General features: G+C 43.9%; 38 protein-coding genes, 1 other RNA gene, 4 pseudogenes and 1 other annotated feature. Of the genes and pseudogenes, 33 read left to right on the top strand and 10 right to left on the bottom strand.

The genetic code is table 11. The annotated features are described in order from the left end of the window. Positions 1 to 203: 203 nt before the first annotated feature. Entirely contained in the window at positions 204 to 1,028 is an 825-nt protein-coding gene (locus tag ACTNBR_RS07100) for a deoxyribonuclease IV (RefSeq protein WP_427806184.1), read from the top strand. 64 nt (positions 1,029 to 1,092) lie between these two features. Here ACTNBR_RS07100 and ACTNBR_RS07095 read toward each other — a convergent pair whose 3' ends face one another. Then, complete coding sequence (locus tag ACTNBR_RS07095) at positions 1,093 to 2,148, bottom strand: LacI family DNA-binding transcriptional regulator (RefSeq protein WP_441017406.1); 1,056 nt, start codon at positions 2,146 to 2,148, stop codon at positions 1,093 to 1,095. Between the two features lie 45 nt (positions 2,149 to 2,193). Between ACTNBR_RS07095 and ACTNBR_RS07090 the strand changes: the two genes are divergently transcribed. The 7 genes and pseudogenes from ACTNBR_RS07090 to ACTNBR_RS07060 all read left to right on the top strand — a co-directional run bounded on the left by ACTNBR_RS07090 (position 2,194) and on the right by ACTNBR_RS07060 (position 7,682). Further along, positions 2,194 to 3,153 carry an ABC transporter substrate-binding protein gene (locus tag ACTNBR_RS07090; RefSeq protein ID WP_441017409.1) on the top strand — a complete coding sequence of 320 codons (960 nt, stop codon included), beginning with the start codon at positions 2,194 to 2,196 and terminating at the stop codon, positions 3,151 to 3,153. A gap of 15 nt (positions 3,154 to 3,168) precedes the next feature. Continuing rightward, positions 3,169 to 4,041: a carbohydrate ABC transporter permease gene (locus ACTNBR_RS07085; protein ID WP_441017412.1), complete on the top strand. Its 873-nt coding sequence runs from the start codon at positions 3,169 to 3,171 to the stop codon at positions 4,039 to 4,041. Next, a complete protein-coding gene (locus ACTNBR_RS07080; protein ID WP_441017415.1) occupies positions 4,041 to 4,901 on the top strand; it encodes a carbohydrate ABC transporter permease in 861 nt (286 codons plus the stop codon). Before ACTNBR_RS07085 ends, ACTNBR_RS07080 begins: the two co-directional genes overlap by 1 nt. Before the next feature lie 15 nt (positions 4,902 to 4,916). After that, positions 4,917 to 6,269, top strand: coding sequence for a glycoside hydrolase family 32 protein (locus tag ACTNBR_RS07075; RefSeq protein ID WP_441017418.1), 1,353 nt, complete (start codon positions 4,917 to 4,919; stop codon positions 6,267 to 6,269). Positions 6,270 to 6,490: 221 nt separating this feature from the next. Further along, a pseudogene (locus ACTNBR_RS07070) lies at positions 6,491 to 6,601 on the top strand (aspartate 1-decarboxylase); the annotation flags it as partial. After that, positions 6,591 to 6,689 (top strand): annotated as a pseudogene (locus ACTNBR_RS07065) (pantoate--beta-alanine ligase); the annotation flags it as partial. The pseudogenes ACTNBR_RS07070 and ACTNBR_RS07065, both read left to right, overlap by 11 nt. 3 nt (positions 6,690 to 6,692) lie before the next feature. After that, the gene (locus tag ACTNBR_RS07060; RefSeq protein ID WP_441017421.1) at positions 6,693 to 7,682 is read left to right on the top strand and encodes a bile acid:sodium symporter family protein; all 990 of its coding nucleotides are present in this window, start codon (positions 6,693 to 6,695) and stop codon (positions 7,680 to 7,682) included. Positions 7,683 to 7,750: 68 nt separating this feature from the next. Here the strand turns inward: ACTNBR_RS07060 and ACTNBR_RS07055 are convergent, their stop codons facing one another. After that, entirely contained in the window at positions 7,751 to 8,320 is a 570-nt protein-coding gene (locus ACTNBR_RS07055; RefSeq protein ID WP_320812956.1) for a hypothetical protein, read from the bottom strand. A 718-nt stretch (positions 8,321 to 9,038) separates the two neighbouring features. On the opposite strand from ACTNBR_RS07055, the gene ACTNBR_RS07050 reads away from it, so the two are divergent. Continuing rightward, positions 9,039 to 9,200 carry a hypothetical protein gene (locus ACTNBR_RS07050; RefSeq protein ID WP_320812955.1) on the top strand — a complete coding sequence of 54 codons (162 nt, stop codon included), beginning with the start codon at positions 9,039 to 9,041 and terminating at the stop codon, positions 9,198 to 9,200. Next, positions 9,200 to 9,862: an HAD family hydrolase gene (locus ACTNBR_RS07045; protein WP_427806177.1), complete on the top strand. Its 663-nt coding sequence runs from the start codon at positions 9,200 to 9,202 to the stop codon at positions 9,860 to 9,862. Before ACTNBR_RS07050 ends, ACTNBR_RS07045 begins: the two co-directional genes overlap by 1 nt. Before the next feature lie 75 nt (positions 9,863 to 9,937). Here the strand turns inward: ACTNBR_RS07045 and nagA are convergent, their stop codons facing one another. The 3 genes from nagA to ACTNBR_RS07030 all read right to left on the bottom strand — a co-directional run bounded on the left by nagA (position 9,938) and on the right by ACTNBR_RS07030 (position 12,739). After that, positions 9,938 to 11,074 carry an N-acetylglucosamine-6-phosphate deacetylase gene (gene nagA, locus ACTNBR_RS07040; protein ID WP_441017424.1) on the bottom strand — a complete coding sequence of 379 codons (1,137 nt, stop codon included), beginning with the start codon at positions 11,072 to 11,074 and terminating at the stop codon, positions 9,938 to 9,940. A gap of 40 nt (positions 11,075 to 11,114) precedes the next feature. Continuing rightward, positions 11,115 to 11,840: a glucosamine-6-phosphate deaminase gene (nagB, locus tag ACTNBR_RS07035; protein ID WP_320812952.1), complete on the bottom strand. Its 726-nt coding sequence runs from the start codon at positions 11,838 to 11,840 to the stop codon at positions 11,115 to 11,117. A gap of 215 nt (positions 11,841 to 12,055) precedes the next feature. Continuing rightward, positions 12,056 to 12,739: an RluA family pseudouridine synthase gene (locus tag ACTNBR_RS07030; RefSeq protein WP_441017427.1), complete on the bottom strand. Its 684-nt coding sequence runs from the start codon at positions 12,737 to 12,739 to the stop codon at positions 12,056 to 12,058. Positions 12,740 to 13,072: 333 nt separating this feature from the next. Here ACTNBR_RS07030 and ACTNBR_RS07025 point away from each other — a divergent pair, with 333 nt between their 5' ends. The 19 genes and pseudogenes from ACTNBR_RS07025 (at position 13,073) to ACTNBR_RS06935 (ending at position 33,737) form a co-directional block, all read left to right on the top strand. Continuing rightward, a complete protein-coding gene (locus tag ACTNBR_RS07025) occupies positions 13,073 to 14,032 on the top strand; it encodes a calcium/sodium antiporter (protein ID WP_427820630.1) in 960 nt (319 codons plus the stop codon). An 81-nt stretch (positions 14,033 to 14,113) separates the two neighbouring features. Continuing rightward, positions 14,114 to 14,323, top strand: a binding site (T-box leader). A gap of 92 nt (positions 14,324 to 14,415) precedes the next feature. Continuing rightward, entirely contained in the window at positions 14,416 to 15,855 is a 1,440-nt protein-coding gene (proS, locus tag ACTNBR_RS07020; RefSeq protein ID WP_441017429.1) for a proline--tRNA ligase, read from the top strand. Between the two features lie 33 nt (positions 15,856 to 15,888). Further along, a complete protein-coding gene (locus ACTNBR_RS07015; protein WP_427820628.1) occupies positions 15,889 to 17,220 on the top strand; it encodes a CCA tRNA nucleotidyltransferase in 1,332 nt (443 codons plus the stop codon). Positions 17,221 to 17,254: 34 nt separating this feature from the next. Then, the gene (locus ACTNBR_RS07010; protein WP_441017432.1) at positions 17,255 to 18,247 is read left to right on the top strand and encodes a CotS family spore coat protein; all 993 of its coding nucleotides are present in this window, start codon (positions 17,255 to 17,257) and stop codon (positions 18,245 to 18,247) included. Positions 18,248 to 18,337: 90 nt separating this feature from the next. Then, positions 18,338 to 20,071, top strand: coding sequence for a phospho-sugar mutase (locus ACTNBR_RS07005; RefSeq protein WP_441017435.1), 1,734 nt, complete (start codon positions 18,338 to 18,340; stop codon positions 20,069 to 20,071). 179 nt (positions 20,072 to 20,250) lie between these two features. After that, positions 20,251 to 20,526, top strand: coding sequence for an HU family DNA-binding protein (locus ACTNBR_RS07000; protein WP_427806170.1), 276 nt, complete (start codon positions 20,251 to 20,253; stop codon positions 20,524 to 20,526). Between the two features lie 70 nt (positions 20,527 to 20,596). After that, on the top strand, positions 20,597 to 20,836 hold the full coding sequence (locus tag ACTNBR_RS06995; RefSeq protein ID WP_427806169.1) for an RNA-binding S4 domain-containing protein: 240 nt from the start codon (positions 20,597 to 20,599) through the stop codon (positions 20,834 to 20,836). 156 nt (positions 20,837 to 20,992) lie between these two features. Beyond that, positions 20,993 to 21,268, top strand: coding sequence for a sporulation protein YabP (gene yabP / locus ACTNBR_RS06990; protein ID WP_427820644.1), 276 nt, complete (start codon positions 20,993 to 20,995; stop codon positions 21,266 to 21,268). 6 nt (positions 21,269 to 21,274) lie between these two features. Then, positions 21,275 to 21,628, top strand: a complete 354-nt coding sequence (gene yabQ / locus ACTNBR_RS06985) for a spore cortex biosynthesis protein YabQ (protein WP_427806167.1) — start codon at positions 21,275 to 21,277, stop codon at positions 21,626 to 21,628. Positions 21,629 to 21,712: 84 nt separating this feature from the next. Then, positions 21,713 to 22,048 carry an FtsB family cell division protein gene (locus ACTNBR_RS06980; RefSeq protein WP_427806166.1) on the top strand — a complete coding sequence of 112 codons (336 nt, stop codon included), beginning with the start codon at positions 21,713 to 21,715 and terminating at the stop codon, positions 22,046 to 22,048. A 73-nt stretch (positions 22,049 to 22,121) separates the two neighbouring features. Further along, complete coding sequence (locus ACTNBR_RS06975) at positions 22,122 to 23,576, top strand: SpoIIE family protein phosphatase (RefSeq protein WP_427820625.1); 1,455 nt, start codon at positions 22,122 to 22,124, stop codon at positions 23,574 to 23,576. Beyond that, positions 23,576 to 24,991, top strand: coding sequence for a tRNA lysidine(34) synthetase TilS (gene tilS, locus ACTNBR_RS06970; protein WP_441042687.1), 1,416 nt, complete (start codon positions 23,576 to 23,578; stop codon positions 24,989 to 24,991). The genes ACTNBR_RS06975 and tilS overlap by 1 nt, the downstream gene beginning before the upstream one ends. Then, positions 24,992 to 25,513: a hypoxanthine phosphoribosyltransferase gene (gene hpt, locus ACTNBR_RS06965; RefSeq protein ID WP_427806163.1), complete on the top strand. Its 522-nt coding sequence runs from the start codon at positions 24,992 to 24,994 to the stop codon at positions 25,511 to 25,513. A 58-nt stretch (positions 25,514 to 25,571) separates the two neighbouring features. After that, positions 25,572 to 27,353, top strand: coding sequence for an ATP-dependent zinc metalloprotease FtsH (ftsH, locus tag ACTNBR_RS06960; protein ID WP_427820643.1), 1,782 nt, complete (start codon positions 25,572 to 25,574; stop codon positions 27,351 to 27,353). Between the two features lie 16 nt (positions 27,354 to 27,369). Next, the gene (locus ACTNBR_RS06955; protein WP_441017442.1) at positions 27,370 to 29,412 is read left to right on the top strand and encodes a glycoside hydrolase family 13 protein; all 2,043 of its coding nucleotides are present in this window, start codon (positions 27,370 to 27,372) and stop codon (positions 29,410 to 29,412) included. Between the two features lie 53 nt (positions 29,413 to 29,465). Then, the gene (locus tag ACTNBR_RS06950; protein ID WP_427820622.1) at positions 29,466 to 30,521 is read left to right on the top strand and encodes a hypothetical protein; all 1,056 of its coding nucleotides are present in this window, start codon (positions 29,466 to 29,468) and stop codon (positions 30,519 to 30,521) included. Next, positions 30,499 to 31,353, top strand: a pseudogene (locus ACTNBR_RS06945) (AAA family ATPase); the annotation flags it as partial. The gene ACTNBR_RS06950 and the pseudogene ACTNBR_RS06945, both read left to right, overlap by 23 nt. A 181-nt stretch (positions 31,354 to 31,534) precedes the next feature. Further along, positions 31,535 to 32,179 carry a TetR/AcrR family transcriptional regulator gene (locus tag ACTNBR_RS06940; protein WP_427820621.1) on the top strand — a complete coding sequence of 215 codons (645 nt, stop codon included), beginning with the start codon at positions 31,535 to 31,537 and terminating at the stop codon, positions 32,177 to 32,179. A gap of 31 nt (positions 32,180 to 32,210) precedes the next feature. Further along, the gene (locus ACTNBR_RS06935) at positions 32,211 to 33,737 is read left to right on the top strand and encodes a cytidylate kinase family protein (RefSeq protein WP_441017457.1); all 1,527 of its coding nucleotides are present in this window, start codon (positions 32,211 to 32,213) and stop codon (positions 33,735 to 33,737) included. Here the strand turns inward: ACTNBR_RS06935 and ACTNBR_RS06930 are convergent. Both ACTNBR_RS06930 and ACTNBR_RS06925 read right to left on the bottom strand, forming a co-directional pair. Beyond that, positions 33,698 to 34,024, bottom strand: a pseudogene (locus ACTNBR_RS06930) (hypothetical protein); the annotation flags it as partial. The gene ACTNBR_RS06935 and the pseudogene ACTNBR_RS06930 sit on opposite strands and share 40 nt — an antisense overlap. A gap of 232 nt (positions 34,025 to 34,256) precedes the next feature. Beyond that, on the bottom strand, positions 34,257 to 34,595 hold the full coding sequence (locus ACTNBR_RS06925) for a P-II family nitrogen regulator (RefSeq protein WP_427806156.1): 339 nt from the start codon (positions 34,593 to 34,595) through the stop codon (positions 34,257 to 34,259). A 327-nt stretch (positions 34,596 to 34,922) separates the two neighbouring features. Here ACTNBR_RS06925 and ACTNBR_RS06920 point away from each other — a divergent pair, with 327 nt between their 5' ends. The 4 genes from ACTNBR_RS06920 to tadA all read left to right on the top strand — a co-directional run bounded on the left by ACTNBR_RS06920 (position 34,923) and on the right by tadA (position 38,976). After that, complete coding sequence (locus tag ACTNBR_RS06920) at positions 34,923 to 35,990, top strand: hypothetical protein (protein ID WP_427806155.1); 1,068 nt, start codon at positions 34,923 to 34,925, stop codon at positions 35,988 to 35,990. A 15-nt stretch (positions 35,991 to 36,005) separates the two neighbouring features. Next, complete coding sequence (locus tag ACTNBR_RS06915) at positions 36,006 to 37,430, top strand: deoxyguanosinetriphosphate triphosphohydrolase (protein ID WP_441017460.1); 1,425 nt, start codon at positions 36,006 to 36,008, stop codon at positions 37,428 to 37,430. A 66-nt stretch (positions 37,431 to 37,496) separates the two neighbouring features. After that, on the top strand, positions 37,497 to 38,492 hold the full coding sequence (locus tag ACTNBR_RS06910) for a hypothetical protein (RefSeq protein WP_427806153.1): 996 nt from the start codon (positions 37,497 to 37,499) through the stop codon (positions 38,490 to 38,492). Further along, positions 38,473 to 38,976, top strand: a complete 504-nt coding sequence (gene tadA / locus ACTNBR_RS06905; RefSeq protein WP_427806152.1) for a tRNA adenosine(34) deaminase TadA — start codon at positions 38,473 to 38,475, stop codon at positions 38,974 to 38,976. The genes ACTNBR_RS06910 and tadA overlap by 20 nt, the downstream gene beginning before the upstream one ends. Before the next feature lie 45 nt (positions 38,977 to 39,021). Here tadA and ACTNBR_RS06900 read toward each other — a convergent pair whose 3' ends face one another. From ACTNBR_RS06900 to ACTNBR_RS06890, 3 genes are all read right to left on the bottom strand, one after another. Beyond that, positions 39,022 to 39,444 (bottom strand): bacteriohemerythrin, encoded by a 423-nt coding sequence (locus ACTNBR_RS06900; protein ID WP_441017463.1) that lies wholly within the window; start codon positions 39,442 to 39,444, stop codon positions 39,022 to 39,024. A 133-nt stretch (positions 39,445 to 39,577) separates the two neighbouring features. Then, positions 39,578 to 39,841, bottom strand: an RNA gene (gene ffs, locus ACTNBR_RS06895) — signal recognition particle sRNA large type. A 51-nt stretch (positions 39,842 to 39,892) separates the two neighbouring features. Continuing rightward, positions 39,893 to 41,422, bottom strand: a complete 1,530-nt coding sequence (locus ACTNBR_RS06890; protein WP_441017466.1) for a nitrite/sulfite reductase — start codon at positions 41,420 to 41,422, stop codon at positions 39,893 to 39,895. Between the last annotated feature and the right edge of the window lie 120 nt (positions 41,423 to 41,542).

Genomic DNA, 41,542 nt, shown 5'->3' with positions numbered 1-41,542 from the left:
GTGTGGTAACTTAACAATACAACATATACACAAAAACTGCTATTTTTTTTTGAAAAAAGTAGTGGTTTCACGTACTTAGGGCTAGCCGTCGCGCTAGCGACTTGGTACAATATTAATATAGCGTCTCGAAAATAACTGGACTGTAAGATAGAAATACTGAATGAATGAAATACAAAACCATATGCAGGAAAGAGAGAAAAAAGATGATTATAGGAACGCATATGTCCATTGCCGGAGGACTGGAGAAGACGGCAAAAAATGTAGTGAAAATGGAAGCAAACACCATGCAGATTTTCAGCCGGAATCCGAGGGGATCGAATTTTAAAGTGCCGTCGGAGAAAGAAGTATCAGAATTTCAACGAATCCGAAGAGAGAATAACTTTGGACCTGTTCTTGCACATGCTCCGTATACGATGAATCTTGCCAGCCCAAAGCCGGAGGTTTATGAATTCGCATGCACCGTGATCCGCGAGGATGTTGCCAGAATGGATGCACTTGGAATCGAGAATATGGTATTCCATCCGGGAAGCCATACCGGGATCGGAGTGGAGGCCGGTATTCAAAATATTATCGCAGGGCTGAATCAGGCGATTACCGGGAAAGAGAAGATTACAGTGCTTCTGGAGACGATGACCGGAAAGGGGACAGAAATAGGCGATCGATTTGAACATCTGAAAGCAATCAGAGATGGGGTGGATCATCCGGAACGGATCGGAATCTGTCTGGATACCTGCCATGTATTTGCGGCAGGATATGATATCGTGAAGAATCTGGACGGTGTGCTGGAAGAATTCGATAAAGTTCTGGGGCTGGATCTGCTGCGGGCGATTCATCTTAATGACAGTATGACGCCGTTTGAATCGCATAAGGATCGGCATGCAACGATCGGGAACGGTGAGATTGGACTGGAACCTTTGTTGAATGTACTGAGACATCCGGCACTGAAAGATTTGCCTTTCTATCTGGAAACACCGCTGGATGATGCAGGACATAGGGATGAGATAAAAATGTTGAAAGAGATGATATAGAGGGGGACTGCGAACTCATCCCCTCTAGTCACTCTATAACTTGCTCTTTCTCCGATTGCACAGATCAAAAAGCCTCAGCGTAGCCGGACTCTTTTTCCGTAGTTTCGCGACGCAAAAGAATCGGTGCAATAATCTTATGAACCGGTTTTTCCTGCAGGTGTGGACGGCGTTTTTTACGTTCAGTCATCTGATCGACTAAAAGGCTGACAGCCTCACCTGCGATGGTGTTGATCTGCTGGCCGATGGTACTGATTGGCATGACAGCTTCTCTTGAAATCGGAGAATTGTCAAAACCGATGATCAGATAGTCATCCGGCAAGAATCCGTATTTCCGGAACAGAATATTCAGAAGTACATTTGCATGGGTATCATTTGAAATAAAGATACCTTTTTTCATGCCCTGGTACTCTTGCTCAAGTTCTTCGACAATCGAAAACAGTACATCGTAAGTACTTTCGAAGCTGTGTCCCATTTCCCGGACATATGTCTTGTAATTCAACTGTCTCTCTTCGCATAGATCCAGAAATCCCTGTAGTCGCCCGTAGGACGGAACGGACTTTGCAGTTGGGGAATTGATGTGGATCAGTATGTCACATTTGTGCCAGGCAAGCAGGCTGGTGGCCTGATAGCCATCCATGTAGTTGTCGGTGTTTACACTTGAGACAAACTCATCCTCTCTCTCGATGGTTACAACAGGAATCTGAAGGGAAGCGAGTTCCCGTGAGGGAATAGTATGGCTCATGATAATCAGACCTTCGATCTTGTATGCCATCAGTTCCTGAATATAGCAGCGTTCTGTCTCTTCGTGTTCGTTCCCGATAAACACAAGGAATTTGTAACCGAACTTTTCGTATGAAGCGAGTATCTGATTCAACATTTCAGAATAATAGTGGTGGTATAGATCCGGTACGATCACGCCGATGAATTCTGTCTTGCCGTTCGCGAGAATTCGGGCTACTTTATTCTCTTTATAATTCAGTTTCTCCAGCGCATCGGCGATAATCTGCTGATTTTCCAGAGTGAGCGAATCCGGATTATTGAAATAACGGGAAATCGTTGTTTTGGAAAAATGGGTATATTCCGCAATGTCACTGAAGGTTACGTTTTTCTTGGTTCCCATAACCTCCTCCTTTTCTCCTCTTTTGAGGGTACTGAGATCACGCTTTTGAATACGAAAGCGGAGATTCAGGTAGCACTGGAGAAGATGGGAGCGGCTTTTGAAGAGAAATCCGGAGTTCATGTGGAGGTTATGCCGGTAACGGACGGAGATTCACCCTATACGAAGATGGTCAGCCTTTATAACTCAGGAAATCCGCCTACACTGGCGATCCTGGATACCACAGATGTGATTGCGCTTGCTGAGGAGAAAGCGGCGGATCTGACAGAAGAACCGTGGACTGCGGAAGCGGAAGAGTATTTGACAAGGATTAACGGAAAAGTATACAGCTTCCCACTTTGTATTGAAGGAAGAGGTCTGATCTACAATAAGAAAGTGATTGAAGGTGCATTGGGAGAAGAATTCGATCCGAAATCCGTTACCACTCTGGATGAGTTTGTTGGATTGCTCGACAGACTGGTGGATGCGGGAATCGAAAAGCCTGTTTCCCTTGCAAAGGAAGACTGGTCACTGGGGGCACACCATCTCCAGTACATATATGAGACCTATGACGGCACTTCTGAGGGTGCGGCGAAGATAATTGAAGAATTGAAAAACGGAGATTTGAAAGTTGAATCTTACGATCGCGTTTATGAATTACTGGATATGTTCGATGTCCTGAAGAAATATAACGTGGCAAAGGGTGATCCGCTGGGAGCAGACTACGATGAGATGGCAATTGACCTGGCAGACGGAAAAACGGCTTTCTGGTTCAACGGAAACTGGGCTTGGCCGAATCTTGAGGAAGCCGGAGCGGAAACTGAGGATGAATATGGTTTCCTCCCGTATTTTATGAACAATGATCCGGATGATTTCGTGAACTGCAGGATTCAGGCTTCTCCGTCCAAACAGGTGATGAATGATCACTGGTCTATTCTGGGATCTGCAATGCAGAAATATCTCGCGGGCCGCAGTGACAGGGAAGAACTGATTGAGTCAATTCAAGATTACTGGGATGAACAGGAATAAGAAAGGGATGGAGTTATGGAATCAAATAATAAAGGAAAAGATTTCTGTATGTTTGCGTTACCGGGGCTGTTTTGCTTCGTGGCAGTTGTGATTGTTCCGTTTGTATATGGTGTTTACCTTACGCTGACAGACTGGAATGGTGTATCAAAGGTTAAAAATTTTGTGGGGCTTAAGAATTTCGCAGGAGTGATGAGAGACGGTCAGTTCTGGACATCCCTGCTTCTGACCTTCAAATATGTGATTGTGGTGGTATTGCTGGTAAATGTACTCGCCTTTGGAATCGCGTATCTTTTGACCAGAGGAATGAAAGGTCAGAATTTCTTCCGGGCCGGATTCTTTACGCCAAACCTGATCGGAGGTATCGTACTTGGTTATATCTGGCAGTTTGTATTTTCCAGAGTATTCGTAAGTATTGGGGAGACGACCGGATGGAAATTGTTCGAGGTGTCATGGCTGTCAGATCCGGACAAGGCGTTTGCGGCGTTGGTGCTGGTGTCTGTTTGGCAGCTTTCTGGATATATGATCCTGATCTATGTGGCAGGATTTATGGGACTCAGTGAGGACGTGATGGAAGCGGCACAGATTGATGGAGCTTCCGGATTTGTGAAATTAAAAAGTATTATCATGCCACTTATGATGTCATCGGTTACGATTTGCCTGTTCCTGACATTATCACGTGCATTTATGGTTTACGATGTGAACCTGTCATTGACAGCAGGCGCGCCTTACGGAACAACAGAGATGGCGGCAATGCACGTGTATGAGAAGGCATTTACATCCAGACAGTTTGGTGTAGGTCAGGCGGAAGCGTTGATATTATTTGTGATTGTGGCTTGTATCAGTGGAATTCAGGTATACATGACGAAGAAGCAGGAGGTGGAAGCATAATGAAGCAGACAAAAGTTGGAGGAAATAAGAAAAAAGCAGCAGATATGCTTGCGATGCTGGGACTTATCATTATTTTTGCAGCGTACATGTTCCCGTTTTTGATGGTAGTGATCAACTCCCTGAAACAGAAGAGAGACATTATCAAGAGCCCGTTTTCATGGTTGTTTACAATCAAAGGCCTGTCATTTGACAATTTTGTAAAAGCATTTACACAGATGGATTTCTTGAACGCATTCAAGAATTCGCTGATCGTGACGGTTTCGGCAACTCTGCTTGTGACGCTGTTTGCGGCAATGCTTGCGTATTATATCGTTCGAAATAACAATGTGATCTCAAAAATTACATTTGCCCTGATGGTGGCTTCCATGATCATTCCGTTCCAGGCACTTATGATTCCGTTGGTTAGTATTTACGGAGGCACACTGAATATTCTGAATCACCGGGCAACCTTGATCTTCCTGCATATAGGATTTTCAATGGCAATGTCAGTATTCATGTTCCACGGATTTATCAAAGGAAATATTCCGATTGCACTGGAAGAAGCGGCTTACATTGACGGATGTACACATTCACAGACCTTCTTTAAGGTCGTACTCCCGCTTCTTAAGCCGATTATTTCCACGATGGTCATCCTGAATTCTATGGCTTTCTGGAATGACTTCCTGCTGCCGTCGCTGGTTCTGACAGATAAGAAGCTGTTGACGCTGCCGCTTTCAACGTACAGTTTTTACGGAACCTATTCTGCGGATTATGGTACAATTATGGCAGGACTGCTGCTTTGTGTGATCCCGATTCTGGTCCTTTATATTATCCTTCAGAAACAGATCATCGGCGGAGTGGTAGCAGGTGCAGTAAAATAAAAGGATGGCTTGAATATGATGAGAAATGTATTGCATTTAAAAGCTCCGGGAAACTGGATCAACGATCCGAACGGATTTATATATTACAAAGGAAAATACCATTTGTTCTATCAGCATTTCCCGTATGCTCCTGTGTGGGGAACCATGCACTGGGGGCATGCGGTGAGTGAAGACCTCGTCCATTGGGAACATCAGGGCATTGCGTTGTTTCCGACGAAAGAATACGATCAGAATGGTGTGTTCTCCGGCAGTGCGCTGGAAGTGGATGGAAAGCTGTATTTGTACTATTCTGCTGTAAAATATCTGGAAGCGGAAAGTGAAAATATCCATATGGCAAAGAACGGAAAATTTGAGACCAGCCAGGCTCTGGTGATTTCTGAGGATGCAGTGCATTTTGATAACTGGAAAGAGAAAATGCAGATCATACCTGTAAACCATGATGATGCACAGGCACACGCCGCACATACGAGAGATCCGAAGGTATGGAAAGAAGGAGACACGTATTATATGGCGCTCGGAAGTACCTTCAGGGAAGAGACTGGTAGGCTTGTGATCTATACCAGTAAGGACGGGATACACTGGGATTTTGCGAATCAGATGCTGGATGGCAGATTCGGAAAGATCCTGGAATGCCCGGATATTTTCAGAGTGGGAGATGACTGGGTGTTTGAAGGTTCGGCGATGTATATCGGAGATCCGGAAGAAGGGTATGAAAGTCACGCAATCTGTGCCCCGGCTGTATTTGAGCCGGGGAAATGTGAACTGTCCATTTCGGGAGAGTGCAAGTATATGGATTATGGAATGGATCTCTATGCACCGCAGACCAATCTTGATAAAGATGGCCGGAGAGTGATGATAGGATGGATGCGTATGCCACAGGCAGTGAAAGAAAAAAACGGTATGGAGTGGAATGGGATGATGTGTCAGCCAAGAGTCATAGATGTGGAAAACGGACATATCTTTTTCCGGGTTCATCCGGAAGTAAGAGCATATTTTAATCAAGAAACACCGATTCCGGAGAAATTGGATTATTCTCGTCCTTTCTGTCTGAAAATGAATCTGGAGGAGGGAGAAATCCTGAATATCGGAGGGTACCGTATCTGGATGGAAAATGGTGCGGTACATACAGACAGAAGCATTGTTTTTGCAGGAATGAAAAGCTGTTCGCTGATTGGCAAAAGTCCGGATGTATCCGGAAGGTGTGAACTTGAGATTTTCGTTGATAAAAATCTGATTGAAATCTTTATAAATGACGGAGAATTTGTGATCAGCCATGTTGTATATGGATTGGGAGAATGTATGGAACTGTCCTGCAGTTCCGGGAAAAAAATTCTGTTTTTGCGGCATGGCGGGGATGAAGAGATGTAAGTTGTTTTTCACACAGTAGCCGGTATTTACTGCGGGCTACGTGCCGGGAGCGTACATGAGCCACGATGTAAAAGGGGCAGCAAAAAATATACGGATTCGTTGTTGCAAGATGAAATGTCAGGGTGCTATAATACCTGCGGAGATAGTATTCCAAGGAAGCTATACTCTGTCTGATTCACTGTGATTTTCATGCCGAAATGATTTGGGAAAGGAAGTTGAAGATGACAGTAGAAATGCTTAAAGGGAAGATACATCGTGCGACTGTTAAGCAGGCTGAACTGGATTATGTGGGAAGTATCACAGTAGATGAAGATCTGTTGGATGCAGCCGGTGGAGCGGGTAGAGAAGGATGTCCTGGTGGCGATGGCTGTCTACATCGGTAAAACGAGACTGATCGATAATTTCAGTTACGAGGTGTAGGCGATGTATAAAATGATGAAAAAAATCGGGAAAATCAGTTCCTTTCTTACGAAATACATCGGAGTGATCATCATTATTTTTTCTGTGCTGGCTTTCTTTTGGCGTGACGGATTTGCGTGGACGACAAATTATACATCCATGTTCCTCGGGATTGCCATGTTTGGAATGGGACTCACAATAAAAATGGGAGATTTTCAGGTCGTATTTTCCAGACCGAAAGAAATACTCATCGGATGTCTGGCACAGTATACGGTCATACCGTTCCTGGCGTGGATCCTTGCAGTTGTGTTGAAATTACCGGAAGATCTGGCGCTGGGAGTGATTATGGTGGGATGCTGTCCGGGCGGGACTGCGAGTAATGTGATTACATATATTGCAGGAGGGGATGTGGCATTGTCGGTTGGAATGACGATTGTATCGACACTTGTTGCACCGCTTGCAACACCATCTTTAGCGTACGTGCTTGCCGGCGCATGGGTAGAGGTCTCCTTCATTGCAATGGTCCTTTCGGTTGTGAAGGTGATTCTGGTTCCGGTTCTTCTCGGAATCCTGATCCGAAGTATTCTGGGAAAACAGATTCAGAAGATATCTGAGATTCTGCCCCTGATATCGGTGGTATCCATTGTGATGATCATTTCAGGAATCGTCGCGGTGAATGCAGATAAGATCATCAGCTGCGGCATACTGGTTCTGGGAGTCGTAATCCTTCATAATCTGTGCGGAATGGGAATCGGATTGGCGGCGGCTAAGTTCCTGAAGGTACCGTATGATAAAGCGACTGCGATCGCCATCGAAGTGGGGATGCAGAACAGCGGACTTGCGGTTTCACTTGCGACAGTCAATTTTGCGGCGAATCCGCTTGCAACTTTGCCGGGGGCGATTTTCAGCGTGTGGCATAATATGTCCGGTTCTGTTTTTGCGGGAATGCGCCGCAGAGGAGAAAGACAAGAAACAAATGCGAATGTACGGGAAGAGAAAATGGAATGTGCATAGACGAATAAATAGAAAAATACCAGGAAACGTTTGAAACGTCCTGGTATTTTTTATGAACATTCCGATTATCAGTCAATAGAATTGTCGGGTTCCGGTTCCGTAACCGTTCCCGAGAGCATGCGGACCGGGCTGGATTTGTCGATATCCTCAGCGATCTTCTGAGCTTTCAGAAGAATATCCGTTATTTCGGTTTCTTCTTCGGCCTCTTCCGGTACAAAGCAGCGTGCACTTTCGTCCGGAAACAGATGATTCTTAAGCTTAAATGCCATGAGAAAGGCTTCGAGTTCCTGCTGAAGCGCATCCTTGTAGAATTCAAAGTAGAATTTGATTTCTGTTTTTTCAAAATTCGTACAAATGCATCCGCATTGACTGCCGTGGGTGCGGCTCTGGCGGCGGAAATATTCCGGATCCCCTGTTACCATATAGAAAATCTGAACCAGAAGGTTCTCTTCAATATCACTTTCATATGTAAACCAGTGCTTACTCAGTGTGTCCTTCTGCAGGGACTCTTCATCAATATCGTATTTTTTTAATAATTTCTGATAAAGCTTGATTGCAGATTCCCGCTCTCCGCCTTCTCCGCGCTCGGCAAGAGCTTTGATTTTTAATAATTTGGCTTCTAATTTGTTCTCATCCACTGAAATAGTTCCCCTTATTATTTTGTCGCTGTTGCCATTATACCACAAGATGGTAAGAATGTGCTTTGTGATTTGCTAAAATATTAAGTTTTATATAAACTCTTTACCGTATCGGGAAGAATGTGCATTTATGTAATAGTATACAAAGATTTACAAGATGGCAGCAGTCTGTTGAAATGCGGATCGGAATATGATACACTTCCACCAAGAACAACCGTGTTGCAGGGTGGCTGACCTCTATTCTACATAGAATGGGGGTGGTGCTGATGGACAAGAAACCTTTTGACTTCAGGGACTTGATGGCTTTTGGAATGTTCATTCTGGCATTGCTGACATTCGTATTTACGTTTATCAGATAATGTTTTAAGGCATAGAAAAACCACCCCGAACTTTGACCGAGACAGGGTGGCGATTCTATGAATTTCCAATTTACTTTTGAGGTCAACCCCTTGTGGGCGGTTGTTCCTTTTCTGTGTCTTAAATATAGCATATCTGGCAGTAGTACGCAAGGACTGAACCAAAAATTGAGGAGAGTTTCTTTAACAATAGTAAAATAATAGCTTCAAAATATTAAGTTTTCTTTAGAATTTGTGAACTGTCTTGTCTATTCCCCTGAGAGTATAGTAAAATATAACCATAAAGAGTAGGCATGGTATGAATTCGAGGCCTGCTCCGGATATTCCATGTTGAGACAGTTATCGAGAAAGGGGAGTATACAATGACAGAAGATTTAATTAAACAGATAAAGGGAATCAAGCAGGCACTGGTGAATGTGGATATGTCAGGTGAGGATTGGGAAGAGAGAGAAGAGATCCTTGAGAAGCTGGAGGATGTCACCACTTATTTGAAGGATGCCATGGGCAAGGGTATTGAGTTCTGATGAGAAGAGTGGATGCACTGATATTTGACATGGATGGTCTGATCTTTGATTCGGAACGGGTGGTGCAGCGAAGCTGGAATGAGGCAGGAACGGAACTCGGTTATGGACGTGTCGGGGAACAGATTTACCATACACTGGGATTTAATGTAAAACAGCGGGAAGTGTATTTTAAAAGAATATATGGTGAAGATTTCCAAATGGAAGAATTCAATAATCTGACGCGGAAAATTTTCTATGAGATTGCGGAGTCGGAAGGGATAGCCATGAAGAAGGGCGTTCGCGAACTGATGAAATTTGCGAAAGAAAGCGGAATTCAGATCGGACTTGCGACTTCATCCAGGCGGGAATACTCTGTCCGTTTGCTCACAGAGGCCGGAATATGGAAATATTTCGACGGATGTGTATTTGGAGATATGGTTACAAAGGCGAAGCCTGATCCGGAGATCTATCTTAAAGCTTGTGAAGCAGTCGGGGTATGCCCTGCAAAAAGCATTGCTTTGGAGGATGCTCCGGCCGGGATTCGAGCATCTCATGCGGCAGGAATGATTCCGGTCATGGTGCCGGATCTTGTTGAACCGACGGAAGAGATTCAGAGTCTTTACTACCGGCGGGTAGATTCCCTGATCGAGGTGATTCCGCTTGTGGAAGAACTGGAGAAATAGAATAAAAGGCAAAAAAGAGCTGTGCTTCAGATGAGGCACAGCTCTTGAATTATAAAAGTCTGAAATCCGGTATAATTATCCGTGAATGATGACTTGCCTGAGATTCAGATCCTGATCCAGAAGTACCAGATTGGCAATCTTTCCGGTGGAAATGCTTCCGTAACAGTCATAGATTCCGATTGCTTTTGCCGGATTCATGGTGGCACATGCAATGGCACTTTCCAAAGGGATCTGCATTTCTTTGACAGCGGTTCTCATGCAGTCCATCAGATTGGTTACGGAACCGGCAAGAGCACCATCGCTGACAAGTGTGGCGTATTTCCCCTTTACAGCAACATCCTGTCCGCCAAGTGTATACTGACCGTCTTCCATTCCGGCGGCACGCATGCTGTCACTGATCAGGATCATGCGGTCATCGCCAAACAGTCGGAAGGTAGCCCTGACGACAGACGGATGGATATGCACACCGTCACAGATCAGCTCGGCACGGCAGTGCGGACTGTCGAAAGCGGCACCGACGACTCCCGGAGCACGGTGCGTGAAGGGAGGCATGGCATTGTACAGATGGGTGGCATGTCTGGCACCACGGTCATAGGCTTCTTTGGCGGTCTTATAATCTGCAGTAGTATGTGCCAGAGAAATGGTAACTCTGTCGTGGAGCGCATCGATGAATTCCATTGCGCCCTCATTTTCCGGGGCAATATCGATCAGCTTGATGAGACCGCCTGAACGTTCCTGAAGACTGTTGAAAAGCGCTTCGTCACAAAGCCGGATATGTTCGGCAGCCTGAGCCCCCTTTTTGGCTTCACTTATAAAAGGCCCTTCCATGTTGATACCGACAAGAGAAGACTGTCCCGGACGGGCAGGTGATTCGTTATAGGTACGTGCTGCATCCATAACCTGAGCAAGCAATTCCGGGGACACCGTCATGGTTGCAGGACAGACGGATGTGACACCACAAGAAGCTTCATAGCGAGTGATTGCATCAATCGCTTCTACAGTACCGTCACAAAAATCATGTCCCATGCATCCATGGAAATGGATATCGATTAGTCCCGGGATGGCATAAAGCCCATCTGCATCCAGAACGGATTCAGTTTCGGCAGGTATTAAGGAAGGGCAGATATCCGCAAACACTCCATCTGTAATTCGAATATCCTGCCTGGAAAATGTTTTATCTTCTCTGTAAACAAGTGCATTTCTGATAATCATAATTATTATTCAGCCTTCTTTCTAATGTATGGAACAGATGTTACTGTGGTATTTTGGATAAAGCAGCCTCATCTGCGACCAGTGATACATCCGGATGGAGCTGAAGGATAGAAGCCGGTACTTGCGGAGTGATTGGCCCGAAGAAAGCATCGCGAACAATTTCCGATTTATCTTCTCCACTCACAATAATCAGAATTTTACGGGCATTCATGATCGTGCCGATTCCCATGGTGTATGCCTGCCGCGGAACATCATCGATGGATGCGAAAAAGCGTTTGTTGGCTTCGATGGTTCTTTCCTGAAGGTCTACGCAGTGGGTTTCCTTTGGAAAATGATCAGCCGGTTCATTAAATCCGATATGTCCGTTGTGACCAAGACCGAGAAGCTGAAGATCCACTCCTCCCAGGGAACGGATGATCTCTTCATAATGACGGCATTCTTCCGTGGCGTCTTCTTTTGTGCCATCCGGAAGATAAGAAGCTTTGATATTTACATGATCAAACAGATTCTCATGCATGAAATAGTAGTAGCTCTGGTTATTATCACGCGTAAGTCCCTTATATTCATCCAGATTCACAGTAGTAACCTGTGAAAAATTGATATCCCCCTTATTGTACCAGTCAACCAATTGTTTATAAGTCCCGATTGGTGAAGAACCGGTAGCAAGCCCTAAAACACAGTTCGGTTTCAGAATTACCTGTGCTGAAATAATATTGGCAGCAGTACGGCTCATAGCATCATAATTTTTGGTTTTGTAGATTTTCATAATTTTCCCCTTTCCAATAAACTTATCAGTATTTTGTACTTTCATATGATAAATGTATCAAAAGAAATACTAAAAAACAAGATAGTGCAAATCGAAAGCATGGAAAGTGCAAAAAAAAGCATTAATTGTGCTATTTATTAATATGTAGCATTCTTTATACTGAGTTTCAAAGACAGAGGAGGTAAAATGGCATGTCAAGGACAAGAGGAAGCGGATCAACTGGCAGTCCCCTGCGGCTGCTCTAAAGTGAAATTCATCTGTTTCCCGGTTGCAGGATGTCGGAAACTGAGGTGATATGCTCTGAGGGAAATAGGAGTATATCCTCGTGTCTGGACAAATTGCGGATTATATTTATTATCCCCCCAAAGAGGAGCACCTGCGTGTGCCATTTGTACGCGGATCTGATGATGCCGTCCTGTTTTCAGGTGCACAGTTACCGTGGTCAGTGTATCGCCATTCTCCATGTGCTGCGTATCAATGACTTCATAAGAGAGCTCTGCGCGCTTTGCCTGAGGTGTATCTTTGGAGCAGACGCGGGAAGTATTGGTCTTTCCATCCTTTACAAGATAATCGACCAGTGTCCCGACGGAATTTGGCAATGTGCCACAGCATACAGCGTGGTAGTCCTTACAGAATCCGCTCCCCGTTAGTTGTCGGCTCAGTTCAGTAGCTGATTTAGGGTTTTTAGCAAAAACCATGAGACCGGATACGGGCTGGTCCAGTCTGTGGATCACGGCCAGATAAGGCGCCCTGGAGCCGGACGATGTGGATGCAAGATGATTTTTCAGAATGCTTTCCATATCAGCCTGTCCGAGTTTGCGGGTCTGTACCGGAATCCCTGCAGGTTTGTCACAGACAATGATGTCTTTATCTTCATATAATATATTGAGATGTTCCATAATTTTCCTCCGAAGAATTTTTTTGCTTGACTTTTGAAAAAAAGGAAGTTACACTTATCTCCAGTAAAAGGGAGTAGCTTCCATTGATTCGTTTTGTCAGATCATCAAATGCCGAAATCAGTGTGATACGAAATCGTCATCACGATTATTTAAACATAATCCGGTTCGTATTGTCAATTAGCGAGACTTTTATTGCAATTTTATGCCACAGGTGCAGGGGTTTGCAATAAAAAGTCTTTTTTATTTGCCTAAAATGCATTGCGTCACATAGGAAACGACTCAAAACACGAAACTTTGCACCGCCAAAATATAAATAAAATGGGAGGAAAAGATATGGTCTATGTATTGTTGATTCTGGGATTTGTATTATTGATTAAAGGAGCAGACTATTTTGTGGAAGGAAGCTCCAGTGTTGCGAAGCTCCTGAAAGTGCCTGCAATCATCATCGGGCTTACGGTTGTCGCATTCGGTACCAGCATGCCGGAGGCTTCTGTGAGCATAACCGCGGCACTGAAAGGGCAGAATTCACTTGCTGTAAGTAATGTTTTAGGCTCCAATATGTTTAATCTTCTGATCGTACTTGGATGCAGCGCCCTGATGAGGCCCCTTCGTGCCACCGACAGTGTATTGAAGAAAGAATTTCCGTTTTCAATCTTCATTACGGCAGCAATGCTTTTGATGACGACAAAGCTTGCTTTTGGGAAAATCCTTGCAGGAGAGGGGGAATTCGTACTTGGAAGGATCAGCGGTGTGGTTCTTCTTATCATGTTTGTCCTTTTCCTGGTACTTCAGGTTAAGGAGGCACTAAAAGCGCGAAATGCGATGCCTGCTGAAGATTATGCAGTCTTGAGCCCGGCGAAAAGTGCAATTTTTATTATTGGCGGAATTGCAGGAATCGTTCTGGGAGGAGATCTGGTTGTTGATTCTGCTACGGAGATTGCAGTTCGCTTTGGACTGAGCCAGACTTTTATTGGTCTTACGATCGTTGCAATGGGTACTTCCCTGCCGGAACTTGTTACATCGATGGTCGCGGCCAAAAAGGGAGAAAATGATCTCGCGCTGGGAAATGTTGTCGGTTCGAACATTTTCAATATACTTTTGATTCTGGGATCAAGTTCCGCAATCTGTCCGATCACAGTAGATATCGATGCGATATATGATATGATTATACTGATCGTGTTCAGTGTATTTGCGTTGATCTGCGCAAAGAGCCGTAAAGAATTATCCAAGAGAGAGGGTGTGCTCTTTCTGATGCTGTATGCGGTATATTTTGCATATATTTATGTGAGATAACTGCAGTGAAATATCAAAGACGGGTTGACAAATGCAGAAATCTCAATTAAAATCCTTAGTATCTGAAAAGAAATAATAGACACGTGGACCGTGAAGAGGATTAGTATATATTGGAAGTGGCACAGAGAGGTTTCCGTCCGGTGCAAGGAAGCTGCATGGAAGATATAGAACCTGCCTTGGAGTCCCTGTATGAAAATACAGCGCACTCGGCGTTAACGGGAAATGAAGTGAACTGTTTTACCATGTAAGACGGTTAATCAGGGTGGTACCGCCGGTTTTCCGGTCCCTTTTGTCAGGGGCGGGAGAACCGGCGTTTTTATCTTGAATGCCAGTTATACTGCACCCCTGAAACAGATCAAAAAATAGAAGAGGAGAGGTTTGACATGGCAAAAGAAAAGAAATTTGTAGAATCAATTACTTCGCGGGATGTAGATTTCGCGCAGTGGTACACGGATGTAGTCCGCGAAGCGAAACTTTGCGATTACTCCAGCGTGAAAGGATGTCTGAATTATTTACCGAACGGATATGCGATCTGGGAAAAGATTCAGGCTGATCTGGATAAGAGATTTAAGGATACAGGTGTGGAGAATGTGTATCTTCCTGTATTGATTCCGGAGAATCTTCTGCAGAAAGAAAGTGATCATATCGAAGGATTTGCTCCGGAAGTGGCATGGGTAACCAAGGGTGGAATGGAACGCCTTCAGGAGAAGATGTGTATTCGTCCTACATCCGAGACGCTGTTCTGCGATCTGTGGTCAAGAACCGTACAGTCCTACCGTGATCTGCCGAAGGTATGGAATCAGTGGTGCTCTGTACTTCGATGGGAGAAGACAACCAGACCGTTCCTTCGCTCCAGAGAGTTTTTATGGCAGGAAGGCCATACGATTCATGCGACTTATGAGGAGGCTGAGGAAAGAACACTTACTATGCTCAGAGTATATCAGGAGTTTATCCGGGATTCTCTGGCGATTCCGTTTGTATCCGGTCCTAAGACAGAGAGCGAGAAATTCGCAGGTGCTCAGGACACCTATACGGTAGAAGCTTTGATGCATGACGGAAAGGCACTTCAGTCTGCAACCAGCCATTTCTTCGGAAGCGGCTTCCCGGATGCATTTGACATCAAGTATCTGGATAAGAATAATGAACTTCACAGTGTATATGAGACTTCATGGGGACTTTCCACACGTATTATCGGTGCGATCATCATGGTACACGGTGATGACAGCGGACTCGTACTGCCTCCGAGAATTGCTCCGGTTCAGACGAGAGTGATTCCGATCGCACAGCATAAGGAAGGTGTACTCGAGAAAGCGAATGAACTGGTTGATACATTAGCGAAAGCCGGCTACAGCGTGAAGATCGATGATTCCGAGAAGAGCCCGGGATGGAAATTCAGTGAGCAGGAAATGCTTGGAATTCCGACCCGTATTGAAATCGGACCGAAAGACATCGATCAGGGACAGGTTGTCGTTGTACGCCGCGATACACGTGAGAAGATTATTGTTCCGATCGATGAAATTGCAACCAGACTCGGAGAAATTCTGGAAACGATCCAGAAAGACATGTATGACCGGGCAAAAGCATTCCTTGACAGCCATATTGATACAGCGGTGACCATGGATGAAATGAAAGAGAAATTCAATGAAAACCGTGGATTCATCAAAGCAATGTGGTGCGGAAGCGAAGAGTGCGAGGGCGAGATCAAATACGAGACCGGCGGCGCATCTTCAAGATGCATCTGCAAAGAAGATCCGATCAGTGACACATGTATTTATTGCGGTAAACCTGCGAAACATATGGTTTATTTCGGCAAGGCATATTAAGATAGTATAAAGAACAGGTGAATGTAAAGAAATATGAAGATTCAATTACCTGACAAGGTGCATCATATTATTACAACTTTACAGGATCACGGGTACGAGGCATATGCCGTAGGAGGCTGTGTCAGGGACAGTATCCTCGGACGGGATCCGCAGGACTGGGATATAACAACATCAGCAACGCCTTTGGAAACAAAGGCGTTGTTTGAACGTACCTTTGATACCGGAATTGAACATGGGACGATCACGGTACTTCTGGAGAAAGAAGGCTTTGAAGTGACGACTTATCGGATAGACGGTAAATATGAAGACAGCAGACATCCCAAAGAAGTTCAGTTTACACGCAGTCTGGAAGAAGATCTGAAACGGCGGGATTTTACGATCAATGCCATGGCATATAATGAGGAGGCCGGGCTGGTAGATATTTTTGACGGTCTGCAGGATCTGGATCAGAAAGTGATCCGATGTGTGGGGAATGCAGGGGAACGTTTCTCGGAAGACGCGCTTCGGATTCTCCGCGCAGTGAGGTTTTCCGCTCAGCTTGGATTTGACATTGAAGAGAAGACCCGGGAGGCAATCAGCGATCTGGCATCGAATTTAAGAAATATCAGTGCCGAGCGTATACAGGTGGAACTCGTCAAATTGCTGGTATCTCCGCACCCGGAGCGCATCCGGCTGGCATATGAACTTGGTATCACATCCGTGATTCTCCCGGAATTCGACGTTATGATGGTAACAGAGCAGGAGAATCTTCATCACTGCTATCATGTCGGCGAGCATACGATCCATACGATGATGAACATTGCGCCTGAGAAGGTACTGCGGCTTACCATGCTTTTTCATGACATGGGAAAACCGGCGACGAAATCGATCGATGAGAAAGGGGTCGCACATTTCAGGGGACATGTATGTGTCAGTGAAGAGATCGCAAGAAGGATTCTGCAGCGCCTCAAGTTTGATAATGATACTATAAGAAAGGTAAGCAAGCTGGTGCGTTTTCATGATTACAGAATGCCGGCTGCTTCGAAATATGTGCGGCGTGCAATGAACAGGATCGGAGAGGACTTATTCCCGTATTATCTGTTGGTGCAGCGTGCCGATATTGCCGGACAAAGTGAGTATCAGAAGACGAAGAAGATAGAAAATCTTGAGCAGATAGAAAAATTATATAAAGAAATTCTGGAATTGAAACAGTGTGTATCGCTGAAGGGCCTTGCCGTGACGGGACGTGATCTGATCGAGGCGGGAATGGAACCGGGGCCCCAGATCGGCGAGATGTTGGAAACGCTTTTAAAAGAAGTGATTGATGATCCTGAAAAGAATGAGAAGAAAGTTCTTCTAAAAATGGTATCTCGGGGCATACACTAGAAAGACATGAAAACGAAACGTGCAGGGGGATGCCATGAAAGATTATGGGATTAGTGTCTTAGAACAATACCAGATGGAAGTAAACAGCACCCACAGAATCAGGGGTGCTGTTTTGTGCGATACGGATCGCGGGCTGTTTCTTTTAAAAGAAGTATATATTGCACCGAAAAGGCTGCCCGTGCTCATCGAACTGTACAAAACGCTGAATGAAAGCGGAATCTGTATGGTGGATATGCCACTGGCAAACAAAGAGGGAGCGTATATTACGACGGCTGATGACGGAACCGGGTATATGGTAAGACGATGGTTCCAGGGGAGAGAATGCGATGTACGCCGAGAAGCGGAGCTGCTGGAGGGAACGAAATACCTGGCAAAGCTGCACAAACTGATGCGGATACCCGGTGAGGACACAACGGGAGCCGAAATCAGTTTTCCGCTGGAAGAGGAATTCAGGCGGCATAACCGGGAACTGCGGAAGGTGCGTACGTTCATTTGCCAAAGAAGTGTCAAAGGAGCATTTGAGACGGAATTCCTGAAAGGCTGTGACCGGATGTACGAATGGGCAGAAGGGGCGAACGAGCATCTGAAAGAGACCGGATACCGACGGTTATGGCAGGAGGCACAGGAGAAAGGGACCTGGGTTCACGGAGACTACAATTATCATAATCTGCTATTTTGCAAAGAGGGATTGGCAGTTACCGGATTTGACCGTGCGCACAGAGAACTCCAGTTGGATGATTTTTATTATTTCCTGAGAAAAACAATGGAGAAATACAGGTATGATGAGCGTCTCGGTTATAAAATGCTGCGAATGTACGATGCGGAAATAACACTCGGGAAAAAAGAAAGGGATTATCTTGCAGTGAGGCTCGCTTACCCGGAGAAGTTCTGGAAAATTGTGAATTTGTATTACCACTCGAATAAAGCATGGATTCCGGAGAAAAATGTTGAAAAACTGAGGACGGCAATTCGCCAGAATGAGGAAAAGAAGCGCTTTTTATCGAATATATTTGCTTTTCATTTATAGCCAAGTAGTGTATAATAGGGATAAAGCGAGTACCAGAATGTGCCCTTGAGGGAGAAATGTACTCAGAACAAATGGAGGTACAAAAAAGAGATGGAAGAATATGTAAAGAGATACGAAGAATGGTGTACTAACCCGTATTTTGACGCGGACACACAGGCAGAACTGAAAGCAATTGCTGATAATGATGGGGAAATCAAGGAGCGCTTTTACAAAGATCTGGAGTTTGGTACAGCAGGACTCCGTGGTGTGATCGGAGCCGGAACGAACCGCATGAATATTTACACTGTTAGAAAGGCAACACAGGGACTTGCGAACTATATCATCAAAGCAGGTGCGAAGGAACGCGGAGTGGCGATCGCTTACGACTCACGCCGTATGTCCCCGGAATTCGCAGATGAAGCAGCACTTTGTCTGGCAGCGAACGGAATCAAAGCATATGTATTCGAATCACTTCGCCCGACACCGGAACTGTCTTTTGCAGTGCGTGAACTGAAGTGTATTGCCGGTATCAACATTACGGCCAGCCACAATCCGCCGGAATATAACGGATATAAAGTATATTGGGAAGATGGAGCACAGATTACTCCTCCGCATGATAAAGGTATCATGGATGAGGTTCTTGCTGTTACCGATTATACAACGATGAAGACGATGGGACTGGAAGAAGCGAAAGCGGCCGGTCTCTATGAAGTGATTGGACAGGCTATTGATGACGCATATATTTCCAGATTAAAAGAGCAGGTACTGCATCAGGATGCGATTGATGCAGTGGGTAAGGATCTGAAGATCGTATACAGCCCTCTTCACGGAACCGGAAATATACCTGCCAGACGTGTACTTAAGGAACTTGGCTTTGAAAATGTATATGTTGTGAAAGAACAGGAACTCCCGGATGGAGAATTCCCGACCGTTTCTTATCCGAATCCGGAAGCAGAAGAAGCATTTGAACTTGGACTTAAGCTTGCAAAAGAGGTAGATGCCGATCTGGTACTTGCAACAGATCCGGATGCAGACCGACTTGGAGTGCGTGTAAAAGATAAAGACGGCGTATACCATACATTAACAGGAAATATGTCAGGATGTCTGCTCGCTGATTACGAGATTGGACAGAAGAAAGCCTTGAAAGGCCTTCCGGAAGACGGATACCTGATCAAGACGATCGTTACTTCCAATCTGGCGGATGCCATTGCAAAAGGATATAATGTAGGACTGATCGAAGTCCTGACAGGTTTCAAATATATCGGACAGCAGATTCTTGGATTTGAAACAAGTGGAAAGGGTGAATATCTTTTTGGATTTGAGGAAAGCTATGGATGTCTGATCGGAACACATGCAAGAGATAAAGATGCAATCGTAGCAACAATGGCTCTTTGCGAAGCAGCAGCTTACTATAAGACAAAAGATATGACATTATGGGATGCAATGGTTGCAATGTACGAGAAATATGGTTATTACAAGGATGATATCAAGTCAATCACCATGAAGGGAATTGAAGGACTTGAAAAGATCCAGAACATCCTGCAGACACTGCGCAATAATCCGCCGGCTGAGATCGGTGCTTACAAGGTGCAGAAGGCAAGAGATTATCAGGCAGATACAATCAAAGATCTGGCAACCGGCGAAGTAACACCGACAGGCCTTCCGAAGTCCAACGTTCTTTATTATGAACTGAATGATGATGCATGGGTATGTGTTCGCCCGTCAGGAACGGAACCGAAAGTAAAATTCTATTACGGAATTAAGGGAACTTCTCTTGAGGATGCAGATTCCAAATCAGAAGAACTTGGAAAAGCAGTGCTTGCTATGGTGGATCAAATGTTGTAGAAAACAGTTTGTCCGGAAAGAATTGTATTTCGGTGTTCCTAAGAAGGATTTAGGCTTGACAAAGGCTTTAAAACCCGATATAACTTTACATAGGGCATTCTGCAAGGACGCAGTCAGCCTTTAGTACGAGGTAGAATACAGTTGGTATTCGAGTGATTATGATACAGGAGGAAATATTCATGAACAAAACAGAATTAGTGGCAGCAGTGGCAGAGCAGGGAGAGGTTTCTAAAAAAGATGCAGAAAAAGTGTTAAAAGCTTTTGTTGATGTAGTTACAGAAGAACTGAAAAAAGGGGAAAAAGTTCAGTTGGTAGGTTTTGGAACATTTGAGGTAAGTGAAAGAGCTGCAAGAGAAGGAAGAAATCCTCAGACCGGTATGACCATGAAGATTGATGCCTGCAAAGCGCCGAAGTTTAAAGCAGGAAAAGCTTTGAAAGATGCTGTAAACGCATAATTGGTTTTGGATTGATGAATGTAAATAGAGAGCGCTGGCCGCTCTCTATTTTTGTAGGAGAAATAATGATATGAGATTAGATAAGTTTTTGAAGGTATCGCGCCTGATCAAGCGCAGGACTGTGGCAAATGAGGCATGTGATGCCGGAAGAGTTATGGTGAACGGTACGGTAGCAAAGGCATCCGTTAAAGTGAAAAAAGGGGACATTATTGAGATTCAGTTCGGAACAAAGACTGTAAAAGTGGAAGTGCTTGAGCTAAAGGAAACTACAAAGAAGGACGAAGCTGCCGAGTTGTTCCGATACCTGTAATTCTATAAAGTTTTTAACATATATTATCCCATACATTCATAAAATGATATCAAGGCACTGAATGACCGGAACATATCCGGATCATGGGTGAATGCGCGGAGGGATCCGCATGTATCATAGATGGAAAGGTTGGGGGTAGTGGTGGAAGAAAGTAAGATGCCGAAAACGCACAATCATAAGCTTGTAATCAACAACAGAAAAACCAGTATGGTGACGGGAGTTCTGGATGTATTGTCGTTTGACCTAAATGAAATCCTGCTGGAAACGGATCAGGGTATGCTTATGGTGAAAGGAACGGACATGCATGTGAACCGTTTAAGCCTGGAAAAGGGCGAGGTGGATTTGTCGGGGAATATTGACAGTGTGGCATATTCCAATATTAATTCGGCAGGAAAACAAGGTGAAAATTTTTTGACAAAACTTTTCCGGTAACCGAATATGTTGGGAATTGAAAAAGAGTTTTTGGTGTTCCTTCACGCAATCATAACCGGAGTTTTTGTGACTGCTGTATATTTAAGTCTTAGGGTGCTGAGAAGGATTTTTCGCCATGCATTATGGGTGATCAACATAGAAGATTTCATATATTGGATTTTTGTATCACAGTACTTTTTTGTGCAAATTTACCACACAAGTAATGGTGAGATAAGGTGGTATTTTGTACTAGGTGTTGTGATTGGGGCGATTTTGATGCACTTTTTCGTTGCTTTTACAAAAAAAATCGATCAAAAATTATCTGATTTGATGGAGAAAAAAAACGGAAAAACTATTGATAAATCTGGGGAAAAAAGATAATATTATTTTACAATTGTGGATTTTATATAAGTAATAATAGGGAATATACCGGTTGGAAACAACAGTAAAGGGTGAGTATATATAATGGGAAGCTTAAAGCAGAAGAATCGGAAGATCCGGAAAGGACGTTCGAAGAGCAGGCTTCAGAATCATAAGAGAAGTGTGTTGGCAATCAGCAGTATTATTGTGATGCTCAGCGCAGTAATTGTTATTCATGGAATGGCGTTGCAGGCGAGAAACAAAGAATACATGGCTCAGGAAGCAGAACTTATGGCACAGCTGGATGATGAGAAGGATCGCTCGGAAGAGATTGATAAACTGAAAGAATATGTGGGAACAGATGAATATATTGAAGATGTTGCGAAAGAGAAGCTGGGATTGATTAAGCAGAATGAGATCCTGTTTAAGGCGGCTAATTGATGACGTATTCACGAATGATGAGCTTTGGAAGAGATTCCAGAGCTCTTTGTATTATAGTAAGGGAGGCAGGCAGATGGGAGAAAACAGAAACGAAGTGACGGTGATGCAAAGTCCGTATGTAACGCAGGCGGACAAGTTTGCCAAGTCCCTTAGACATCTGGCGGATACATTTCTGAAAATGGAAGGAACCAGGGAAGGTTTCAGTGCTGAGGAAGTTCAGGAAATGATCAGACAGATAGAGGATCGGGTGTGCGGTTCCTGTGAGCGGAGGGAGCATTGTACCGGACAGAACAGGGAACAGATCGATCTGCTCATTTATGAATTGCTTTGTGCGGTGGAAAAATACGGTACTGAACTGAATGTAGAGATGAAACGAAAACTTCAGAAAAGCTGTATTCAGGCGCCTCGTTTTCTCAGGACTATTCTGGATGTGTTTCAGGAAGCAAAGAAAACACTGATTTGGAACAATAAAATGATCTTAAACCGGGAAGGATGCGCAGTCCAACTGGATACGTTCGCCCAGATGATACAGCATGCGACCAGGGAACTGGATGCAAGTATTTTTCAGGATCCGCCATTGGAAAAAAAGCTGAAGATGCACCTGAAAAGATCAGGAGTCAGGATGCTGAGCTCTGTATTTTTTGTGAATCCGCAGGGACGATATGAGATTCATATTACGGGGAAAACAGAAAAAGGGGTATGTATGACAACGAAAAAACTGTCAGAGATACTTTCGGACTGTGTCGGACGGAAAATGTGTCCTGCCAGCGAGGAAAGGCCGGTGATGAGTCAGGAATACTGTACGGTAGTTTGTGTAGAAGGACCGGGATATTATACGATGCAAGGCATCGCAAAAATCGGAAAAGGATGTCAGAAGATTTCGGGAGACAGTTACCTGATGACGAGGTTGCCCGGTGGTCAGGAGGCGGCAATTCTTTCTGATGGGATGGGATCCGGAGAACGTGCTTCCAGAGAAAGTGCGATGATCGTAGATATGTTGGAAGAATTGCTGAAGGCGGGATTTCCCAGACAGACGGCACTGTCTATGATGAATACAGCACTGGTCATGGGAAGAGAAGAAGTATGTTTTTCTACTGTGGATATGAGTGTTTTTGATCTGTACAGTGGGGAATGTGAATTTATAAAAGCTGGCGCTGCACCTACGTTTATACGGAAAAGGGAAGGAATGGAGCATATCTATTCTGAAAATCTTCCGCTCGGCGTAGTGCCGAATCAGCAAAGCGGAGAATTCAGAAGAAATCTGGAATCGGGTGATGTTGTTGTGATGGTCACGGATGGAATCCTGGATGCACTGCCTTCGGGAGAGCAGGAGCAATTGCTGGATCTGATCATCGGAGGAACATCGCTTGAAAATCCGAAAGAATTGGCCCATTATATTCTGCAAAGTGTCCTGGAACTGACAAACGGTGAACCGAAAGATGACATGACAGTTTTGGTGGCAGGAATCTGGGAGATGTGTTACTCTAATGATACGAAGAAAGAAAATCGTACAAAAGGAAAATCATGATGCTGAATAGAATAAAAAAGTTTATGGAAAAGTGGCATATGCTGACAGCGGGGGATACCGTGATAGCAGGTGTTTCGGGAGGTGCAGACTCAATGTGCCTTCTTTTTGTGCTGGAAGAATTGAGAAAGAGTATGGAATTTGATCTTGTTATCGTTCATGTGAATCATGGGATCCGCGGTGAAGCAGCAGATGCGGATGAGGAGTACGTGCGAGACATCTGCAGGAAGCTGGGGCTTACTTGCGAAGTATTTCATGTGAACGTCCCGGAATATGCAAGAAAGGAAAAACTTTCCGAAGAAGAAGCCGGAAGAGAGCTACGAAGAAAAGCGTTTCGTGAAACAGCAATCAAATATGGTGGTACCAGAATTGCACTGGCACACCACCAGGATGACAATGCAGAGACATTTTTTCTACATCTCGCCAGAGGAAGCAAGATGAAAGGACTTGGAGGGATCTGCCCTGTAAAGGGAGATTACATTCGTCCGCTTCTTTGTGTGAACCGGATGGAGATAGAAGAATTTTTGGAGAAAAAAGGAATCCTTTATTGTATGGATGCAACAAATCTGGAAGATACTTATACAAGAAACAAGATAAGAAACCATGTCATCCCATATTTTACAGAGAACATTAATTCAAAAACGGTAGAACATATTAATGGGGCTATGGAGCAGCTTCGAGAGGTGCAGGAATATCTGGAACGCCGGATGAGGGAAGCGTATCGGAAGTGCGTGAAAGAGGAGCGGGGGAAAATCCATATTTCTGAGCAGGAGTTCCGTAAACAGGATGAGCTGATCGGCAGAATGGTATTAAGACAGGCAATGGTTTGTCTTAGTAAAAAAGAAAAGGATCTGGATGAGGTTCATGTAGTTCAAATCAGAGAGTTGCTGGATAAGCAGACGGGCAGAAAAATTGATCTTCCTTATAAAATGCGTGCGGTACGGACATATGAGGGAATTGATTTGACTCTTGGAAATGAGACGAAGACCAATGGTACAGAAATGGGAAACGAAGTCAAAATTGTATGTATCCCGAATGTAAATGAAACAGAGGAATGGAGAGTTGAGTATGGAGATTGGAAGGTTTCTTGCAGAAAATTTCCGTTCACCCAGGGACTTGAGGGGATTCCGAAAAAAACATACACGAAATGGTTCGATTATGATATAATAAAAGAGAACGTCTTTGTACGCAACAGACGGGCAGGAGACAGGATTGCGATTGATAAAGAAGGAAATACGCAGAAACTGAAATCCTATTTTGTGAATGAGAAAATTCCGTCGGACAAAAGAGATAAAATTCCGCTGATCGCGGAAAAGGAGAGAATTCTCTGGATTGTGGGATATCGTCAAAGTAAGGCATATCAAGTGACGGAACAGACAAAGACCGTTTTGGAGATTACGATAAATGGAGGTACCTAAATGGCAGAGAAAATTAAGGTTTTAATACCGGAAAAAGAAGTGAATGCAAGAATTGAAGAATTAGGAAAAAAGATCAGTGAGGATTATGCGGGAAAACAGGTACATTTGATCTGTGTACTTAAGGGAGGAGTTTTCTTCATGTGTGAACTGGCAAAGAGGATTACTGTGCCGGTTTCCATGGACTTCATGAGTGTCAGCAGCTATGGTGACGGAACTTCATCCAGCGGAGTTGTGAAGATTGCGAAGGATCTTGATGAATCGCTGGAAGGAAAGGATGTACTTGTAGTTGAGGATATTGTGGACTCAGGACGTACGCTTTCTTATCTGCTGGAAATTCTTCAGAAGAGGGGACCTAAGAGTATGCGTCTTTGTACATTACTCGACAAACCGGAACGGCGTGTTAAAGACGTGCATGTTGATTATGTAGGATTTAATATTCCGGATGAATTTGTGGTAGGGTTCGGATTAGATTATGCACAGAAATATAGAAATTTACCATACATCGGATGCGTAGAGATGTAATTGGTGGAAGGAGCAATAATTGAATAATAATAATAAGACAAGAGGAATCAGCGGGCTGATGCTTCTTCTTTGTGCTGTTTTTATGATAGGAGCATACTGGTTTATGAATCAGGCCGAGAAACAGGAGAAGGCATATACTTACCGGGAGTTCCAGGAAGATCTGCAAGATAATAATATTAAGAAAGTTGAAGTAAAGCCGGACAAGGTAGCACCAAATGGCACGCTAAGGATTGAGAAAAATAATGGTGTGCTGGAAGAACTGTATGTCACAGACGTTAATGAAGCACAGGAGCTTCTGAGCTCTTATGATGAAGTAATCTGTTATGTGGATTCTGTACCACAGGAAAGCTGGTTTGCGACAACGATGTTACCAACGCTTTTGATGATAGGTGCACTTGTTCTTCTGGTTATGATGATGAATCGCCAGGGTGGTGCAAATGCAAAGGCGATGAATTTTGGGAAAAGCCGTGCGAAGATGAGCACAGAAGCGGAAAATAAAGTCAAGTTCAACCAGGTTGCCGGCCTGAAAGAAGAAAAGGAAGAACTGGAAGAGATTGTGGATTTTTTGAAAGCTCCGGGGAAATATATTCAGGTTGGAGCAAGAATCCCGAAGGGGGTGCTGCTTGAGGGACCTCCGGGAACCGGTAAGACTTTACTTGCAAGAGCGGTGGCTGGTGAAGCCGGGGTCCCGTTTTTCACGATTTCCGGTTCCGATTTTGTGGAGATGTTTGTCGGAGTTGGAGCATCCCGTGTGAGAGATCTCTTTGAGGATGCGAAACACAATTCGCCCTGTATTGTATTTATTGATGAGATTGATGCGGTGGCAAGACGCCGCGGAACAGGTATGGGCGGAGGCCATGATGAGAGAGAGCAGACATTGAACCAGCTTCTGGTAGAGATGGATGGCTTTGGACCGAATGAGGGAATTATTGTTATGGCTGCGACGAACCGTGTGGATATTCTGGATCCTGCCATTCTTCGCCCGGGGCGGTTTGACAGAAAAGTGGTCGTTGGAAGACCGGATGTGCAGGGAAGACTTGAGATCCTTCAGGTCCATGCGAAAGGAAAACCACTTGCGGAGGATGTGGATCTGCAGCAGATTGCCCAGACAACGGCTGGATTTACCGGCGCGGATCTGGAAAATCTGTTGAATGAAGCAGCGATCACGGCTGCTAAAGAAGGGCGTGTGTATCTGCAGCAGGCAGACATCCGGCATGCATTTGTGAAAGTAGGTATCGGTGCGGAGAAAAAGAGCCGTATTATTTCGGATAAAGAGAAACGGATCACAGCATTTCATGAATCAGGGCATGCGATCTTGTTCCATGTACTTCCTGATGTGGGACCTGTGTACAGTGTATCCATTATTCCTACTGGATCGGGAGCGGCGGGGTATACGATGCCATTGCCGGAAAAGGATGAGATGTTCAATACCAGAGGCCAGATGCTTCAGGATATCACAGTTTCGCTCGGTGGAAGAGCTGCTGAGGAGATGGTTTTTGATGACATCACAACCGGAGCATCTCAGGATATCAAGCAGGCAACTGCCTATGCGAGATCTATGGTGACGAAATTTGGTATGTCGGAAGCTCTTGGGCTGGTAAATTACGATAATGACAGTGATGAAGTCTTTCTGGGAAGAGATCTTGCACATTCATCACGTGCGTATGGTGAGCAGATTGCGTCTACGATCGATTCAGAAGTTAAGAGAATTATAGATGAATGTTATGCCCGGGCGAAACAGATCATTAAAGAACATGAAGATGTATTGAATGCCTGCGCGGAACTTCTGCTTCAGAAAGAAAAGATTACAAGAGAAGAATTTGAAGCATTATTTGATTAGGAATTGAGGAAACATTATGAATAAAGAAGCATTGTTTTGCGATGGCACTGAGGCATATGTTAGCCAGCCGGAGCCGGAAGTAGACGAATGGATACAATTGTGGTTCCGGACGGCAAAGGACGATGTGGATGAAGTACTGATGTGCATCAAGGATGAGAGCTTTCCGATGAAGAAAATGATCTCAAAAGGCGCGTTTGATTATTATTGCATTGACTGGCAGCTTGACACTGAGGAATTCAGATATTATTTTAAAATTTTGAAAGGCGAAGAAGTCTGCTATTATAACCAGTGGGGAGCGAGAGACGATTACGCAGAATACTATGATTTCAGGATTGTTCCCGGATTTGCCACACCAGAGTGGGCAAAGGGGGCGGTGATGTATCAGATTTATACGGATCGTTTCTGCAACGGAGATCCAACCAATGATGTTCAGACAGGGGAGTACTTCTATATAGGCGATCAAGTACAAAAGGTGGAAGACTGGTACCGCTATCCGCAGCCGATGGATGTGCGTGAATTCTATGGAGGAGATCTACAGGGCGTGATAAATAAGCTGGATTATCTGCAGAGTCTTGGAGTAGAAGTGATTTACTGTAATCCATTATTCGTTTCTCCGTCCAATCATAAATATGACACGCAGGATTATGATTATATTGATCCACATGTTGGAAAGATAGTGACAGATGGCGGTAGACTTTTGGAACCCGGGGAAAAGAGTAATTATCACGCTGATAAATACCGGATTCGTACAACGGACAAAGAAAATCTGGAAGCCAGCAATCAGCTGTTTATCCGGCTGGTTGAAGAGATCCACCGTCGCGGAATGAGAATAATTATTGACGGAGTATTCAATCATTGTGGTTCGTTTAACAAATGGATGGATCGGGAAATGATTTATGATCAGGTGGAAGGATATCAGCCTGGGGCATATATGAGCGCACAGAGCCCATACCGGAACTATTTCCTGTTCCACAATAATAATGACAGTGAGTGGCCGCAAAATGCCAGTTATGATGGATGGTGGGGACATGACACGCTTCCGAAGCTGAATTATGAAGATTCGAAAGAATTAGAAGAATATGTACTTGGCGTGGCAAAAAAATGGGTCTCACCGCCTTATAATGTGGATGGATGGCGTCTGGATGTCGCGGCTGATCTGGGGAGAAGTAACGAATACAATCATGAATTCTGGAAAAAATTCCGCAAGGTTGTGAAAGATGCGAATCCCAATGCATTAATTCTGGCAGAGCATTATGGAGATCCGAGAGAATGGCTGGAAGGCGACGAATGGGATACGGTCATGAACTATGACGCGTTTATGGAACCTCTGACCTGGTTCCTCACCGGAATGGAAAAGCATAGTGACGAATACCGTGAGGATCTTCTGGGGAATGCAGATAATTTTGTGAATGCGATGAAGCATCATATGGCAAGTATGATGACCCCATCCCTGCAGACGGCGATGAACCAGCTTTCTAACCATGATCATTCACGTTTCCTTACAAGAACGAACCATAAGGTCGGAAGAGTCGCAGAACTGGGACCGGAAGCTGCGAATCAGGGAGTGGATCTTGCAATTATGCGTGCTGCCATTGTGATGCAGATGACATGGATCGGTGCGCCAACACTCTATTATGGAGATGAAGCCGGAGTCTGTGGGTTCACGGATCCGGATAACCGCAGAACCTATCCATGGGGACGCGAAAACAAAGAGATGATCAGTTTTTACCGGGAAATGATCCGTATTCACAGAGAAAATCTTGCATTGAAGAAAGGTTCTCTTAAAATGTTAAAATGGGGACCGGGACTTCTTGCGTACGGAAGATTCTGGGGAGATGAACAGATTATCGTAATCATCAACAGCGCAGACGAACTTCGGGAGATTCATGTCAATGTCATGCCTGCGGAAGTGAAAGAAGGTTCCAATATGGCACGAATCATGTATTCTTATATAGAAGGCTATATCGGTGCGTTTGATGAGTATGTGGTGAAGGAGGGAATTCTGTCACTGATGATGGGACCGAAATCGGCGATTGTATTGAAGAATAAGAAATGGTAGGGAAAACCTTGAAAAAAGTAACTGTTTATGAAATTATGCATATGGAGAAAATAGTGGCAAAGATTTCATCTTCCGGAAAGGCAGAGATCTTTGAAGAATCGTTTATGCCGTATGATTTATATTTGGATGTGGAAGATGATAATGACATTGATGTGCTTGTAAATAATGTAAATAATTTTAATCATTGGTGCGCATCAAGAGTATTGTCTCTGGATCGAAAATACGCAAAAGATATTCTGAACAGTATCGGAGTCATGCAGGCAGTTACGGATAAAGACAGGGCGAATATATCACTGTCGTACCGATGTGTTTCTTTGACGGATGTATACTGGGTGAGAAACGAAGGGGACAGAACAACATTTGATGAAATAAATTTATATGATAATCCTTTGAATGAAGCGATTGTCGAACTCACTCTTAAGGGGCGCCAGATGACGGTTACGAATCAGGAACTGGCGCCGGATTTATCTACAAGAGGATGCTTTCCCAAGGCCTGGATCCGATGCGATTCGGGATTTAAGTTATTAAAAGACGGAGAAGCAGAAGCGGTGAAAAGAGAAGTACTGGCAAGTGAAATCTGCCAGTGCTTTGACATTCCGCAGGTCATTTATCGCGAACATGAATATGACGGAGAAATCGTATCGGAAAGTGATATCATTACTTCGAAAGAATATTCCATGGTTTCTAAAATGGCATTCGATATTTATGCGTGTAATCATAATCTGGATACACTGGAAGTCTGCAAAGAAATGGATCCTGTTACATATTATGGGATGAACATACTGGACTATCTGACCGGAAATACGGACCGGCATCCGGAGAACTGGGGATTTCTGGTGGACAACCGTACGAATAAGTATGTGTCTTTGTATCCGCTCATGGATTTTAATCAGTGCTTTTTGTCATATGATAATCTGGAAGGCGCAAAGTGCCAGACCGTTTTCCCGGCGCAGATGTCGCAGAAAGAAGCGGCACAAGAAGCGGTAAAACATATCGGACTTCGGATGGTTCGAGAAATGGATATGAAGAAGTTTGGGGATATGGAAAAAGAAGCTGAGATGTTTCAAATGAGATTGGCGGAATTGAAGAAAATGGTGGGAGAGCGGTGACAGTGTCACATTGATTAATCGTCCGCGACGTTTTGGTAAGACGCTTAATTTGAGTATGTTAGAACGCTTTTTCTCTATAGATTATGCAGATCAGAGAGAGATACAGATGCGTTAACAGATGCAGACCGAAGTTTTTATAATCGAATTTTGGCAGAAGATATCAGGAATCCTGATGCGACATCGGCACTTTACCAATTATCGAGCTATCTGTATCGATACTATGGGAAAAAAGTCATTATTCTTCTTGATGAGTATGATACGCCCATGCAGGAAGCTTATCTTGGACGAATGTGGACTGTCAGAAAAGAAAGAACAGGTAAAATACTGGTACGACGGATTTATCTTTGGTGAATGTAAAGATATTTACAATCCATGGTCGATTTTGAATTATCTTGATAAAAAGGATTTTAGGACATACTGGGCTAACACCAGCTCTAATAGTCTCGTTGGGAAACTGCTTCGGGAAGGAAACCGCACAATTAAAGAAAAATTTGAAAATCTTCTCTGCGGTGAAACAATTCGTACGCCAATTGACGAACAGATTGTATATAATCAACTAGATAATAATGAATCTGCAATCTGGAGTTTGCTTCTTGCAAGTGGTTATCTGAAAGTACTGAGCTTTGAACGGGAGGAGTCGTTGGAATACGGGGAAGAGGCGAAGTATGAACTGGTGCTTACCAATTATGAAGTTGAGCGAATGTTCAACACCATGGTACGGGGATGGCTCAAATGCGTGGAGCCGGATTACAACGATTTTATCAAAGCTCTGCTGCTTGGAGATAAGAAAGCAATGAACGCATATATGAATCGCGTCGCTCTAAGTACATTCTAAATTAAAATGAAATTTGCAAGTATATTGTGGCTAGCTAAAATCTGAAAAATAGTTCAGCCGGAATATACTTGCTTTTTTTGTTATTAAAGAATTTGGAGAATAAAAATGATGAGATATTATTGACCACATGGTTTGTTTGTAGTATTATTGACCATGCAGTCAAGAAAAGGAGGGCTTTATGAAGAAGGAAGAAAAAACCAGACTCACTTGCGAGAAAATCATTCAGGCGGCAATTGCAGAATTTGGTACGAAGAGTTACGAAGCGGCCTCACTGAATACAATTTGCAGCGATAATCATATATCAAAAGGATTGATCTATCACAATTTCAAAAATAAAGATGAATTGTATTTAATCTGTGTGAAACAATGTTATGAAGAAATGACGAGACATATTAAGAATACAGTTTGTCATTCGGAGAGTGTGGAGGAAAAACTGAAAGAACTCTTAAATGCCCGACAGGTTTTCTTTGAAAAAAACCCGTATTATGCGCAGATTTTCTTTAATAGTGTTTTGATGCCTCCAAGGCATCTGATAAAAGAGTTGAAAGAATTGAGAGTTGGTTATGATGAGTGTTTAAAAGAACGCTATGCAGAATTACTGTTTCAGATGGAATTAAGAAAAGGGGTAAGTGTTGAGAAAGCGATTCAGTATCTGATGACAATGCAGGAAATGTATAATGGCTATTTCCGGGAGATGTATTATGAGAATGAAGATATACAAAAAGTGATCGAGACACATGAGAGCAGATTATCGGAATTATTGGATATGATCATGTACGGTATTGCAAAGAAAACGGAGGATTTCTCAGAAAATCTAAGGTGAAGATAAATATGAAGTAAGGAAGTGTAACAAAATGATTTTGATGTTTGTGAAATTGATTTTAGTTGTTATATTGGCATTTTTGGCAGGAAAGCTGATATCGAAATTGAAACTGCCCGCTATTTTAGGCTGGCTGATTGCCGGGATGCTGTTAGGACCGCATGCGTTTTCACTGATGAATCAGGAGATATTGGATGCAGGGTGGTATCAGGTTATGATTCATGTGCTGGAATGTGGTGTTGGACTTATGATCGGTACGGAATTGGTCTGGAATAAGATTAAGAAATCCGGAAAGGCGATCGTGATTACAACGCTGACACAGTCTTTGGGGACTTTTCTGGTTGTTTCATTGGTATTTGGAGTCGTATTCTATATAACAGATGTTCCATTGTATCTGTGTTTTGTTTTTGGAGGAATTGCGCTTGCAACGGCTCCCGCACCGGCACTTTCAATTGTGCGTGAGTTTAAGACGGATGGACCTGTTACGAAAACGTTGATTCCGATGGCGGCTCTGGATGATATCGTAGGCTGTGTTGTATTTTTTACAACCATCGCTGTGATCGCCGGGAAACTTTCGGCGGGAAGTATGCCGGCTTATATGATTGCTCTGGTGGTTATATTACCGCTGGTTATTGGGATTGTGTGTGGATTCCTATCAGGATTTATCTTGAGGAGAGACAATGGTGATGGGATAACGCTGGCATTGCTGATTGTCATCATTTTATTTACTTCTGTTGCAGGATTCTTTTTTAATAACCGTGTGATGCCGACTCCGATTTTGAATTTTATGTTGATGGGAATGGCTTTTTCGGCCACCTTTTCAAATATGATGAGTGAAAATCGGCTGGAACAGATTATGCGCGTTTTTAAGGCTGTTTATATTCTGTCGCGTGCATTAGGAAAATATTTTGGCGCTTATTTCGGGGCGGCCGTTACAAAGTCTCCGCAGACAGTAAAAAAATATCTTGGTTTTACACTGCTCCCACATTCTGGAGTTTCTCTTGTATTTACGGGAATTGCGGTTTCCGTTTTGAGCGGTTCCGCGCCGGAATGTGCGCAGATCATACAGGGAACGATCGCGGCGGCAGCGGTGATCAATGAAATCATTGCAGTGATCATGGCGAAAAAAGGATTTGAATGGGCTGGGGAACTGAATCAGAGTGGTGCGGACAATGCATTGGAAGAGAAAGCTTCAGCTCCACTTGTTATTACAATCAGTCGGCAATACGGAAGCGGTGGACGAGATATTGCTATGAAATTGTCGAAAGATCTGGGGATTCCGTTTTATGATAAAGAGATCATCGAAATGGCAGCTCAGACCAGTTCGATTGAGCGTTCATTTTTTGAAAATTATGAGACGGATAAATCCAATAAAGTGCTGAACGAGCTGGCAAGTAATGTGACGAATCATTACTCATTGGATGACCGGGTGTTTGAACATAATGTGAAAACGATACGGAGGATTGCGGAGACGTTGCTTACGCAGTCACATCCGGCTGTGATGGCAACTAATCCTGCGAGGGAGCCGTTGAAGGTCATGGATACGTCTGGTTTGCCGTAGCGGATCCATGTTACGATCAGTGCTGCGAGGGTTGCGGCAGTCGCGCAGAATACAGTATGGAAAATGATAAATACGCCGATTGGAAGACCGTTGAATAATCCGTCAGCATCGGCAAGTTTGGTCGGATCTAAGAAGCCGGTTGAACCGATGATTCCGTTCCAGTCACTTCCATGCATGATTGCAAACCCGAATATAAAGAAGAAAAGACTTCCCAGGACAAAGTCCATCATATTTTTCATCAAAATGTTACCTGTGTTTTTGGCTCTTGTAAAACCGGCCTCACACATAGCAAAGCCTGCCTGCATGAAATAAACCAATATTGCACCTACAATTGTCCATACTACATTCAGAAGAAGCTCTGTTGCTGCCGTGGCTTCCATGCTGCTTTCAATTAATGCTGTTAATCCCATAATACTATCTCCTCTTTCTGTTATAAAAAAGGATACCTGATGCATCAGATGCACAGCTATCCTCATTGATAACAAATATGAATTTTTTTATTTATATGTACCATTTTGATTAAAGAGCTGCGGTACCGCGCTCACCAGTACGAATGCGGACAGCATCTTCCACTTCATACACAAAGATTTTGCCGTCGCCGTATGCTCCGGTTTGGATTTCCTCAACGATTTTCTGAATCAAAGGTTCTGCAACAGAAGGGTCAACGACTGTTTCAACTTTTACTTTCGGGAGAAGATTCACGCTGTATTCAGCTCCGCGATATATCTTTCTGTGCCCTTTCTGATTGCCGTATCCCATGATGTTGCTGATCATAACGCCGTTTGCGTTGGAAGCGTCAAGAATTGCTTTCAGGTCTTCAAGCTTCTCCGGCTGGATGATGATTTCCAGTTTTTTCATAATAACACCCTCCTTTTCTGGAAAACAAAAAGGCGCTTTCCGTGTTAGGAAAACGCCCTTGTTTTTGGATATCCCCTATTATACACAAGGGGAGTGATTTATCAAAGGTATTTTTATAAAAATTTTATAATTTGTAAATCATGAACAGAAATAAATAAAATGAGAGAAAAAAGTTGTGAAAATCGCAAGTGTAGAATATCCGAGTCAGGAGGAAGAAAAAGAGCAAAAAATAAAGAAAAAAATGACGACTGTTGACGGATAAATTGTCATTTGCTACAATAAAAAATAGGGAAAATGGTGCTGAATTAATAAGGAGGAGAAGATGGCATGATAAGTCTCACATTTGGGGAGCAAGTAAAAATTGTTTTAAGCAGAAAAGGTATGACAATCAAGGAGCTGGCAGAACAGATTGAGGAAAGAACTGGGAAAAAGATGTCCAGACAGAATCTGACACAGCGTCTTGGAAGAGATAATTTTCAAGAGCAGGATATGCGCATGATTGCAGACATTCTGGGGTGTTCGTTCCAACTCAGTATTCTTGCAAGTCAGGAAGCGGCAGAGAGGGCATCTGTAATTGAAGAAGTTCCACCGACAAGTAAAGAACTGGATAAGCTTGCAGCAAAGAAGGAAAGAAAAGCGGCACGTGCTGAAGCGAAGGAAGCGGAACGAGATATTACAGTGGGCGAGATCGTAGATATGATGGAAGAACCGCAGGAGCAGGAGGGAGAAAAAGAAGCTGCTCCGGCCACGGAACCTGTGGTAGAGCAAATGATTGATACAACGGTTGAAACAGAGACAGAAACTGTAGTAGAGGAAATATCTGAACCTGAGGAAAAGACGGCAGGCGAGGAGGAAGCAGCTAAGGAAGCTGAAGTTAAGGAAGAACTGGTTCATGGCGAGCCGGAAGAAGATGCAATCGGAGAAGAAGTGCTGGAGGAGACAGTGGCAGAAGCACCGACAGAGGAGGAAAGAATATCGGAATCTGTGATGGAAGAAGCTACGGATGTACAGCCGGAAGCAGAGCCAGAGGAAACCATGAAAGAGGAAACAGCGAAGACTGAGCATAGGGAATCGCGTTTCTCCAGAATAACAAAGATTATTTCTTCGCCAAAGAGAGAAGAAAAGCGTCACGAAAAAGCAAAAGATTTTCAGCCGATCAAGAAACGTGTGGATGAAGATGAAGATCTTGTAAATGGTGATGTGAATCCGTATACAGGTCATGAATATCAATCGAACAGTGTTCGGATGCATCCGAAGCGCATCGGTTATGTTCAGGTTTATGACCGTAAGGAACATAAATGGACAGATATGACGGAATGGGCATTCCTTGGATTTGAAGAGCGTAAAAAAGCAACGCTTGGCAAGGATTATGAACCGCCAATCTATCTGGATTAATGACAGAGGGCTGTTATGGAGTGGGAAAAGCTTTTATCAGCAAAGAGGGACCGGCAGAGTGTACATCGTGCCGGTTCTGTTAAATCTACAGATTTGCGCAGTGAATTTGAGAAGGATTATCATCGAATCATAGGAAGTGCGTCGTTCAGACGGCTTCAGGACAAAACACAGGTATTTCCTCTGGATAAAAGTGATTTTATTAGAACGCGTCTGACTCATTCGCTGGAAGTATCATCATTTGCCAAGTCTTTGGGACAGAATATCGGTGAAAATATACTGACGTATGGCCTGGATCCGGGATTTAGTCCGAGAATGAAAGAGGATATCTGTAGTATTCTTCAATGTGCAGGCCTGATTCATGATATAGGAAATCCGCCATTCGGGCATTTCGGGGAGCTTGCTATTCGGGAATGGTTTGCAGAGAATCTGGGAAAACTGGAATTTTGCGGGCAAAAGGCAGAAGAACTGTTAGAACCGCAGATGCGAGAAGATTTATATCATTTTGAAGGAAATGCGCAGGCACTGAGGCTTGTGACTAAGCTGCATTATCTCGTGGATGAACGGGGAATGAATCTGACATATGCGCTTTTGGGGAGTATAATCAAATATCCGGTTTCTTCGCTGGAAATCAGGCCGGAGAGCGGGAATATTAAGGATAAAAAGTTAGGATATTATTATGCAGACCGAGATATTTTCTATGATGTACAGGAAACGACCGGGACCAATGGATGTCGGCATCCGCTGACGTTTATTCTTGAGGCTGCTGATGATATTGCATACAAAACGGCCGATATCGAAGATTCATTTATTAAAGGATTTATTTCGTTCCATAAGCTGAGAGAAGAACTGGAAAATCTTAATACGGAGACAGGAGAAACTGGAGGTCCGTTTGATGCGTTGTATGAACTTGACAAATTCTATATGAGGGGAAAAGAGCGCGGAGAACGGAAACCAGAGGAGTATGCGGTCAAGAACTGGATTGTTCGTGTACAAGGTTTCATGATTACTTGTGCAACCGATGGGTTTACATCGAATTATGAAGCGATCATGGATGGAAGATATGAACATGATCTTTTTTATGGGACGTATGGAGAAAAACTGATGGATCTGCTTGGAAGTCTGGCATTTCGCGAGGTGTTTACTTCGGCGCAGATTTATAAAATGGAAATGAAAGAGTCGGTTATGCTGAATTTTTTGATGGATAAGTTTTCGGCAGCTGTCATGAAATTTGATAACCCTTATGAGAAACTGGGAACAATCGATAAAAGGATTATTTCTTTTATATCAGATAATTATAAAAGTGCATATTATTTTCACAGTAAAGGAAAAAGTGAATCGGAAAAGCTGTATCTCCGTCTCCTGCTTGTGACGGATTATATTTGTGGAATGACGGACAGTTATGCAAAACGTCTGTATCAAGAACTCACAGCGATTTTTTAGTCATGATTTCGGATTATTCTGAATAAGTTAGAGTAGGTATGTTTTTTGAAGGAGTGCACTCTTGCTATGAAGAAATTTATCCGGTATCTGTATGAATATCAAAATGGGAAACGAATCAGAAATGTAGGATTTGTGCGGACAGAAGAATCTGATGATTCGGCAGTGATCCAGATTTACGGACAGGGATTTCCGGTGTCGGACGGACAGACACTGGAAATCTTCCTTTTTTATCTGATGGGAAATCAGACAGTGGGAATTTATATGGGCGAAATCCCGGGAACAAGATCTGCTTTTGGGTATCGACTTGCGTATTCTGCGGAAGACGCAGGTGGTATTGATTTTTTCAACAAGATTGAAGGAATGATTCTCCGGAAGAAAAGAAACGAGGAAGAAGAATGGTATGCGGCTGTTTGGAATGAACGACGGGTTGATGTTGAAAATATGATAAGACGGGAGGAAATATTGCGGCGGGAGACGAAAGAGGAAACGAAGCAGTCGGAGAAAGAAGAATTGCCGGAAGATGTGGAGCTTTCAAAGAAAGAGGACATTCCGGAGAATCCGGAAAGCTCCGGGGAGAAAGTGCCAGCGGATACGGAGGCTCCGGAGGAAGAAGAACTGACGGAAAATGTGGAACAATCAGAGCCTGTCGAGAAGCTGGAAGATGATAGGGAGTCCTTGACGGAAGAAGTAACAGAAAAGGAAGAAGGATACAGGGAACAGATTTTCAAAATCAGCAGACAGGACCTCGCCCAGCTTCCACGCAGGGAGTGGCGTCTGGCAAACAATCATTTCCTGCTTCACGGATATCACAACTATCATCATCTGGTTTCATTTCGGAAAGATGGGAGATGCTGGCTCGGAGTTCCGGGTATTTATCATCCCAGAGAGGAATGCGCAGCCGGTGCATTTGGATTTCGGCAGTTTATGAAGCCGGAAAAAGGAGAAATGGAATGGACAGAAGGAGAACGCAGTCAGTCGGAAGATTTTGGGTATTGGTGTCGTGAAATCAGTAATGTGATAAAAAAAACGAGGAGAGAAGAGGATGAAGAGACAGCTCACTGAGGATGAAAAGTATATGAGGGAAGCAATCAGGCAGGCAAAAAAGGCATGGAAAATTGAGGAAGTACCAATTGGCTGTGTGATTGTTTATGAAGGAAAGATTATTGGACGTGGATATAACAGGCGTACCACAGATAAAAATCCGCTTGCACATGCAGAAATTCTTGCCATCAAAAAAGCTAGTAGGAAAATGGGGGACTGGAGATTGGAAGACTGCACCTTATATGTGACGTTGGAACCATGTCAGATGTGTGCAGGAGCAATCGTACAGGCACGTATGAAACGAGTCGTGGTTGGATGCATGAATCCGAAAGCAGGATGCGCCGGGTCGATACTGAATCTTCTTCAGGTTGCAAAGTTCAATCATCAGGTGGAGCTGGAAACCGGCGTACTGGAGGAGGAATGTTCTCTGATGATGAAAGGATTTTTTAAAGAGCTCCGCGAAAAGCAAAAACGAAAAAAGGAACTGGAAAAAGAAAATCTCTGATTGGAAATTGAGGACTCCAATCAGAGATTTTAATGTCTTTATTTTTTACAGTTTTTCATCGTTGAGAGTCATATTCTTGTACTCTGCAACAGAACGGTCAAATCCTTTGATATGGTTATAAAGCCAGTCAACGACATTCTTCTGAACCTGCGCAACGAAAGCCTCGGACGGACCTTCCTCTTCCTCGAGCATAGCGTGAAGTTCGGAAACGACCTGACGGAGTTCTTCATGTTTCTGCTTATGTTCAGCAATTCCCGGGTATCCGATCTCTTCCTGAAGTTTTTCTTCAGCTGAAAAATGGAAATCAGTGTAGTCTGCAAGGTAACCCAGTGTCTGGATTGCAGTTACTTTACCGGAGCTCTGCTCACAGCTCTTCAATAAGTCATTAATTTTGTCAATCAGCTCTTTATGCTGAGAGTCGATCATTTCATTACCAGTTACTAAAGTTTCGTCAAATTCTGCGTACATCGCAATCTCCTCCTTGATTTACATCGGCATTTCAGAAAAATAATATCTGAAGTCGGTTCATATTATATAGAATAAGCGTAGTTGATTATCGGGGGAAAGTCAAGTGATACTAATAAGAAAACGAGATTATTTTTCGTGCGCTGTGCGTCGAACAATTTCCCCCCAAACGGTACTCCGGCTGTAAACTCAACCCAGGCTACCTTACGGCACCCAGAAGCATCTGCTTAGTGCTGCTTCGTTCCCGACCTGACACGGTTCACAGAGATCCGCCGCGTAAGACCCAGATATCAACGCCACGAACCGGAGGCAGCTTTGACAAGAAAAGCCCTCGGCACAGCATCACCCCTACTATAGCGGATTGTAGGTACAGGGTACCGCTAACACCCCGGCTGCACGGAATATAATTGTAACTTGTTTTCGCCAAAATGTCAACGGCTATGCTTTCATTTTATAAATATTTGCCTGCAATTTCTTTGAAGCGTTCCGGATTCTTTGCATACCAGTCATCATACAGCATACCGGAAGCGGAGATCTCTTCTCCAAGGTCTTTGAAAAATGCAGGGATATCGGTTTCCAGTATCGTTCCGAGCTGTTCGCCAAAACGTTCATGATTCTCTTCATCTTCTCCGTTGACCGTCATCACAAATGCAGAGACCGGTTTCCCGTCTACTTTCTTCATACCGCCGCGGAAGCCGATTTTGCCGATTTGGTGAGTTCCGCAGGAAGATGGACAGCCGGAAATGTGAATCTGAGGAAGAACACCGTCAGCAAAATCCCATTTTCTGGATTCGTTTACCAGAGTGGCAAGGAGAGCCTGAGAGTCACGGACACCTACCTGGCAAATAGAAGCGCCGATACATGCAACGGAAGACTCGAATACGGTTCCGGCACTGTCGGATGTGATCTCCAGAATTCTCTCAGCTTCCTTTCCGGTACAGTTTATGATATATGCGCCTTCGTCCGGAGTGAGGCGAAGCTCAACACCATCCATGTCACAGATTGCTTCATAAAGGTCAACCAGTTTTTCTGGAGAAGGGCATCCGCCGAGTGGATGATACTTGACAGCGTATAAACCATTTTGCTTTTGAGCAATAATTCGGGGAGAAACCACTTCAGAACCATCGCTGCATTTTGGAGAAACGCTATCGGAGATATGAAGAGTCAGATCCGGACACTCTGCTTTTGCATCTTCTAGTTTCTTCAAATATTCTTCCGGCAGTTTGTCACCAAGCACATCCTGCATATAACGGGTTCTTGCTTTGGCACGATTCTCATAATTTCCATATGTGGTGAATAAACGAACCATTGCTTCAATATAATAGAGAATCTGGTCGGGACGGATTTTTTCAGCTACTGGAACCCCCATTTTAGGGTTGTTGCCCAGTCCACCTGCGCAGTACACGTCAAAGGTGCCGTCTTCTCTTGCGCAGAAACCAAGATCGCGGAATGTTGCGTGCGTCTGATTGGCAGGAGAATTTGAGAAACATACTTTTAATTTGCGGGGGAGTTTGACTGTTTTGATCAGCCCCATCAAGTAATCGGCAGCTGCATTGGCATATGGCATCACATCAAAATATTCGCCCTTTTCCACGCCACTCAGCGGAGAGACCATAACATTTCTTGGAAAATCACCGCCGCCTCCACGGGTCACGATGCCGGCGTCAAGCGCTGAAACGGACAGCTCACAGACTGTATCCGCGTTCAGATTGTGAAACTGGATGGTCTGACAGGTGGTAAAATGTACTTTGTCTATATGATATTTTCGGATTGCATCTGCAATAAATTCGAGCTTTTCTTGTGTGACACGTCCTCCAGATAGACGCAGACGAAGCATGCTGGATTTCCCGCCGCGCTGTGCATAGCTGCCGAATCCTCCGGAAAACCCCTTATATTCAGGAACTGTTACTTCGCCTGCATAAAATTTCCTTGTGACTGCTTCAAATTCTTCATAATCTTTTTGCCATTTGGTTGTCTGCATAGTTATACTCCTTTGATAAAGAATTTAAGATATCTATATAATAGCCAGTTTATATAAAAAAATCAATTTACTTTCAATATTTTACAAATGACTCGATTTGCTATATAGTGATGAGTAACA

The organism is Bariatricus sp. HCP28S3_F11 (assembly GCF_052065395.1).
Classification (GTDB): Bacteria; Bacillota; Clostridia; order Lachnospirales; family Lachnospiraceae; genus Allocoprococcus.
The sequence above is the reverse complement of the archived record's forward strand: the minus strand, read 5'-3'. Positions and strand labels throughout refer to the sequence as shown.

Excerpts from the sequence above, each read along its gene's own strand:
- hpt (WP_427806163.1), top strand. The coding sequence starts at position 24,992 with ATGGCAGAGAAAATTAAGGTTTTAATACCGGAAAAAGAAGTGAATGCA.
- ACTNBR_RS06915 (WP_441017460.1), top strand. The coding sequence starts at position 36,006 with ATGGAGTGGGAAAAGCTTTTATCAGCAAAGAGGGACCGGCAGAGTGTA.
- ftsH (WP_427820643.1), top strand. The coding sequence starts at position 25,572 with ATGCTTCTTCTTTGTGCTGTTTTTATGATAGGAGCATACTGGTTTATG.
- ACTNBR_RS07000 (WP_427806170.1), top strand. The coding sequence starts at position 20,251 with ATGAACAAAACAGAATTAGTGGCAGCAGTGGCAGAGCAGGGAGAGGTT.
- ACTNBR_RS07045 (WP_427806177.1), top strand. The coding sequence starts at position 9,200 with ATGAGAAGAGTGGATGCACTGATATTTGACATGGATGGTCTGATCTTT.
- ACTNBR_RS06920 (WP_427806155.1), top strand. The coding sequence starts at position 34,923 with ATGATAAGTCTCACATTTGGGGAGCAAGTAAAAATTGTTTTAAGCAGA.
- ACTNBR_RS06955 (WP_441017442.1), top strand. The coding sequence starts at position 27,370 with ATGAATAAAGAAGCATTGTTTTGCGATGGCACTGAGGCATATGTTAGC.
- ACTNBR_RS06910 (WP_427806153.1), top strand. The coding sequence starts at position 37,497 with ATGAAGAAATTTATCCGGTATCTGTATGAATATCAAAATGGGAAACGA.
- nagB (WP_320812952.1), bottom strand. The coding sequence starts at position 11,840 with ATGAAAATCTACAAAACCAAAAATTATGATGCTATGAGCCGTACTGCT.
- ACTNBR_RS06975 (WP_427820625.1), top strand. The coding sequence starts at position 22,122 with ATGGGAGAAAACAGAAACGAAGTGACGGTGATGCAAAGTCCGTATGTA.
- ACTNBR_RS07060 (WP_441017421.1), top strand. The coding sequence starts at position 6,693 with ATGTATAAAATGATGAAAAAAATCGGGAAAATCAGTTCCTTTCTTACG.
- ACTNBR_RS06925 (WP_427806156.1), bottom strand. The coding sequence starts at position 34,595 with ATGAAAAAACTGGAAATCATCATCCAGCCGGAGAAGCTTGAAGACCTG.
- tadA (WP_427806152.1), top strand. The coding sequence starts at position 38,473 with ATGAAGAGACAGCTCACTGAGGATGAAAAGTATATGAGGGAAGCAATC.
- ACTNBR_RS06940 (WP_427820621.1), top strand. The coding sequence starts at position 31,535 with ATGAAGAAGGAAGAAAAAACCAGACTCACTTGCGAGAAAATCATTCAG.
- ACTNBR_RS06890 (WP_441017466.1), bottom strand. The coding sequence starts at position 41,422 with ATGCAGACAACCAAATGGCAAAAAGATTATGAAGAATTTGAAGCAGTC.
- yabQ (WP_427806167.1), top strand. The coding sequence starts at position 21,275 with ATGTTGGGAATTGAAAAAGAGTTTTTGGTGTTCCTTCACGCAATCATA.
- ACTNBR_RS07025 (WP_427820630.1), top strand. The coding sequence starts at position 13,073 with ATGGTCTATGTATTGTTGATTCTGGGATTTGTATTATTGATTAAAGGA.
- ACTNBR_RS06935 (WP_441017457.1), top strand. The coding sequence starts at position 32,211 with ATGATTTTGATGTTTGTGAAATTGATTTTAGTTGTTATATTGGCATTT.
- ACTNBR_RS07050 (WP_320812955.1), top strand. The coding sequence starts at position 9,039 with ATGACAGAAGATTTAATTAAACAGATAAAGGGAATCAAGCAGGCACTG.
- ACTNBR_RS07100 (WP_427806184.1), top strand. The coding sequence starts at position 204 with ATGATTATAGGAACGCATATGTCCATTGCCGGAGGACTGGAGAAGACG.
- ACTNBR_RS07080 (WP_441017415.1), top strand. The coding sequence starts at position 4,041 with ATGAAGCAGACAAAAGTTGGAGGAAATAAGAAAAAAGCAGCAGATATG.
- ACTNBR_RS06900 (WP_441017463.1), bottom strand. The coding sequence starts at position 39,444 with ATGTACGCAGAATTTGACGAAACTTTAGTAACTGGTAATGAAATGATC.
- ACTNBR_RS07075 (WP_441017418.1), top strand. The coding sequence starts at position 4,917 with ATGATGAGAAATGTATTGCATTTAAAAGCTCCGGGAAACTGGATCAAC.
- tilS (WP_441042687.1), top strand. The coding sequence starts at position 23,576 with ATGCTGAATAGAATAAAAAAGTTTATGGAAAAGTGGCATATGCTGACA.
- ACTNBR_RS06980 (WP_427806166.1), top strand. The coding sequence starts at position 21,713 with ATGGGAAGCTTAAAGCAGAAGAATCGGAAGATCCGGAAAGGACGTTCG.
- ACTNBR_RS07030 (WP_441017427.1), bottom strand. The coding sequence starts at position 12,739 with ATGGAACATCTCAATATATTATATGAAGATAAAGACATCATTGTCTGT.
- proS (WP_441017429.1), top strand. The coding sequence starts at position 14,416 with ATGGCAAAAGAAAAGAAATTTGTAGAATCAATTACTTCGCGGGATGTA.
- ACTNBR_RS07085 (WP_441017412.1), top strand. The coding sequence starts at position 3,169 with ATGGAATCAAATAATAAAGGAAAAGATTTCTGTATGTTTGCGTTACCG.
- ACTNBR_RS07015 (WP_427820628.1), top strand. The coding sequence starts at position 15,889 with ATGAAGATTCAATTACCTGACAAGGTGCATCATATTATTACAACTTTA.
- yabP (WP_427820644.1), top strand. The coding sequence starts at position 20,993 with ATGCCGAAAACGCACAATCATAAGCTTGTAATCAACAACAGAAAAACC.
- ACTNBR_RS07095 (WP_441017406.1), bottom strand. The coding sequence starts at position 2,148 with ATGGGAACCAAGAAAAACGTAACCTTCAGTGACATTGCGGAATATACC.
- ACTNBR_RS07005 (WP_441017435.1), top strand. The coding sequence starts at position 18,338 with ATGGAAGAATATGTAAAGAGATACGAAGAATGGTGTACTAACCCGTAT.
- ACTNBR_RS06995 (WP_427806169.1), top strand. The coding sequence starts at position 20,597 with ATGAGATTAGATAAGTTTTTGAAGGTATCGCGCCTGATCAAGCGCAGG.
- nagA (WP_441017424.1), bottom strand. The coding sequence starts at position 11,074 with ATGATTATCAGAAATGCACTTGTTTACAGAGAAGATAAAACATTTTCC.
- ACTNBR_RS07010 (WP_441017432.1), top strand. The coding sequence starts at position 17,255 with ATGAAAGATTATGGGATTAGTGTCTTAGAACAATACCAGATGGAAGTA.